Origin of the sequence: Intestinimonas massiliensis (ex Afouda et al. 2020) (genome assembly GCF_001244995.1) — a bacterium.
Lineage (GTDB): Bacteria > Bacillota > Clostridia > Oscillospirales > Oscillospiraceae > Intestinimonas > Intestinimonas massiliensis.
The window spans coordinates 474,137-531,807 of record NZ_LN869529.1; the positions used below are offsets into that span (position 1 = coordinate 474,137).

General features: G+C 47.7%; 57 protein-coding genes (2 of these 57 running past the window's edge). 48 read left to right on the top strand and 9 right to left on the bottom strand.

Going from position 1 to position 57,671, the window contains the following annotated elements; translation table 11 throughout:
- Positions 1 to 1,238, top strand: the 3' portion of a protein-coding gene (locus BN2154_RS06280; protein WP_094762397.1) for a murein hydrolase activator EnvC family protein. The gene continues 25 nt to the left of window position 1, outside the view; only the last 1,238 of its 1,263 coding nucleotides appear in the window; its start codon lies beyond the left edge, outside the window; its stop codon occupies positions 1,236 to 1,238.
- A 72-nt stretch (positions 1,239 to 1,310) separates the two neighbouring features.
- Entirely contained in the window at positions 1,311 to 2,474 is a 1,164-nt protein-coding gene (locus BN2154_RS06285; protein ID WP_050618019.1) for a S41 family peptidase, read from the top strand.
- 40 nt (positions 2,475 to 2,514) lie between these two features.
- Here BN2154_RS06285 and BN2154_RS06290 read toward each other — a convergent pair whose 3' ends face one another.
- Together BN2154_RS06290 and BN2154_RS06295 are read right to left on the bottom strand one after the other, a co-directional pair.
- Positions 2,515 to 3,651 carry a YibE/F family protein gene (locus BN2154_RS06290; RefSeq protein WP_094762398.1) on the bottom strand — a complete coding sequence of 379 codons (1,137 nt, stop codon included), beginning with the start codon at positions 3,649 to 3,651 and terminating at the stop codon, positions 2,515 to 2,517.
- A gap of 91 nt (positions 3,652 to 3,742) precedes the next feature.
- On the bottom strand, positions 3,743 to 5,287 hold the full coding sequence (locus BN2154_RS06295) for an alkaline phosphatase (protein WP_050618020.1): 1,545 nt from the start codon (positions 5,285 to 5,287) through the stop codon (positions 3,743 to 3,745).
- A 201-nt stretch (positions 5,288 to 5,488) separates the two neighbouring features.
- Between BN2154_RS06295 and BN2154_RS06300 the strand changes: the two genes are divergently transcribed.
- The 5 genes from BN2154_RS06300 to BN2154_RS06315 all read left to right on the top strand — a co-directional run bounded on the left by BN2154_RS06300 (position 5,489) and on the right by BN2154_RS06315 (position 10,213).
- Positions 5,489 to 6,190 carry a hypothetical protein gene (locus BN2154_RS06300; RefSeq protein ID WP_050618021.1) on the top strand — a complete coding sequence of 234 codons (702 nt, stop codon included), beginning with the start codon at positions 5,489 to 5,491 and terminating at the stop codon, positions 6,188 to 6,190.
- Positions 6,191 to 6,341: 151 nt separating this feature from the next.
- Positions 6,342 to 6,818: a transcription elongation factor GreA gene (gene greA / locus BN2154_RS06305; protein WP_050618022.1), complete on the top strand. Its 477-nt coding sequence runs from the start codon at positions 6,342 to 6,344 to the stop codon at positions 6,816 to 6,818.
- A gap of 50 nt (positions 6,819 to 6,868) precedes the next feature.
- Entirely contained in the window at positions 6,869 to 8,374 is a 1,506-nt protein-coding gene (gene lysS, locus BN2154_RS06310; RefSeq protein WP_050618023.1) for a lysine--tRNA ligase, read from the top strand.
- Positions 8,375 to 8,645: 271 nt separating this feature from the next.
- Positions 8,646 to 10,037, top strand: a complete 1,392-nt coding sequence (locus BN2154_RS15175; RefSeq protein ID WP_094762399.1) for a zinc-ribbon domain-containing protein — start codon at positions 8,646 to 8,648, stop codon at positions 10,035 to 10,037.
- Positions 10,034 to 10,213, top strand: coding sequence for a hypothetical protein (locus tag BN2154_RS06315; protein ID WP_050619561.1), 180 nt, complete (start codon positions 10,034 to 10,036; stop codon positions 10,211 to 10,213). Before BN2154_RS15175 ends, BN2154_RS06315 begins: the two co-directional genes overlap by 4 nt.
- Before the next feature lie 74 nt (positions 10,214 to 10,287).
- Here BN2154_RS06315 and ant(6) read toward each other — a convergent pair whose 3' ends face one another.
- Both ant(6) and BN2154_RS06320 read right to left on the bottom strand, forming a co-directional pair.
- Positions 10,288 to 11,160 carry an aminoglycoside 6-adenylyltransferase gene (gene ant(6) / locus BN2154_RS15180; RefSeq protein ID WP_002582178.1) on the bottom strand — a complete coding sequence of 291 codons (873 nt, stop codon included), beginning with the start codon at positions 11,158 to 11,160 and terminating at the stop codon, positions 10,288 to 10,290.
- 54 nt (positions 11,161 to 11,214) lie between these two features.
- Positions 11,215 to 11,982 carry a nucleoside phosphorylase gene (locus tag BN2154_RS06320; protein WP_002582179.1) on the bottom strand — a complete coding sequence of 256 codons (768 nt, stop codon included), beginning with the start codon at positions 11,980 to 11,982 and terminating at the stop codon, positions 11,215 to 11,217.
- 617 nt (positions 11,983 to 12,599) lie between these two features.
- Here BN2154_RS06320 and BN2154_RS06325 point away from each other — a divergent pair.
- The 28 genes from BN2154_RS06325 to BN2154_RS06450 all read left to right on the top strand — a co-directional run bounded on the left by BN2154_RS06325 (position 12,600) and on the right by BN2154_RS06450 (position 45,232).
- Positions 12,600 to 13,424 (top strand): ParA family protein, encoded by an 825-nt coding sequence (locus BN2154_RS06325; protein WP_050618024.1) that lies wholly within the window; start codon positions 12,600 to 12,602, stop codon positions 13,422 to 13,424.
- Positions 13,381 to 14,316 (top strand): ParB/RepB/Spo0J family partition protein, encoded by a 936-nt coding sequence (locus tag BN2154_RS06330; RefSeq protein ID WP_050618025.1) that lies wholly within the window; start codon positions 13,381 to 13,383, stop codon positions 14,314 to 14,316. Before BN2154_RS06325 ends, BN2154_RS06330 begins: the two co-directional genes overlap by 44 nt.
- A 234-nt stretch (positions 14,317 to 14,550) precedes the next feature.
- On the top strand, positions 14,551 to 15,255 hold the full coding sequence (locus BN2154_RS06335) for a hypothetical protein (protein ID WP_050618026.1): 705 nt from the start codon (positions 14,551 to 14,553) through the stop codon (positions 15,253 to 15,255).
- Positions 15,256 to 15,326: 71 nt separating this feature from the next.
- Positions 15,327 to 19,577 (top strand): SpaA isopeptide-forming pilin-related protein, encoded by a 4,251-nt coding sequence (locus BN2154_RS06340; RefSeq protein ID WP_050618027.1) that lies wholly within the window; start codon positions 15,327 to 15,329, stop codon positions 19,575 to 19,577.
- 148 nt (positions 19,578 to 19,725) lie between these two features.
- Complete coding sequence (locus BN2154_RS06345; RefSeq protein WP_050618028.1) at positions 19,726 to 20,019, top strand: hypothetical protein; 294 nt, start codon at positions 19,726 to 19,728, stop codon at positions 20,017 to 20,019.
- Positions 20,020 to 20,028: 9 nt separating this feature from the next.
- The gene (locus tag BN2154_RS06350) at positions 20,029 to 20,421 is read left to right on the top strand and encodes a hypothetical protein (RefSeq protein ID WP_242853708.1); all 393 of its coding nucleotides are present in this window, start codon (positions 20,029 to 20,031) and stop codon (positions 20,419 to 20,421) included.
- A gap of 214 nt (positions 20,422 to 20,635) precedes the next feature.
- Entirely contained in the window at positions 20,636 to 20,869 is a 234-nt protein-coding gene (locus BN2154_RS06355; protein WP_050618029.1) for a hypothetical protein, read from the top strand.
- On the top strand, positions 20,847 to 21,404 hold the full coding sequence (locus tag BN2154_RS06360) for a hypothetical protein (protein ID WP_050618030.1): 558 nt from the start codon (positions 20,847 to 20,849) through the stop codon (positions 21,402 to 21,404). Before BN2154_RS06355 ends, BN2154_RS06360 begins: the two co-directional genes overlap by 23 nt.
- A gap of 5 nt (positions 21,405 to 21,409) precedes the next feature.
- Positions 21,410 to 22,099, top strand: coding sequence for a hypothetical protein (locus BN2154_RS06365; protein WP_050618031.1), 690 nt, complete (start codon positions 21,410 to 21,412; stop codon positions 22,097 to 22,099).
- A gap of 15 nt (positions 22,100 to 22,114) precedes the next feature.
- On the top strand, positions 22,115 to 29,779 hold the full coding sequence (locus BN2154_RS16260; protein WP_050618032.1) for an N-6 DNA methylase: 7,665 nt from the start codon (positions 22,115 to 22,117) through the stop codon (positions 29,777 to 29,779).
- Positions 29,769 to 30,161, top strand: a complete 393-nt coding sequence (locus tag BN2154_RS06375; protein WP_050618033.1) for a hypothetical protein — start codon at positions 29,769 to 29,771, stop codon at positions 30,159 to 30,161. Before BN2154_RS16260 ends, BN2154_RS06375 begins: the two co-directional genes overlap by 11 nt.
- Positions 30,162 to 30,177: 16 nt before the next feature.
- Complete coding sequence (locus BN2154_RS06380; protein ID WP_050618034.1) at positions 30,178 to 31,131, top strand: DUF3991 and TOPRIM domain-containing protein; 954 nt, start codon at positions 30,178 to 30,180, stop codon at positions 31,129 to 31,131.
- Entirely contained in the window at positions 31,128 to 32,045 is a 918-nt protein-coding gene (locus BN2154_RS06385) for a DUF3846 domain-containing protein (protein WP_050618035.1), read from the top strand. Before BN2154_RS06380 ends, BN2154_RS06385 begins: the two co-directional genes overlap by 4 nt.
- Before the next feature lie 132 nt (positions 32,046 to 32,177).
- Entirely contained in the window at positions 32,178 to 32,321 is a 144-nt protein-coding gene (locus BN2154_RS15185; protein ID WP_074403911.1) for a DUF3789 domain-containing protein, read from the top strand.
- The gene (locus BN2154_RS06390; protein ID WP_050618036.1) at positions 32,302 to 32,643 is read left to right on the top strand and encodes a plasmid mobilization protein; all 342 of its coding nucleotides are present in this window, start codon (positions 32,302 to 32,304) and stop codon (positions 32,641 to 32,643) included. The genes BN2154_RS15185 and BN2154_RS06390 overlap by 20 nt, the downstream gene beginning before the upstream one ends.
- The gene (locus BN2154_RS06395; protein ID WP_050618037.1) at positions 32,634 to 34,004 is read left to right on the top strand and encodes a relaxase/mobilization nuclease domain-containing protein; all 1,371 of its coding nucleotides are present in this window, start codon (positions 32,634 to 32,636) and stop codon (positions 34,002 to 34,004) included. The genes BN2154_RS06390 and BN2154_RS06395 overlap by 10 nt, the downstream gene beginning before the upstream one ends.
- Positions 33,988 to 34,782 (top strand): PcfB family protein, encoded by a 795-nt coding sequence (locus BN2154_RS06400; RefSeq protein ID WP_050618038.1) that lies wholly within the window; start codon positions 33,988 to 33,990, stop codon positions 34,780 to 34,782. The genes BN2154_RS06395 and BN2154_RS06400 overlap by 17 nt, the downstream gene beginning before the upstream one ends.
- A gap of 5 nt (positions 34,783 to 34,787) precedes the next feature.
- On the top strand, positions 34,788 to 35,672 hold the full coding sequence (locus BN2154_RS06405; protein WP_050618039.1) for a hypothetical protein: 885 nt from the start codon (positions 34,788 to 34,790) through the stop codon (positions 35,670 to 35,672).
- A gap of 9 nt (positions 35,673 to 35,681) precedes the next feature.
- Positions 35,682 to 35,885 (top strand): hypothetical protein, encoded by a 204-nt coding sequence (locus BN2154_RS06410; RefSeq protein WP_003525217.1) that lies wholly within the window; start codon positions 35,682 to 35,684, stop codon positions 35,883 to 35,885.
- Entirely contained in the window at positions 35,872 to 37,668 is a 1,797-nt protein-coding gene (locus BN2154_RS06415; protein WP_050618040.1) for a VirD4-like conjugal transfer protein, CD1115 family, read from the top strand. Before BN2154_RS06410 ends, BN2154_RS06415 begins: the two co-directional genes overlap by 14 nt.
- A 14-nt stretch (positions 37,669 to 37,682) precedes the next feature.
- Positions 37,683 to 38,042 carry a hypothetical protein gene (locus BN2154_RS06420; protein WP_003525215.1) on the top strand — a complete coding sequence of 120 codons (360 nt, stop codon included), beginning with the start codon at positions 37,683 to 37,685 and terminating at the stop codon, positions 38,040 to 38,042.
- Positions 38,043 to 38,115: 73 nt separating this feature from the next.
- Positions 38,116 to 38,952 (top strand): VirB6/TrbL-like conjugal transfer protein, CD1112 family, encoded by an 837-nt coding sequence (locus BN2154_RS06425; protein ID WP_003525214.1) that lies wholly within the window; start codon positions 38,116 to 38,118, stop codon positions 38,950 to 38,952.
- A 14-nt stretch (positions 38,953 to 38,966) separates the two neighbouring features.
- Entirely contained in the window at positions 38,967 to 39,152 is a 186-nt protein-coding gene (locus tag BN2154_RS06430) for a hypothetical protein (RefSeq protein WP_003525213.1), read from the top strand.
- Entirely contained in the window at positions 39,152 to 39,511 is a 360-nt protein-coding gene (locus BN2154_RS06435; RefSeq protein WP_003525207.1) for a PrgI family protein, read from the top strand. The genes BN2154_RS06430 and BN2154_RS06435 overlap by 1 nt, the downstream gene beginning before the upstream one ends.
- 96 nt (positions 39,512 to 39,607) lie before the next feature.
- Positions 39,608 to 40,264 (top strand): hypothetical protein, encoded by a 657-nt coding sequence (locus BN2154_RS15190; RefSeq protein WP_003525205.1) that lies wholly within the window; start codon positions 39,608 to 39,610, stop codon positions 40,262 to 40,264.
- Positions 40,265 to 40,340: 76 nt separating this feature from the next.
- Positions 40,341 to 42,674, top strand: a complete 2,334-nt coding sequence (locus tag BN2154_RS06440; RefSeq protein WP_050618041.1) for a VirB4-like conjugal transfer ATPase, CD1110 family — start codon at positions 40,341 to 40,343, stop codon at positions 42,672 to 42,674.
- A 37-nt stretch (positions 42,675 to 42,711) separates the two neighbouring features.
- A complete protein-coding gene (gene srtB, locus BN2154_RS06445; protein ID WP_050618042.1) occupies positions 42,712 to 43,482 on the top strand; it encodes a class B sortase in 771 nt (256 codons plus the stop codon).
- A 40-nt stretch (positions 43,483 to 43,522) separates the two neighbouring features.
- Complete coding sequence (locus tag BN2154_RS06450; RefSeq protein ID WP_050618043.1) at positions 43,523 to 45,232, top strand: CHAP domain-containing protein; 1,710 nt, start codon at positions 43,523 to 43,525, stop codon at positions 45,230 to 45,232.
- A 38-nt stretch (positions 45,233 to 45,270) separates the two neighbouring features.
- Here BN2154_RS06450 and BN2154_RS06455 read toward each other — a convergent pair whose 3' ends face one another.
- The 3 genes from BN2154_RS06455 to tet(W) form a co-directional block, all read right to left on the bottom strand.
- The gene (locus tag BN2154_RS06455; protein WP_050618044.1) at positions 45,271 to 45,660 is read right to left on the bottom strand and encodes a hypothetical protein; all 390 of its coding nucleotides are present in this window, start codon (positions 45,658 to 45,660) and stop codon (positions 45,271 to 45,273) included.
- Entirely contained in the window at positions 45,641 to 46,105 is a 465-nt protein-coding gene (locus tag BN2154_RS15195; RefSeq protein WP_074410843.1) for a helix-turn-helix domain-containing protein, read from the bottom strand. The genes BN2154_RS06455 and BN2154_RS15195 overlap by 20 nt, the downstream gene beginning before the upstream one ends.
- An 81-nt stretch (positions 46,106 to 46,186) precedes the next feature.
- Positions 46,187 to 48,106 carry a tetracycline resistance ribosomal protection protein Tet(W) gene (gene tet(W), locus BN2154_RS06460; protein ID WP_050618045.1) on the bottom strand — a complete coding sequence of 640 codons (1,920 nt, stop codon included), beginning with the start codon at positions 48,104 to 48,106 and terminating at the stop codon, positions 46,187 to 46,189.
- A gap of 664 nt (positions 48,107 to 48,770) precedes the next feature.
- Between tet(W) and BN2154_RS15205 the strand changes: the two genes are divergently transcribed.
- Positions 48,771 to 49,007 (top strand): winged helix-turn-helix transcriptional regulator, encoded by a 237-nt coding sequence (locus tag BN2154_RS15205; RefSeq protein ID WP_085951113.1) that lies wholly within the window; start codon positions 48,771 to 48,773, stop codon positions 49,005 to 49,007.
- Positions 49,008 to 49,048: 41 nt separating this feature from the next.
- On the opposite strand, the gene BN2154_RS06465 is transcribed toward BN2154_RS15205, so the two are convergent.
- Both BN2154_RS06465 and BN2154_RS06470 read right to left on the bottom strand, forming a co-directional pair.
- Entirely contained in the window at positions 49,049 to 49,582 is a 534-nt protein-coding gene (locus BN2154_RS06465; protein ID WP_050618046.1) for an ImmA/IrrE family metallo-endopeptidase, read from the bottom strand.
- Between the two features lie 100 nt (positions 49,583 to 49,682).
- Positions 49,683 to 50,093, bottom strand: a complete 411-nt coding sequence (locus BN2154_RS06470; protein ID WP_003525181.1) for a helix-turn-helix domain-containing protein — start codon at positions 50,091 to 50,093, stop codon at positions 49,683 to 49,685.
- A gap of 148 nt (positions 50,094 to 50,241) precedes the next feature.
- Between BN2154_RS06470 and BN2154_RS06475 the strand changes: the two genes are divergently transcribed.
- The 12 genes from BN2154_RS06475 to BN2154_RS06525 all read left to right on the top strand — a co-directional run.
- Positions 50,242 to 51,477 (top strand): DNA polymerase Y family protein, encoded by a 1,236-nt coding sequence (locus tag BN2154_RS06475; protein WP_050618047.1) that lies wholly within the window; start codon positions 50,242 to 50,244, stop codon positions 51,475 to 51,477.
- Between the two features lie 12 nt (positions 51,478 to 51,489).
- The gene (locus tag BN2154_RS06480; RefSeq protein ID WP_003525179.1) at positions 51,490 to 51,789 is read left to right on the top strand and encodes a hypothetical protein; all 300 of its coding nucleotides are present in this window, start codon (positions 51,490 to 51,492) and stop codon (positions 51,787 to 51,789) included.
- Between the two features lie 2 nt (positions 51,790 to 51,791).
- Positions 51,792 to 52,043: a hypothetical protein gene (locus BN2154_RS15210; protein WP_014635881.1), complete on the top strand. Its 252-nt coding sequence runs from the start codon at positions 51,792 to 51,794 to the stop codon at positions 52,041 to 52,043.
- A gap of 19 nt (positions 52,044 to 52,062) precedes the next feature.
- Positions 52,063 to 52,794 (top strand): ImmA/IrrE family metallo-endopeptidase, encoded by a 732-nt coding sequence (locus BN2154_RS06485; protein WP_050618048.1) that lies wholly within the window; start codon positions 52,063 to 52,065, stop codon positions 52,792 to 52,794.
- Between the two features lie 438 nt (positions 52,795 to 53,232).
- Positions 53,233 to 53,817: a chromatin SPT2 gene (locus BN2154_RS06490; protein ID WP_050618049.1), complete on the top strand. Its 585-nt coding sequence runs from the start codon at positions 53,233 to 53,235 to the stop codon at positions 53,815 to 53,817.
- Positions 53,818 to 53,926: 109 nt separating this feature from the next.
- Positions 53,927 to 54,490, top strand: coding sequence for a type II toxin-antitoxin system PemK/MazF family toxin (locus BN2154_RS06495; RefSeq protein ID WP_050618050.1), 564 nt, complete (start codon positions 53,927 to 53,929; stop codon positions 54,488 to 54,490).
- Positions 54,480 to 54,701, top strand: coding sequence for an excisionase (locus tag BN2154_RS06500; RefSeq protein ID WP_041179095.1), 222 nt, complete (start codon positions 54,480 to 54,482; stop codon positions 54,699 to 54,701). Before BN2154_RS06495 ends, BN2154_RS06500 begins: the two co-directional genes overlap by 11 nt.
- 97 nt (positions 54,702 to 54,798) lie before the next feature.
- Entirely contained in the window at positions 54,799 to 55,020 is a 222-nt protein-coding gene (locus BN2154_RS06505) for an excisionase (RefSeq protein ID WP_079844853.1), read from the top strand.
- A 13-nt stretch (positions 55,021 to 55,033) separates the two neighbouring features.
- Positions 55,034 to 55,270, top strand: a complete 237-nt coding sequence (locus tag BN2154_RS06510; RefSeq protein ID WP_050618051.1) for an excisionase — start codon at positions 55,034 to 55,036, stop codon at positions 55,268 to 55,270.
- Between the two features lie 12 nt (positions 55,271 to 55,282).
- Positions 55,283 to 55,522, top strand: coding sequence for an excisionase (locus BN2154_RS06515; protein WP_050618052.1), 240 nt, complete (start codon positions 55,283 to 55,285; stop codon positions 55,520 to 55,522).
- A 14-nt stretch (positions 55,523 to 55,536) separates the two neighbouring features.
- Entirely contained in the window at positions 55,537 to 56,790 is a 1,254-nt protein-coding gene (locus tag BN2154_RS06520) for a site-specific integrase (RefSeq protein ID WP_022117667.1), read from the top strand.
- A 337-nt stretch (positions 56,791 to 57,127) separates the two neighbouring features.
- On the top strand, positions 57,128 to 57,671 hold the start of the coding sequence (locus BN2154_RS06525) for a TrkH family potassium uptake protein (protein ID WP_242853709.1). 839 nt of this gene lie beyond the right edge of the window; 544 of the gene's 1,383 nt are visible here — the first part of the coding sequence; it begins with the start codon at positions 57,128 to 57,130; its stop codon lies beyond the right edge, outside the window.

The following is a 57,671-nucleotide window of genomic DNA, read 5'->3' on the forward strand; positions in this document are numbered from 1 at the left end:
AAAAAAAGCCCCGCAAGGACTGGCGCAGGGTTGTGGTGGCCGCGCTAGCGGCTTTCCTGGCCCTGATGATGCTCCTGCCCATGTTCACCATGGTGCTGGAGGCCGCCCAGGCGGCCGACACCTCTGAGCTGGAGCAGCAGATCAGGGAATACCAGAAGCAGCAGGCTGACCTGGCCGCCCAAATCAAGGACCTGGACCGGCAGCTCAAATCCATCGCCGGAGACAAGGCCCAGGCCCTGGAGCAGAAACGCCTGCTGGACCGGCAGATTTCCGCCAAGGTCCAGGAGATTCAGAGCACCGAGTCCATCATTGCCCAGTACGACGCCCTCATTGCGGATGAGCAGGCCAAGCTGGAGGATACCCAGGCCAAGGAAGAGATCCAGTACGAGCTGTTCTGCAAGCGGGTGCGGGCCATGGAGGAGGCGGGAACGGTCTCCTACTGGTCCATCCTCTTTGACTCGGCCGACTTCGCCGACCTGCTGGACCGGGCCACCTTTGTCAGTGAGATCATGGAGGCCGACAACAAGATCATGGACGATCTGGCCGCCCTGCGCAAGAGCATCGAGGCGCAGAAGGCCGAGCTGGAGACCAGCCGGGCCGACCAGCAGACCCAGCGGGACGCGCTGGTGGCACAGAAGAAGGAGCTGGATGCCAAGGAGGCGGACGCCGCCGCCCTGGTCCAGAAGATTCAGAGCCAGGAGTCGGAGTACCAGTCCAGCCGGGACGCCCTGAAGCGGGAAGAGGAAGAAGTCGAAGCCCAGATCATCAAAAAGCAGAAGGAGATCCAGGCCAAGATCGCCGCGGGGCAGATCAGCTTCGACCCGGGCACCGGCTGGCAGTGGCCGGTCCCCGGACGCTATAAGATCACCTCCACCTTCGGCCCCCGCATCCACCCCATTACCGGCCTGCCGGGCAACCACACCGGCACCGACGTCGCCGCGCCCAAGGGCACGGCCATCCTCGCCGCCCGGGGCGGTGTGGTGACCATCTCCACCTACAACAACTCCTATGGCAACTATGTGGTGGTCCAGCATGACAACGGCATCGCCACCCTGTACGCCCATATGAGCTCCCGCGCCGTCAGCGAGGGCCAGATCGTCACTCAGGGCCAGACGTTAGGGTATGTGGGCTCCACCGGCAGCTCTACCGGCAACCATCTGCATCTGGAGTTCCGGGTCAACGGCAAGCGCCAGGATGCGCTGAACTACTATCCCAACCTCAGCTTTACCTACAGTTAAAGAAGTTCGATCAGGGGGCGGGGGATTTTCCCCGCCCCCTGTTTTCTTGCCGATAGAAAGGAAGCCTGCTCCATGAAAACGAAACGCTTTTCCGGCTGGTCCCTCCTGGTGACCGCACTCCTGTCCCTGCTGCTCACCCTGGCGTTGGCCTTTGGGGCCCTGTGGGCGCTCATCGGACCGGAGGGCCTCAGCATGGCCGAGGCCATGGTGCTCATCAACGCCCGGTTCGTGGGGGACCATGACATCGGGAAGGCGGCCGACGCCGCCATGGACGGGCTCATCACGGGCCTGGGGGACCGTTGGTCCTATTACGTGGACGCGAAGGGCTATGAAAACCTGAAAAACAGCAAGGACAACGCCTATGTGGGCATCGGCGTCACCGTGTCCTACCCGGAGGGGGAGGAGGGGCTGTATGTGGAAGCAGTGGCCGAGAACGGGCCTGCGGCGGCGGCCGGCCTCCGGCCCGGGGACACCATCCTGGCCGTGGGGGAGGTCCGCCTGGCCGGCGAAGACCGGAACCGGGGCACGGAGCTCATCCAGGGAGAGGCCGGGACACAGGTGGAACTGCTGCTCCGGGGGGGCGGCGGGGAGGAGCGGACGGTGTCCGTCACCCGGGGCCGGGTGGAGGAGCACCCGGTGAGCTATGCGCTCCTGGCGGACGGCACCGGGCTCATTACCATCCAAAACTTCAACAGCCGCTGTGCCGACGAGGCCATCGCCGCGGTGGACGACCTGCGGGAACAGGGGGCGGAACGGCTGGTATTCGACGTGCGCAACAATGGCGGCGGCTTTTTGGACGAGCTGACCAGGCTGCTGGACTACCTGCTGCCCGAGGGCCCCATCTTCCGCAGCCAGACCAAGGCCGGGCGGGAGACGGTGGTGAGCTCCGACGCCGGCTGCGTGGAGATGCCCATGGCGGTGCTGGTCAACGAGAACACCTACAGCGCCGCCGAGCTCTTTGCCGCCGAGCTCCAGGAGTGGGACTGGGGCGAGGTGGTGGGGGTACAGACCTTCGGCAAGGGCTTCTCCCAGCAGACCTTCCCCCTCCTCAACGGAGGCGCGGTCAATCTCTCTACCGCCAAGTATTTCACCGGCCAGGGCAACTGCCTCATCGGGGTGGGGCTCACCCCGGACCGGGTGGTGGAGCTGGATGAGGAGCAGGCGGCGAAGCTGCGGGCCCGCATTCTGGACCCGGCGGAGGACCCCCAGCTCCAGGCGGCCATCGCAGCCGCTTAGGGGTCCTATAAGGCGGCGTACCGTACGGTCCGCCGCCTTTTCACGCCCGGCCCCGGGCGAGAAGAAAGCCGCTGGTGAGGGCGGTGAAGGGGGCCACCGTTACCAGGCCGAAGGAGCCCACAATGGTGTCGATGATTTCGGCGGCCACATATTTGTAGTTGAGGATGTTCCACACAGGGGTGCCCTGGGCCATAAAGACCATCAGCAGGGCCACATAGCCGCCGGAGTAGGCCAGCAGCAGGGTGGTAGTCATGGTGCCCATGGCGGCCCGGCCCACATTTAGACCGGAGGCGGTGGCCTCCCGCCAGCCAATGCCCGGCTTTTTTGCCACCACCTCCCGTACCGCCGAGGTGATGTCTACGCTCAGATCCATCACCGCCCCGGAGGAGCCTACAAAAATGGAGGCCATAAAGATCTGAGTCAGGTCCAGGCCTTGGTATCCGGCGTAGAGCAGGCTCTCTGAGCCGGACATGACGGCGCCGTGGATCTGGAAGAGATCGGTGCAGACCGCCCCCAGCAGGCAGGTTACCAGCACGCCCAGGGCGGCCCCGGAGACGGCAGCGGCCGCCCGCCGGTCGAAGCCATAGACCAGAGAGAGAATGAGCACCGTCAGCACCAGCGTAACGGCCAGCCCGACGAGGATGGGATTGTAACCCTTGAGGTAGAGGGGGATGAGCACCTTCCACAGCATCAGAATGGTGAGCATAAAGGAGGCAATGGCCCGCAGACCGGTCTTGCCCGCGAAGAGAATGAGCAGCAGGGCGAAGGCGGCGGCCAGGGCGGACTCCTTGTCCAGCCGGTAGTGGTCGGTCATGGTGACGGTCAGGATCTCGTCCCCCCGGTAGCTGATGACCACCAGGGCCCGGTCACCGGGGGCAAAGATCTTGTCCTGTTCCAGCGAGCCGTTGAGCAGGTTGTGGCCCTGGACGGTCCGGCCCCGAAATTTGCCGCCCAGCAGCTCCAGGGTGCACACCTGCTCGCCGGAGCGGACCAGACCGGTGTCGAGGATGGCGCTGTCGTCGGTGGAGAGTACCCGTGCGGCGCAGCGGTCGGCCCCCTGATAGATGAGGGCCCCTTCAAACCCGGTGGGCAGGGCCAGCAGCAGGGCGATGAGGACCAGGCAGACAACTACCGGGGCGTAATAGCGCAGACGCTCCTGATTGTGCAGCAGGGACATATCGGTGGCGTTCCTTTCCTGTGAAATGGGGCAAAGGCTGCGGCCAAACGCCGCAGCCTTTGCCGTAAGGAGTGGAGAGAGGGGGTCAATTTTATTTTACACCAAGCAGGCCGGCCAGCTTGTGGTAGACCTGGGTGTTGTCGTAGAAGCCCTCAAACAGGTCCTGGCCGCTGCCCTGGGCAAAGACGGCCACGGGCAGGCCGGTGTGGGCGTAGGAGGCGAAATTGACGCCGGATTTGTTGTTGAGGATGTGGGTGATGGTGACGCTCAGGGGCTCATAGCTACCGTAGAGGACGTACTCAGCCTGATTGGCGGGGTCGGCGTCGGCCCGGCCGGCGTCCATGGTGGCCTCGTAGGCGGCCTTCAGCTTGTCCAGCTCATATGCGGTGAGGACCAAGGTGTCGTCCTCCGCGCCCTCGGTCTTGAGACCAAAGAGGGCGGTTACGTCCTTCATTACCTCGTCGAAGGAGGTGTTGTTCTCCTTGTACTTGGCCACGTAGTCGCTGTCGAACTTGGCGTAGGAGATCTTCTGGTGTTCCAGATTGGTGAGGAAGGTATCGTAGTCGGTGCCGGCGTAGCCGATGGTCAGACCGCCGGTCTCGTGGTCGCCGGTGACCAGAATGAGGGTCTCGTCGGGGTGTTGCTGGGCAAAGGCCACGGCCTCGTCCACGGCGTCGGACAGGGCGATGGTGTCGGCAATGGTGGAGCCGGCGTCGTTGGCGTGGCAGGCCCAGTCGATCTTGCCGCCCTCTACCATCAGGAAGAAGCCGGTGTCGTTGTCCAGGACCTCAATGCCCTTCTTGACGTAGTCGGAGAGGGCCCAGTTGCCGTCGGCCCGGTCGTTTTCGTAGGCAAAGGCATCGGAATCAGCCAGATGCTCGTCAATGATGAGGACCTTGCCGTCGGCGGAGGTGACGGCCTCGGCCTCCGCCTGGGTCATGACCACCTTGTAGCCGGCGTCGGCAGCCAGGTCGTAGAGGCTGGTCTTGTCCTTGTCGGGGCCGGTGGGCTTCAGCAGGCCGCCGCCGGCAAAATACTCGAAATTGGAGGCCACCAGCTCCTGGCCGATCTCGTAGTAGTTGGAGCGCTTGGCCTGATGGGCGTAAAAGGCGGCGGGGGTGGCGTGGTTCAGGTTGACGGAGGAGATGACGCCAACCTTCCAGCCGAGCTGCGCGTGGAGCTTTTCGGAGATGGTCTCATAGGACACGGTGGCGGTCTCGTCCATATTGATGGTGCCGGAATAGGTCTTATAGCCGGTGGAGAGGGAGGTGGCGGTGGAGGCGGAGTCGGGACAGAAGGAGCTGGAGTCATAGGTGACGGCAGAACCGGCCACGGGGAAATTCATGAAGGTAAGGGGCACATTGCCGTCTAGAATGTCATCACTGCCGGTGTCGGCCAGAGCGCCCAGATAGTCGGAGGCGGCCTGGAACTGAGGGTAGCTCATGCCGTCGCCGATGAACAGAAAGACATACTTGGGGATCTTGGCTTCTTGGGTCTGGACACTGGCCAGGGGGGAGACGGCGGGTACGGCCGGCGGCTGGCTCTGCGGAGCCGAGGCGTTGGCGCTGCAGGCGGCCAGGGTCCCGGTGAGGGACAGGGCGGCCAGCGTGAGGGACAGGGAACGCTTGAAATTCATGCTTCTTTCCTCCAAAATCCAAAATCAGATGCACGCTGCGGTTCATTCTACAGGCTTTATCTTAAAAGAATGGAACAAAAGACGCTACCAGTCCCGGGTAAAAAACCGTCAAATCCCGGTGAAGGCAGGAAAAGAACGTGTAAAACGCCGTCCGGTCTCATATTCTGCCTGGAAGCGCATATCCTCTTTCGAGGTGAGACCATGTTTGGACGGATCTGTTGTCTGGAAAAGCGGGGCTGGCGGGTGCGCCTGGTCCGGGAGGAGATACTGGGATTGACTTTGCTGCGGGCGGAGGTGCCCGCGCCGGTCCGGCCCCGGCGCCTGAAAAAAGCGGCCAGGCTGCTGGCCGGGCAGGGGATACGGCGGGTGGTGGCGCCGCCGGGATTCGGGGACTGGCCCCTGCTGCGCTCGCAGGGCCTGGAGCCGGTGGAGACCGCCGGGCTGTGCCAGGCCATGGGGGCCAGACTGGCACAGGCAGCCCTGCGGGAGCGGGGGCTTCGGGCCTCGGAGTCCACCGTGGCGCTGCGCGCCCAGCGGGTCACCCGGGCCCTGCGCCTGACTGCCCTGGAGCTGTGCCCGGTGGTGCGCCGGGTGGTGGTTACCGCGCCGGGGGGCGGCGACGCCCTGCGCGCCGAACTGCGCCGGGAGTTCGGCGTCCCCGCCGTGGAGGAGAGCCGGAGCCTGCGCCCGGACGTGGCCCTCCACTTCGGAGAGGCCGGCGGCGGCGGACAGACGGTGTTCCGGCTCTATGGGGCCGAGCCGGACCTGGCCGGTTTTATGCTGACTCCGGCGGGGCAGGAGCTCCCGGCGGACTGCGACCGGCTGCCCATACTGGCCGTGCTGTGGGAAACGGGGCGTCTGAGCTGCGAACGGCTGGATGTGATTTCCTGTTCTGGGACTTGACAGACCGGCTCAAACTACATATAATACTGGATAATGCAAAATAGACGGGATCTATACCTTTATATAATAGAAGATAAGACAGCCCTTGCAGAGAGCCATTTAGATGGCTCCTTCTTTATTCCAGTTGAGAAACAGAAAGGATGCAGCGGTCATGGCAAAGGAATATAAACTCAGCGCAGAGCGTTTGAAGGAGCTTCAGGACGAGCTCACTTACCTCAAGACCGTCCGCGAAAAAGAGGTAGCCGACCAGATCAAGGAGGCCCGCTCCTTCGGCGATCTGAGCGAGAACAGTGAATATGACGAGGCCAAAAACGAACAGGGTAAGCTCTACTCCCGGATTGCCGAGGTGGAGGAGATTTTGGCCAACTGTGTGGTGATCGAGGAGGACGAGAACGACCACAACGCCGTCCGTCTGGGCTCCAGGATCACCGTGCTGGACCTGGAGTTTGACGAGCAGGAGACCTATGAGGTGGTGGGTTCCCAGGAGGCCGACCCGATGAACGGCCGGATCTCGGAGGACTCCCCCTTCGGCCGGGCCCTGCTGGGCAAAGAGGTGGGGGAAGAGGTCCTGGTGGAGGCCCCCGCCGGCAACCTGCACTATAAGGTGCTGGACATTCAAAAGGCGTAAAAGGCCCGGCTCTGCCGGGATTTGAACCCCCTACAAAGGAGAAATCGAACATGGCTGAACAGAAGAATGCCCCCGCCCCCCAGGAAGAGCAGTCCCTTTCCGAACTGCTGCAGATCCGCCGCGCCAAGCTCAAGGAGCTTCAGAACGCCGGTCAGGACCCCTTCCAGATCACCAAGTACCACGTCACCGCCCATAGCGCCGACATCAAGGCGGACTTTGAGGTCATGGAGGGCAAAACGGTCTCCGTGGCCGGCCGTCTCATGTCCAAACGCGGCATGGGTAAGGCCGTATTCTGCGATATGCAGGACGGCAAGGGCCGCATCCAGCTCTACGTCCGTATCGACGAGTTGGGCGAGGAGGCCTTCGCCAAGTTCAAAAAGCTGGACATCGGCGATATCGTGGGCGTGGAAGGCGAGGTCTTCAAGACCAAGCGGGGCGAGATTTCCGTCAAGGCCCATGCCGTCACTCTCCTGTCCAAGTCCCTGCGCCCCCTGCCTGAGAAGTTCCACGGCCTGACCGACAAGGAGACCCGCTACCGCCAGCGGTACGTGGACCTCATCATGAACGAGGATGTGCGCCGGGCCTTTGAGATCCGCACCAAGTTCATCAAGCACGTCCGGTCCTATCTGGATGCCCGGGATTACCTGGAGGTGGAGACCCCCGTCCTCAACACCATCTCCGGCGGCGCGACCGCCCGGCCCTTCATCACCCACCACAACACCCTGGACATTGATATGTATATGCGCATCGCCACCGAGCTGCACCTGAAGCGGCTGGTGGTGGGCGGCTTTGAGCGCGTATACGAGATCGGCCGCATCTTCCGCAACGAGGGCATGGACCCCAAGCACAACCCGGAGTTTACTTCCATTGAGCTCTACGAGGCCTATGCCGACTTCCACGACATGATGGACATCGCTGAGGGTATTTTGTCCTCCGCGGCCAAGGAGATTCTGGGCACCTATGAGGTGGAGTGGCTGGGCACCAAGATCGACCTGACCCCCGGCTGGCCCCGGCTGACCATGGCCGAGGCGGTCCAGAAATACGTGGGGATCGACTTTATGGCGATCTCCGACGACGCAGAGGCCGTGGCCGCTGCCCGGGCCAAGGGCATCGACATGGACGGCGTGGAGCAGACCTGGGGCCGGGCGCTGTACGAGTGCTTTGACCAGCGGGTGGAGGAGAACCTCATCCAGCCCACCTTTATTACCATGTATCCGGTGGAGGTCTCGCCCCTGACCAAGCGGTCTCCCAGCGATCCCCGCCTCACCGAGCGGTTCGAGTTTTTTATCAACCACTCCGAGTTCGGAAACGCCTTCTCCGAGCTCAACGACCCCATTGACCAGAAGGGCCGCTTTGAGCATGAGATCGCCCTGCGGGAGGCGGGAGACGACGAGGCCGGCATGATGGACGACGACTATATCAACGCCCTGGAGTACGGACTGCCTCCCACGGGCGGCATGGGTATCGGCATTGATCGCTGCGTCATGCTGCTGACCAATTCCGACTCCATCCGGGATGTGATTCTCTTCCCGACAATGAAGCCTATTGACAAGTAAAAGTCGAAAAAACCCAGTGTTTATGCGGGTTTCGGGACTTTCTAAACCGAATAAATTTACCTCTTTACACCAAATTTACACCAATCGGTGCTAAAAACGGTGCAGAGACTAAAAAATCGCATAATTTTAAGTTTCACACAGCTCCTGAGAAGTTACTGCTTCTCAGGAGCTTCTTTCATTTCTCATAGTTTTCGGACTACATCGCAAACTACACCAATCCTGTTTTTCTCAATATAATGAGGATAATCACAGAGGAAGGGGTGGTTATACTATGAGCAACAGTTTAGCAAGCGTTCACCCGGAGCTAATTCCTGAATGGTCAGAGAGGAATTTACCGCTGACGCCTGATAAGATAACCTTCGGTTCAAATAAAAGAGTGTGGTGGAAAGGCGCTTGCGGACACGAATGGGAAACGAGCGTTAAAGCTCGTTCAAAGGGCGAGAAATGCCCGATATGCTCAGGAGCGAGAGTAATAGAGGGTATCAATGATTTAGCCACATTGAAGCCCCTGTTGGCTCAGGAGTGGTCTGAAAAGAACAAATTAAAGCCTACCGAGGTATCTGTCGCTTCTCATAAGAAGATTATTTGGAAATGCAAACACGGACACGAATGGGAAGCAAGCGTTAAAAGCAGAACGGTAAACGGCACAGGCTGTCCATACTGCTCACATAATAAAGTCCTTGCAGGATTCAATGACCTTGCTTCACAGTATCCTGATATTGCTGCTGAATGGTCTGACAGAAATCTTCCGTTGCAGCCTACAATGGTAACAGCCTTTGCAAACAGTAAGGCTTGGTGGAAATGCAGAGATTGCGGAAACGAGTGGTACACTCTTATTTCAACCCGTTCCGGTGGGAGCAGATGTCCGTATTGTAGTGGATATACATTGCTCAAAGGATTTAATGACTTGGCGACTACGCACCCTGACCTTGCGGCTGAGTGGTCAGAAAGAAATTATCCTCTATTACCTGATGAGGTAAACGCAAAATCAAGACGCAATGTTTGGTGGAAGTGTAAGACCTGCGGCAATGAGTGGAAGTCCGTAATAAATGCCCGTGTAAAAGGAACGGTATGCCCGGTCTGTGCGGACAGAGCGGTTCTTGCAGGGTACAATGATTTAGCCACAACGGACAGGAAACTGCTTGCTGAATGGGATTATGAAAAAAACTCTCTGCTCCCGACACAAGTATCAAGAAAGTCGATGAAAAGTGTGTGGTGGAAATGTTCACTCGGACACTCTTGGAAAGCAAAAATCAGCGACAGAACAATTCTTGAAGGAAAATGCGACGTATGCGAAAGCGAATATCGCTCCGTATTCCCCGGCTTGGCTGTTGCCTATTACGCAAAGCAAAAAGGACTAAAGGTGCAGCTCGGTTCGGATAAACTATTAGGAATACCACTTGAAACCTACATTCCGTCAGAAAAGCTGGCGATAGAATTTACGAACGGCTCAGAACATATGGAGGTTCTCAAAAGCCACCTTTGCAAGCAGCGAAATATAAAACTCGTAAAACTCCCTTTTAAGACAACCGAAACGGAAACGGAGTATGCCGACAGAGTAAAAGCAGTTTTCAAAAGCGTACATATCTTTATTTATTCTGATGTCGAAGTAGATGTTTCGGTAATCAAAAGAAGATTCGATGAATGGAGGAAACGACTATGAGAGAAGAAAAGTTCCATATCTATCTAAATGATGACGAATATAGCAGATTGATACAATCACTTATTCGTTTGAAGAACAGCCTGACAGCACAAGGCAGATGCACCGATGCAGTAGATGATATTCTTTATAAGGTGCTTTCAGCCAAGAGAAGAAAGTTCAAAATCAAATATATCTGAACACGAAAAGAGACCGCCTACACGATGTAAGCGGTCTTTGCCAATTTAGAGTAAGTTCGACAAATTGGAATTTGTCAATACCTATTACCATAAAGATATTTATTTGAAATTCTCTTTTGTGTTTCCAAATATTTTGTAACGTTTTCATCATAATCAGGATAATTATAACCAAGTGAATCTGCCACTTTTTTAGATATTTTTTTGAACAAACATAGACACAAATCAAACGATTTCCACATTTCTTCATACGAACTCATTGAATATGTATTTAGTAAGTTATCCCACAATTCTTTTGAAATATGCTTATCTAAAAATTTATAGTTTTTACCCAAACTGAAATTAAATCCTTTTTCAGTACCGACATACCAACTAATCATCCTAAGAAGCTCATGACGTAATACTTCATTCATATGGTCTATTGCAAATAGTATTTCACCACGAAGTAAGCCCTTGGATACATATGTTGCAACATTCCAAAATTCGTTACAACAGTCATCAAACTTTCTTTCTGTTGGACACTTAATGTAATAATCTTCATCTGTGGGAACTATTTCTGTTTTAATCATATTATCTTTATCTAACATGATTTTTACAAGTTTATCGCGAGTAAGATACTCCTCAAGCATTGAAACAGGTAACAAAGTTAAATCAATCTTTACACCATCATCAAAAAGCATTATATAAGAAAATCCTTTTTCTTCTGGAGGAAATAATTCCATATCTTCAGGTTTTTGCATCATAATTCTGTTACCAAAAACACTAAGCCAGTCATCGCTTTTCAAAAATTCTCCCATATCTATAACAAAAAAAGTAATATCATAATCTTGAAGATTGTCTTTTGGTATATTAACATTAGTGCGAGACCCCTCAAGAGTTACAATTCTAATTCTCTCATCTTGAAAAGCAAAATTCAAAACTAAATCGTATATTTCTTTTTCAGTCCTCATTTCATTCACCTCAATAAAATTATATCACAAAAAAAAGATTGATTCTAACTGTTCTTATAATTTGATAACCGCATCAAGGCAGAGCGTAAGTGCATATTCGTATGCATTACCGCCCCAGTTTCTTTCGTCGTATTTGTCAACATCTGCAAGACTGTCTGCGGTATAAAGTATCATACCCCAGGTTGCCCCTCTGAAATCAGCACAGGCCGCCAGAGCAGAACATTCCATTTCTACAACTGCACAGCCTTCACTTTTGCGATAAGCCACCTTTTCTTTGGTTTCACGGAAAAATCCATCCGTTGACCAGGTTATAACCTCCTGATATTTCATACTATGCTCAAGAATGGTTTCTTCAATTGCTTTTCTTGCCTTCTCGCTGATTTCCACAAATCGAGAAGGGGGCGCATAGTGATAAGATGTTCCCTCATCACGCAGAGCCTTGTTTGGTACGAGGAATGTACTTTCGGGGAACTTTTCCAGAGCACCGCAACTACCTGCCGAGATTACCTCTCTTACACCATAACCAATCAGCCAATCAAGTATCTGTGTGGCTGCTGCCGCACCAACGGGTGCTTGACAAAGCACAATGTCCTCACCCTTGTATTTGGTGATGTAAATGGGATAATGCTTCGTTGCACTCTCAAAAGTGGATACCTGTTTGGTATCACTTTTACTGGCATATTCATCTATGTAAGCACCAAGAAATGCGAACACACATTTCTTGGGTAAGTTCAAACCAAGATTTTCATGAGTGGGATTAAGAACTGCTGTCTGCTCTGTATCAAACTCCAAAATCGGTATTTCGTTTTTAATAATAGCCATACTATCTCTCCGTCAAATTCAAATTTGTCTTTCTCTTAATTTCCTATTATACATCAGAATTATGAAAATTTCTACCCGCCGTCTTTTTCGCTGGTAACAGTGAGAAAGGCGGCTTTTTTGTTTCTAAAAAAATATTTTCAAGAAATTTTTGAAAAAGGGGTGATTTTGGGTGTGCATTTTGACCCCCTTTGTCCAAATGAGTGAAGGGGTTAATTCCGAACCACGAAAAGGTCAGCCCTTTCGCTTGTACTTTGACAACTGAATAAATCATTCACTAAGACTTTATTTCTGATGATTTTAGCCACCTTATCGGGTACGCCGAGACTTCTGCATTGCAGAACAGCGAGAACTCCCGGTATAAGTAATAGGTTGCCCCTGTTACGGCGACGACAGTCAGAAGGATAATGATACTTCTCTACGGAGCTGGCGGAGTACCCGGCAGAGGTGAAATTCCTATGATACAGATTAGCAGTCTGTTCCTTAGTGACTTCCCGTGAGCTTTTTGCTCGGCAAGGGGTGTTGAGAACAAATATTGCCCGACCGGTTAGGAAATGAGCCGGTCAAGTACATAGCCATACTGCGATGGCTATGAATTTTACGAAAGGAGGACGCACAAAGTGTCGAACTGCAAAACGATTGCCATATGCAATCAAAAAGGCGGAGTTGGAAAGACGACCACTACGGTAAACCTCGGTGTCGGTCTTGCAATGCAGGGAAAGAAAGTGTTGCTCATAGACGCAGACCCACAGGGCGACTTAACCACTTGTCTCGGCTGGCAGGATACAGACAACTTGGGTATCACGCTTGCAACGAAACTCACAGATGTCATAAACGAAACGATGAATGACCCTACGGTCGGTATTCTGCACCACGACGAAGGTGTTGACCTTGTTCCGGCAAACCTTGAGCTTTCAGCAATGGAGTTTAACCTTGTCAACGCAATGAGCAGAGAGACGGCATTGAGAAACTATCTCAGCGAAGTGAAGGACAAATACGACTATATCCTTATAGATTGTATGCCTTCCCTCGGAATGGTAACAATCAATGCTCTATCTGCGGCAGACAGCGTTATTATTCCTGTTCAGGCTCAGTATTTACCGGCAAAAGGAATGACGCAGCTTGTTCAGACCATTTCAAGAGTTAAGAAGCGTATCAATCCGAACTTAAAGATTGACGGTATGCTTCTCACTTTGGTGGATAGCCGTACCAACCTCGCCAAAAGCACGGTAGAAGCTCTGAGAGAGAACTTCGGTAGTCAAATTATGATGTATCGAACATATATCCCGATTGCCGTAAAAGCCGCAGAGACTTCTTCCAAAGGCAAGAGCATTTTTGCCTACGAACCGGGCAGCACGGTGTCAAAAGCGTACACCGAATTTACAAAGGAGGTGTTAGCCGATGGCAGGAAGAAAGAGCGACTTCACTCTCACGAAGCTCGATGACTTATTTTCAACGCAGGAACAGAGAGATGAAGAAAAGCTTTCCAAAATCCGAGATATTCCCTTGACTGAGATTGACGATTTCCCCGACCACCCTTTTAAGGTGCGTGATGACGAGGATATGGCACAGCTCATTGAGAGTATTAAGGAACGAGGGGTTATTACTCCGGCGACGGTAAGGCAGAAAGAGGACGGCAGATACGAACTCATTTCAGGACACAGACGAAAGCGAGCCTGTGAGCTTGCCGGGTTTGATACGCTCCGATGTGAAGTTGTTGAGCTGAACCGAGACGAAGCCACAATTTTAATGGTTGAGAGTAACTATCAAAGGTCGCAGATACTTCCCTCTGAAAAAGCCTATGCCTACAAAATGCGTTTGGAAGCGATGAAAAGGCAAGCGGGCAGACCGAGCAAAGATAATTTAGTCCCAGTGGGACAAAATTTTTCAAGGGAAGAACTTGCAACTCAAAGTGGCGAAAGCCAAACGCAAATTCAGCGTTATATTCGCCTTACAAACCTTGTTCCCGAACTTTTGGATTATGTTGACGAGGGGCGAATTAAAATGCGACCGGCGGTTGAATTGTCTTTTCTCGATGAGGACAGTCAGCGTGATGTGGTTGATGAAATCGACCTGAACGACGCAACCCCGTCCCACGACCAAACAATCCGTATGCGAAAGTTCTTTGAGGAGGGCAAGCTCACAACCGAAGCAATCCAAGCGATTATGTCGGAGGAAAAACCAAACCAAAGGGAGAAAATTGTTTTGAGGGGCGACAGGGTTCGACAGCTTATCCCGAAGAACATTCCCATAAGCCAAACGGAGGATTTTGTGTGCAAGGCATTGGAGCATTACAACAAGTTTCTGCGAAGCAGAGCCGACCGTGACAGCCGATAGCCTTCCCCCTTTCTCACACTCTAACCCCTATATATACCGGCTATTAACCTGCTGAAAAAATATACTCTATCTCCCTTGAGTATATCTATCTCTAATAACATATAGCTGTCTATAAAAGGGTTCGCACATTTGGAGCAAAAGCAAAATGTCTGCTACGATAAAAAGTTCAGCCAATCGCACCTTTGATGTTTTGACCGGTTTTGATTACGATTAAAGCAGAAAGGAGCGATGGATATGAAAAACAGGCTGATACCTTGTGTTCTTGCCTGCCTGATGATTTTCCTCGTAGGTTGTAATGGTAACACAGCCAAAGAAGCTGCACAGGAGATAACGAAAACGGAGACTTCTTTTCCGGCTGGTAATACCGAAACAAATTCTCAGGAAGATACGGCAGAAGAACCGGAAAGCACGGCAGTTCAGGAGGAAACACCGATTACGGCAGAAGAAAGCAAATCAACCGCTGAAAGTCAGACGGTTACGACGGTACAGACAAAATCGGCGGAAGAAAAAACGGCTGATACTCCTGCAACCGAAAAGCCAAAGGCAGAGCCACCGAAGCAGACAACCACGCAGGCTGAGCCCGAAAAACAAACGGAACAGCCAAAAGAACAGACAACTGCCGAACAAAAGCCGGTTGAAAAACCGACTGAAAAGCCGGCAGAACCGAAACCGACAGAGCCGCCCAAGCAGACATTTGATGTCAGCCCTTATGTAAGTTACGCAAAAGAGTATGCGGTGAGCATAGGGCTTTCTCTTGACAGCACGGCGACAGAATGTTGGGACAATCCCATATCTGCAAATCCTAACCGAAGCGGTATCAAGTCTGATATTGAAAGCAGACTGAACCGATACAAGAACAGCGAAGGCTTTATCGCTGTGTGGATATGGACAGAAAAGCTATCCGATACGGAGTACAACATCTATATCGGCTACTGCTAAAACAAAATAAATTTTAAGCGGACGCACTGAGTAACATCGGTGCGTTTTTGCATTTCAAGGAGGAAAACGCAATGGTTAAAACAAAATTCAAGAAAGCCGTCTCGCTTGTGTTGGCGGCGGTTATGAGCCTTACTGCTTTTATGGGCATTGGGGCAACGACAGCCTTTGCAGCCGTAGGAGAAAAAGCCGATGTGTACCTCGTCGATTATCCCCGAAGCGGAGATACCAATAACAACGGCGAATGGGGACACGGCAATCTCAACTATATGAACGGTTGGAAAGGCTTGTCCACGAAATATACGGGACTTCGTGCAATGGGTTCGTATTCGGGCAATATCGCCTACTGTATTGAACCGGGTACAGGACAGCGGACTGGCGATACTCTCACCGAAAAAGGCGAGAATTTCTTCAATAACATCAGCCCGAACGGTACGATTTCCGGCGATGATATTCGCTTGCTTATCGGTCGTATCTTGCAGTACGGCTATCGTGGAGGTATTTCGACAAGCTGGAAGTCGCAGAATGAAAGCGACGCCAACTGTATCGCACACGCTTATGCCACTCAGATTTTGATTTGGGAAACGATTGTCGGAGAAAGAGACGCAAGCTTTAATCACGTTTCTACCGGTGGGTACAATGCCGTGCTTGAATGTGTAAGCTCAGCACACCCTCTTCGCAGTAAAATCCTGTCTTACTACAACAGTATGGTAACAAGCGTTCAGAACCATACGAAAGTTCCGAGCTTCTGCACAAGGTCAAGCGGTTCTGCCAAGGTAAACGAGCTTGAATGGAACGGAAGCAAGTATGTTGCAACTCTCACCGATACAAACGGTGTGCTTGGCAACTACAACTTCTCGGCAAACATAGACGGCGTTTCGTTCTCTGTCAGCGGAAACAAATTGACTGTTTCAATGGAAAAAGCTCCGAGCAAGGAATTTACTATCACAGCCGCAAAAAAGAACGGTGTCCGCAGAGGTGTGGTCGTATGGTCTGATGGTATCCACCAGAATGGCAACGGCATTCAGGATGTTGTCACTTACGCTCAGGAGGTCAGCGACCCTGTCAGCGGCTTTGTCAAAATGAAGGTCAGCTACGGCTCTTGTCAGATTGTAAAGACAAGTGAGGACGGAAAGGTTGACGGCATTCAGTTTACCATCAGCGGTAACGGAGTCAATCAGACTGTAACTACCGCAAACGGCGGTAAATTCCAGCTTGATAACCTTATGCCCGGTGTTTACACGGTAACAGAACAGTCTATCGACAAATATGTTCCGCAGGAGGTTCACAGAGTAACTGTTGTTGCCGGTCAGGTGTCAAAGGTCAATTTCAATAATGTTCTCAAAAGAGGTAATCTTCGGGTCATCAAATCTTCTGAGGATAACTTGGTTGAGGGCGTTACCTTCCATCTTTACGGCACATCTCTTTCCGGTATTGCTGTCGATGAGTATGCCGTGACAGATAAGAACGGTGTTGCTTCTTTTGATGATGTGCTTATCAGCGGCACTACCCCATACACCATTGAGGAAGTGGATACCGCAATCCGTTATGTTGTGCCTGCAAATCAGACCGCACCGATTAACTGGAAAGAAGTAACCACAAGAAACTTCACGAACATTCTCAAAAAGTTCAGCGTAACCGTAACAAAGAGCGACCGAGAGGAAGGCACACCGCAGGGCGACGCTACCCTTGCCGGAGCAGTTTACGGTATCTATAAAGGCGAAACCCTTGTGGACAAGTATGTGACGGATAAGAACGGTCAGTTTACCACAAAGGAATATATCTGTGATGATGACTGGACAATCCGTGAAATCACTCCGTCCGAGGGCTATCTGCTTGATACCGCAATCCATAAGGTCGGTGCTGAACCGCAGCTTTATACGGTGGAACACAATCAGACAGCAAATGATGTTACCGAACAGGTTATGAAAGGCAATATCGCCATTATCAAGCACACCGATGACGGCGAAACAAAGATTGAAACACCGGAAAACGGTGCAACCTTTGAAATCTATCTGAAATCTTCCGGCAGCTTTGATTCAGCAGAAGAAGATGAAAGAGATGTGATTGTTTGTGATGAAAACGGCTTCGGTCAGACAAAGGATATGCCTTACGGCGTATATACCGTTCATCAGACCTCCGGTTGGGAGGGGCGTGAGTTAATGGACGACTTCGATGTGTTCATTTCTCAGAACGGACAGACCTACCGCTATCTCATCAACAACGCAAACTTTGAAAGCTATATCAAGGTGGTTAAGGTGGACGCAGAAAGCGGTAAAAACATTCCTTATGCCGGTGCTGGGTTCAAAATCTTTGACCCGGACGGCAATCAGGTAACAATGACCTTCACTTATCCTACTCCGACAACGATAGATATTTTCTACACCGATGCAAACGGACAGCTTGTTACACCGGAGAAACTGGAATACGGCAAGGGATATTCTCTTGTTGAGGTTCAGGCTCCTTACGGATATGTGCTTGACAGCACACCGGTGTACTTTGATGTGGCAGAGGAACATTCTTCCGATGAGGGTGGTATTACCGTGATTAAGGTAGATAAGCCTAATATGGCACAGAAAGGTACTGTCAGCATTGAAAAGACCGGCGAGGTATTCTCAGGGGTAAATATCTCCGGAGAGGAAAATGCCGATGTGATTTATCAGCCTGTCTATGAAGTGAAAGGTCTTGCAGGTGCGATTTATGAGATTACCGCAGCAGAAGATATTATCACTCCCGACGGTACAGTACGTTTCACAAAGGGCGAGGTCGTAGATACTGTTACCACAGATGAAAACGGACTTGCCAAGAGCAAGGAGCTTTACCTCGGCAGATATACGGTGGTCGAAATAACCGCACCGGAGGGTATGGTTATCAACAAGGAAGCTCACGAGGTCGAGCTGACTTACGCAGGTCAGGAAGTCGCCGTGACGGAAACCGCAACCAGCTTCGTAAACGAGAGACAAAAGGTTACGGTAAGTCTTGAAAAGGCTATCGAAAAGAACGACATCTTCAATATCGGCAACGGCGATGAAATGAAGAATATCAGCTTCGGACTTTTTGCCGCAGAGGAACTTGTATCTGCAAGCGGTACTTCTATCCCGGCAGACGGTCTGATTGAGATTATCTCACTTTCCGAAAACGGCAAGGCTGTTATCAAAACCGACCTTCCTTTCGGAAGCTACTATGTAAAAGAGCTTGCAACCGATGAGCATTATATCCTTACCGACAGCAAATATCCGTTTACTTTCAGCTATGCCGGTCAGGATACCGCAAATGTTGAGATTGCGGTCAACGACGGAAAAGCGATTGAGAACAAGCTCATTTACGGTTCTGTATCCGGTAAGAAAATTACCGAAAACGGCGAAGCACTGGGAGGTGCTGTAATCGGTCTGTTTAAGGCTGATGAAACCGTATTTACAAAAGAAAATGCTTTGATGACTGCTACCTCTGAAAATGACGGTAGCTTTTCTTTTGACAAAGTACCGTATGGAAACTGGATTGTAAGAGAAATCGAACAGCCGAAGGGCTTTGTGCTTGATGAAACTTCTTATGAAGTTAGAATCTCCGAGGTCGGTCAGGTCATTGAGGTTGAAATCGTCAATGAGTATGTTCACGGCAATATCAAGTTGACTAAGGTCGATGAAGATTACCCGGACAACAAGCTGACAGGAGCGACCTTTGAGGTTTACAAAGATGTAAACGGAGACGGCAAATTGGACGACGGCGACGAGCTTATTGGTTTGCTTACCGAAACCTCTACCGGTATTTACGAGATGAAGGAGATTCTTTACGGAAAATACCTTGTAAGAGAAACCAAAGCACCGGAAGGCTTTGAGCTTGATAAGGGTGTGTACTCTGTTTTCATTGAAAAAGATGAAACCACCTACGAGGTAGAAAACAAAGCCGGCGTCGGCTTTATTAACACGGCAATGAAAGGAAACCTGAAAATCGTTAAGACTTCCTCTGACGGTAAGGTTGAAGGCTTCACTTTCAGAGTTACAGGAGTAAACGGTTATGACCGAAGCTTCACGACCGATAAGAACGGCGAAATCATTATCGAGGGACTTCGTATCGGCGATTACACCATTTCCGAAGTTCAGGATAGTGTTTCTGCTTCCTATGTGCTTCCTGCGGATAAGATTGCAACCGTAAAGGTCGGTTCTACTACCGTTGTGGAAATGCACAATGAGCTGAGAGATACACCAAAGACCGGAGACAACAGCAATGTCGGCTTGTGGACTGCACTTGCGGGACTTTCTGCCCTCGGCATTGTAGGCACAGCCATTATTGCGTACAGAAAAAAGAAGAAGGAGGACAATGAGTAATGGACGCTAAAACAATCGTAGCAGTTGTATTGGTCGCCTTTATTATCGGCGGCTTTATCTTCTTGCAGATTAAGAACAGAAAGAAATAAGGAACACGAAAGTGGGCGGAGTGAAAACTTCGCCCACGGTTCTTTTACGGAGGTGCATTATGAATAAGCAAAAGACGGTTGACAGCAAGGTGCTTGCAATACTCAGAGAATGCCCCGAAACGAGGTATGACGATATGCAGCTTATCCTTTGCTATTACAACCGATACAGCTATATGAGAGTCGGCGATTTGTCGCTTGAAGATATAGTCAACAACTATAAAGGCTACGGCTTGCCGTGCTTTGAGACTATCCGCAGAGCAAGACAGAGAGTGCAATCCCTATTTCCCGAACTGTCAAGGCAGTGCAGTGGCTGCGACTGCGGAAACATCAGAATTGTGATTGAAGTAAGCTGAGGTGTGGATATGAACGAGGGAAAAAGAAAAATCGGTGAATACACTGTTCTTTGCTCGGTCAATGTGGGCGAAAAGGAAGTTATCTTGGCTTCCAATGAGCAAAGCACAAACGGCGATAAATTTTTGTGCGGCTTTGCAGAGCGAAACGACCTGTTTGAACTGTGTTCGGAATGTATGGTGAGCGATGACTATATCGAAATCGTACACCTTTTCGGTAGCCGTGTGGCAAATGAAGCGGAGCTTTTCAAGGAACAGGTCGAAAAACTGGATATTCCAATCACACTCATAACGGAAGCCGACTGTATCCCCGACCACTATTCCAAAGACATCAACGGCACAATCATTGCCATTGACCCAAAGGTATTAAAACCTGAATTTCAAAGAGCCGACAGACAGCTCTAATATGTTACAGGTGGTTTCGGTGCGTCGGCAAACAGCCGTGGAAGCGCCGTGTTTTGTACCAATCTTCACACCGGCAAATCCACCCGATATGAAAGAATGGATGTTATGGGCGAAGTAAAGCCTGAGCGTCTGCCTGAATGGGCAAAGGAAAAGGCACAGGAGCTTTCACACAAGAAGCGAAACAAAGACAAAGAACGATAAGGAGGACAAAGCAATGAAGGAAAAATTTACTTTTCAGCAAAAGACAAAGCTTCTGACGAAACTGTTTGACGCAGGCTGCAATACCGAAAAGAAATTGCAGCAGCTTGATATGGAGAGCATTTTGAAAATTCCGGGTATCACTATTCCGGATATGAGCCTGATTATCGAGCTTCAGAAGCAGACCAAAGCCAATAAGCTGTTCTCTTATTTGGGAGGTGGCACTGATGAGCAGGCAGGAACAGAATGACCGTCATATCATTTGGAGCGACATTAGCCTTGACCTTGATGATTGGCGAGAGTCTTTGGAGGAACTGTATCCCGGATATTCCGATGATGAGCTTTACGACATTATGGTAAAATCAAATGCCGAAAACCTATATGATGAACGAGTAAATCTCAATATTCAGCTTTCACAGCCGATTATCGTAATCGGCGACCTCGGCAGATGGAACGGCAGAGTGGCGGGTTACAAGATGATTGATTCCGGCAACATTAAGGACTGCCTTTACTCCGATACCGATTACACCGAATGGTATGTGGATAAGTACGGCGACCTTCGAGCCGATGCCGTTCATCACGACGGAACAAACCATTATCTATACCGTGTATTCAAAGACGGTGTTACCGATATGCAGATTGAAAATCTGCAAGATAAAATCTACAACGGAAAAGCTACAAGAGCCGACATCACACGAGTTACCAAAAGGCTCGGCGATGACATTGCCGGGGTATATGGCTTTTCTATTCCAAAGCAAAGACAACCAAACGAACAAGCGAGGTGATGAAAATGGATTACAGAGTATTGACCGAAGCAGAGCGTAAATACACCTTCAGCCAAAGTCAGCAGCTCTCTATGCAGACCGGTCTTATCGGATATTTGAGAGCCGACTTCGGTTCTAACGGGAACGAGTTTTGGACGACTTGGAACGATTTCAGAAAGGACTTAAAGACAGACGATTTCAAAAAGGAATTTGACTTGGTGATAAACTCCTACCGTTTCGGGGATGGCGAGTTTTTAAGCGGCAGAAGCACTATGTCAAAATTCTGCTATGAACACCCCGAAAGCAGCTACGAAGATGACCGCAATCATTACGGCGTCCGTGTTGATACCGAGCGATATTCCTACCTTATGCGTTTAAATCCCAACCGTGGAGAGTACAATCTGTACTGCTATTGCTATCAGAAAGAGTGGCTGAACAACCACTTGAAAAATGCCGAGCGTGGTATCCGATTTATCGACCCGCACTATCAGGAGCAGTTTCGCATTGCGGACGGAGAGAAAATCTCAATTAAGCTCGGCGACGGCAAAACAATGGAGAGGACTTGCAGATATATTGATGACTACCATTTGGAGGTCGGCACAAATCTCTACCATATCTGCGAATTTGCCGAGCTTTGCGAGAGAAACGGTCATACCGTAGAACCAGCCGCAAAAGAAAACACGAAATCCGCAAAGGACAAAGAAAAAACACGATAAGGAGGTGCGGACGAGGTGGCAAGGAAATTTGACCTGATTTCGGAGCTATACGAAAGAACCTGTTTTGCAGTTACAGACAATCCGGTAAACTGGCAATCGTTTCTGAAAACAGCAGGCAGGAATTTCAGGCTCCGATTTGATGAACAGCTTCTCATTTATGCCCAAAGACCCGATGCAACAGCCGTGCTTGAAATCGAACGATGGAACGGTACTTTCGGTCGTTGGGTAAACCGAGGAGCAAAGGGTATTGCCGTATTTGAGGACGCAGACAGAAGCCGTCAAAGGCTGATTCATTACTTTGATATATCGGACACCCACGAAAGCCGACATTCCCGCACTGTTCCTATTTGGGAGATGAGACCCGATTATGAAGCAGAGGTTATCGAAACGCTTGAAAACACTTTCGGTGCGGTAAACGATACAACGAGTATTGAAAATGTCGTCAAAGAGAGCATTGCCAATGCCGTCGAGGACAACATCGCAGACTATATCTCCGACTTTATGAGTTTGGGTGCAGGAAGCGATATTGAGTATTTGTCTGCCGACGAAGCAAATGCCTTGTATTTGGAGCTTGTCAGAAACAGCGTATCATATATGGTTATGGCACGATTGGGACTGGACGCAGACAAGGTTTATTCTCCCGATGACTTTGTCGGGATTTCAAACTTCAATTCACAGGAAGTTCTCAATGCGGTGGGTATTGCTACAAGCGACATTGCTGAAATGGCGTTGCTTCCTGTCAGCAGAACAATCAGCACGCTCAGTAAGGAAAATCGCATAATTGATGAACAGGGGCAATCCGAATACAATAAAGACATCAAAGACGAAAGGAGTCAAAGCGATGAGCGAAATCACATACACGATGGTGGGAGACTACAATCTTCCGAACCTGAAATTGCCGGAGCAGACGGAAGTGACTCTCGGCAGATGGTCGCAGATGAGGAGAACTTATCTGAAGGAACATCACAAAATCCTGTACTACAATCTTCTGACGAAAGGGATTATGAACAGTCACTTGGCGGAGGTTCAGCAGAGAGCGAGCGAACTGGAGGAAACTCTCGTAAAGCAGATGGCAGAGAAAGCGGGACTGACCGAGCAGATGAAAGCGGAAGATATGATGAAATGGGTTCGCCTGATGAACAACATCAGGAACTCGGCACAGGAAATCGTGAAGAATCAGGTAATATTCGCTTAGAGTATTACGACAGAAACCACGAGGACAAGAGCCTGCCGTTTTTCGGTGGCGATGATACTATCCGAGAAATACTCGGCACTACCCCGCATTTGTCCGCTTCAAAGGAAGAAATCAAAGACTTCTATGAGAGAAATACGGATAATGCGACCCGTACTGAATATATAAAGGGTATTTTCAACAACGATTACACCCAGCTTACCTTAAACGACGGCAGACTTGTGGGCTACAAAACATTTCAGAATGTCCTCCACTTGTGGGAGGGCAAATACGAAAACAGAACCGCTCAGAGCTTCTATGACTGGGGCGTTATCGCACAGCATTTTGAAGCAATGAGACTTTTGGGAGAATTGACCGATACAATGAAGCCGCTTCCGTCTATGGACGGTCAGTTGACTCTCATAATGGGCAATCAGGCAGAGGAACAAAAAACCTCTGCCTTTACTTTTTCTCAGGAAGTCATAGACGCTGTATTGACCCGTGGAAGCGGAGTTTCCGAGGGCAAAATGCGTATCTATGAGCAGTTTGAAAAGAGCCTTTCCGTAAAGGAAAACGCCGACTTCTTGAAAAACGAATACGGCTGGGGCGGCTCTTATCCTGTCATCATCGGTGCAGGCATTGACGAACAGCACGACGGAAAAGGTATCACAATTTCAAAAGGTATCGGAAGCGACAAGCCGCACATTACACTTTCTTGGTCTCAGGTGGAAAAGCGTATCGGAGACCTTATCCGAATGGACAGATACTTAAATCCAAAGGAAAAAGAAAAGTACCCGGAATGGCTTGAAAAGCAGGAAGAACGGCGAGCCAAGCTTGCAGAGCAGAGAAAAAACCGAGAGATACTCTCTACCGCACCGCCTGAGCCTGAAAACAAAGTGGACGAAACGGAAGCACAGTATGAATATCATCTCGGCGACAGCGTGTATATCGGGGCTTCTCAGTATGAGATTTTATCCTTTGACGAAAACCGTGTAATGCTCTATGACTTTGATATGCCCCTTTTCAACAAGGAGCTTCCAAGGGAAGAATTTGACCGAAAAGTGCGTGAAAATCCAATGAACGACCACTTGAAGGTCAGTGTATTACCGGCGGAAGAAAAAGCCGTTACAGGCGAAAATGAAGTTCAAAACGATACCAAAACCGTACAGGATTTCAGTCCGAAAACCGGTTATGACGACGCCTTCTTTATCGACCGGGACAATGAAAGTGTAATTTGGATGTACTATAACCCCGACAGCAATGCCGGAGGTCAGTATGTTACAAATACGCTTTCTTTTGACGAGATACAGCAAGCTGCACTGGAGTATAACTCGGCTGAGGATTTCTTTGATTATCTCGGCAGCATTGCAAATCAGGAGCTTGCCGATGTAGGTACGGAATGGTTTTTGGATGCAGACCGAGAATTTCACAGGACACCGGATTTGACCGACTGTACCTCCGCCACAATGGAAGCACTCATTGAAAACGCTGAAAGAACTGATATGGTGGCAACGAACATCGGAAATGTACCGATTGAGGATTACAGAGAAATCGTTGCTACTCAAAACGGTTTTGACAGTTATGAGGAAATGTATAACGAGGGTGTTCGTATCGGCAACGGTTACGACAAAAAGCCTGAACCGATTGTTCCCGCTTGGGAGCAAAAGAAAAAGTCAAAGGTTAAGAGCTTTGACCTCCACCCGGATATTCCGATGTCGGAGCGACACAACTTTGACCTTGCTAATAATCAGGTTGAGGAAGTGAACAAGAAAGAGCGTTTTCACAGAAACTATGCGGCGATTAAGGTCTTGAAAGATTGTCGAAGCGAAAACCGTTTTGCGACACCCGATGAGCAGAAAATCTTGTCGAGATATGTCGGTTGGGGCGGTATTCCCGAAGCCTTTGACGAACGAGCAGGAGCTTGGCATACAGAGTATGCAATGCTGAAAAACATCCTGACGCCGGAGGAATATGCGTCGGCAAGAGAAAGCACCTTGACCGCCTTTTACACTCCGCCCGAAGTATCAACCGCCATTTATAAGGTGTTGGAACAGATGGGATTTCAGGAGGGCAACCTGCTTGAGCCGTCCTGCGGTATCGGTAACTTCATCGGTATGCTGCCTGAGTCAATGGAAAACGCAAAGGTTTACGGTGTGGAGCTTGATACCGTTTCAGCCGGTATCGCTCAGCAGCTTTATCAGAAATCTTCCATTGCGGCACAGGGCTTTGAGGAAGTAAATGTCCCCGACAGCTTCTTTGACGGCGTCATCGGCAATGTGCCTTTCGGAGATTTCAAAGTCTCCGACAAACGATACGACAAGTACAACTTCTTAATCCACGATTATTTCTTTGCAAAATCGCTTGATAAATTACGACCCGGCGGTGTGATGGCTCTTGTGACAAGCAAAGGAACTATGGACAAGGAAAACTCCAATGTCCGAAAATATATCGCACAGAGGGCGGAGCTTCTCGGAGCAATCAGACTTCCGAATGACACCTTCAAAGGCAATGCCGGAACAGAGGTTGTATCCGATATTCTGTTTTTGCAAAAGCGAGACAGGCTCATAGATATTGAACCGGATTGGGTTCATCTTGACACCGACGAAAACGGTATAAGGATGAACTCATATTTTGTTCAGCACCCGGAAATGATACTCGGCGAAATGAAAATGGTAAGCGGTCGTTTCGGACCGGAAGCAACCTGTGAACCGTTTGAAAATGCCGACCTTTCGGAGCTTTTGAACGAAGCAGTCTCAAACATTCACGGAGAAATCTCCGAATACGAGGTTGCCGACGAGCTGGAGGAAGAAGATAATTCTATCCCGGCAGACCCTACGGTAAGGAACTTCTCTTACACAATTTTGGACGATAAAATCTATTTCCGAGAGAACTCCCGTATGTCCCCGGTAGAGGTATCGGCAACCGCTGAGAACCGCATTAAGGGTATGATTGGGATAAGAGATTGCGTCCGTAACTTGATTGAACTGCAAACCGAGGATTACCCCGACAGCGAAATCAAACAGGCACAGGAAAAGCTGAACACTCTGTATGACAGCTTCACAAAGAAGTACGGACTGATTAACAGCCGTGCCAATACTTCCGCTTTTTCCGACGACAGCTCCTATGCTCTGCTCTCTGCTCTTGAGGTCATCAACGAAGATGGCGAACTGGAACGCAAGGCGGATATGTTCTTCAAAAGGACGATTAAACCGCACAAGCCGGTAACGGAGGTTGACACCGCAGACGAGGCTCTCGCTGTCTCTATGGGCGAAAAAGCAGCCATTGATATGGAATATATGATGGAGTTGTCCGGCATAAGCGAGGAGGAATTATTTTCTGACCTAAAGGGTGTAATCTTCTTAAATCCCCTTTATGAGTACGGTAATTCTTATGAGCCGAAGTATCTGATGGCAGACGAATATCTGTCAGGCAATGTTCGTGAGAAGCTGGCAACAGCAAAAAGGTCTGCGACTCTGTATCCCGAAGATTACACCGCCAATGTGCAGGCACTTGAAAAGGTGCAGCCAAAGGATTTGACGGCAAGCGAGATTTCCGTAAGGCTCGGTGCGACTTGGATACCGCCCGAAATATTCCAACAGTTTATGTTTGAGTTTCTCGATACGCCACGCTATGCACAGTGGAATATCAAGGTTCACTACTCTCAGTTTACCGGCGAATGGAACATTGAGGGAAAGAGCTATGACCGTTCCAATGTTAAAGCGTATAGCACATACGGCACTTCCCGTATCAACGCATATAAGATAATTGAGGAAACCCTGAACCTGAAAGATGTCCGTATCTTTGACTATATCGAAGATGACGAGGGCAAAAAGAAAGCCGTTCTCAATAAAAAAGAGACGGCAATCGCACAGGCAAAGCAGGAACTCATAAAGCAGGGCTTTCAGGACTGGATATGGGCTGACCCTACCCGCCGAGAAAAACTCACGAAGATGTATAACGAAAAATTCAACAGCATAAGACCCCGTGAGTACGACGGAAGCCACATTGTTTTTAACGGTATGAACCCGGAAATCGAACTCCGTGAACATCAGAAAAATGCGGTTGCACACATTCTGTACGGCGGCAATACGCTGTTGGCACACGCAGTCGGTGCGGGCAAGACCTTTGAAATGGTGGCGGCTGCTATGGAGTCCAAACGACTCGGACTTTGCAATAAGTCGCTGTTCGTAGTCCCGAATCACTTAACCGAACAATGGGCGGCGGAGTTCTTGCAGCTCTATCCGGCGGCGAATATTCTTGTTGCGACAAAGCGAGATTTTGAGACCAAGAACCGCAAAAAATTCTGCGGTCGAATTGCTACGGGAGATTATGACGCAGTAATCATCGGTCATTCCCAGTTTGAAAAAATACCGATGTCCATTGAAAGACAGAGGGCAATTCTTGAGCAGCAGCTTGAAGAACTGACAGACGGTATTATGGATTTGAAGCGAAACCGTGGAGAAAATTTCTCCATAAAACAGCTTGAAAAGTCTAAAAAGTCCGTGAAACAAAAGCTGGAAAAGCTCAACGACCAAAGCCGCAAGGATGATGTTGTTACCTTTGAAGAACTCGGTGTGGACAGGCTCTTTATCGACGAGAGCCATTATTACAAGAACCTCTATCTTTACACCAAAATGCGTAATGTGGGCGGTATCGCTCAAACGGAAGCACAGAAATCCTCCGACCTGTTTATGAAGTGCCGATACCTTGACGAGCTTACAGGCGGTCGAGGAACGATATTTGCGACCGGTACTCCTATCTCAAACAGTATGGTGGAACTCTATACCATTCAGCGATACTTGCAGTACAACACGCTTGTGAAAAACAACTTGCAACACTTCGACTCGTGGGCAAGTACCTTCGGAGAGACTGTAACAGCCGTTGAGCTTACCCCGGAGGGAACGGGTTACAGAGCGAAAACCCGCTTTGCAAAATTCTATAACCTTCCGGAGCTTATGGCAATGTTTAAGGAGGTTGCCGACATTAAGACGGCGGATATGCTGGAGCTGCCTGTGCCGGAAGCACACTTCCACAATGTTGCGGTCAAGCCGTCGGAAATGCAGAAAGAAATGGTTGCTTCCCTTGCGGAACGAGCCGAGAAAGTCCGTGGCGGCGGTGTGGATTCGAGTGTGGATAATATGCTCAAAATCACAAACGACGGCAGAAAGCTGGCACTTGACCAGCGTATGCTAAACGATATGCTGCCTGATTTTGAGGGCAGTAAAATCAACGCCTGCGTCGATAACATCTACCGTATTTGGGAGGAAACAGCCGATAAAAAATCGGCACAGCTTGTGTTCTGCGACCTCTCAACGCCAAAGAATGACGGCACATTCTCGGTGTATAACGATATCAGAAAAAAGCTCATAGAGCGTGGTGTCCCCGAAAGCGAAGTCCGCTTTATCCACGAAGCAGATACCGATGTGAAGAAAAAAGAACTGTTCCAAAAGACCCGTAAAGGCGAGGTCAGAGTGCTTCTCGGTTCTACGCAGAAGATGGGAGCCGGCACGAATGTTCAGGACAGACTTATCGCACTTCACGATGTCGATTGCCCGTGGAGACCGTCAGACTTGGAGCAGCGTTCCGGTCGAATTATCCGTCAGGGCAACTCAAACCCTGATGTAGATATTTACCGCTATGTAACGGAGCAGACCTTTGACGCATATCTCTATCAGCTTGTAGAGGGAAAGCAAAAATTCGCCAGTCAGATTATGACGAGCAAATCTCCGGTGCGTTCTGCCGAGGATATTGATGAAACCGCCCTGTCCTATGCAGAGATTAAAATGCTTGCCACCGGCAATCCGTATATTAAGGAAAAGATGGATTTGGATATTCAAGTCCAAAAGCTGAAGCTCTTAAAATCCAACTTTCTATCAGAAAAATACGCTTTGGAGGATAAGATAATCAAATATTATCCGCAGAGAATTACAGCTTTGGAAAACCGTATTGAAGGCTTGAAGCAAGATGTAGAAACTGCGAAACAGCACCCGAAACCAACGGACGACCGCTTTGTCGGTATGGAGGTTAAGGGTGTTTTTTATTCCGAAAAAGCCGACGCCGGTAAAGCAATCATTGAAGTCTGTAAGCAGATGAACAGCCCCGACCCTATTCCTCTCGGCAAGTACCGAGGGTTTGAAACGGAGCTGCTTTTTAATACCGCAGAGCGAAATTATGAGGTTCGACTGAAGGGTGCGACAAGCAGAAATGTTCCTCTCGGCGATGACGCACACGGCAATATTATCCGTCTTGATAACGGAATTGAGAGATTTGCCGAGAGCTTATCGCTTGCGGAAAATGACCTTGAGAACACCAAAAATCAGTTGGAAACCGCAAAGAAAGAAGTCCAAAAACCATTTATCCAAGAGGAAGAATTGAAAACAAAGCTTGCCCGACTGGACGAGCTGAATATCTTGCTCAATATGGATAAGCGAGAAAACGAAATTGTCGGCGGCGAACCCGATGAGGGCGAAGTGCCGAAGACACGAAAGGAGAAAACCTATGAACGATAAAATGACACCCGATAAGGAAAGAGAAAACTGCCCTTGCAGGAAATCAATCATCAACCCTTTTGACGCAATGATGATGGTTGTGGTCAGGAGACTTGATAAAGCATATCTCGAATTGAAAAGAAGCAAACCACCCGCAAAGGAAGCAGAATTTGCTCTTAGAAATGCAAAGCTTTCTTTCTACGGAGAGTTGGTTCGACAGAGCATTGAAACGGTGTTTTCGCCGGAAGAAATCATTGCTTTGTATGAAAACGACGACCTTGCGGGAGGTGCTTGGACTGTTTGGAATGACATCGGCTGCCCTGTTGACAAGATACTTATCATCATTGCAAAGCTCAGTATCAACGAACCGATACAGAAAGCTGTTGCCGATTTGCTGATGTAGAACGGCGGTGATACCTATGCCGTATATAGCACCGGAAGTCATAACAGAAGCCAAGCGAATGGACTTATTAACCTATCTCAGAGAGTATGAACCGGGCGAGCTTGTCAAGTTTTCAAGCAACACCTACACCACAAGAACCCACGACAGCTTGAAGATTTCCAACGGAAAATGGATGTGGTGGTCGAGAGGTATCGGGGGCAAATCCGCCCTCGATTATCTTATCAAAGTCCGTGGAATGGATTTTGTGCAGGCGGTTCAGACCATTATGGGAAACGGTTCAGTCAGCTTTCCGACTTGCAAAAATATCAAAAGCTATGAGGAACAGCCTTTGCTTCTGCCCCAAAAAAGCCCCACTACCGAGGTGGTATTTGATTACCTTTTCGGGCGTGGGATTGATTATGAAATCATCAACCACTGTTTGGAACAGGAGCTAATCATTGAGTCGCTCCCATATCACAATGCTGTTTTTATCGGCTATGACGAGAACAAAGAACCTAAATACGCCGCTTACAGAGCAACAAACCAATCAAGGATTATGGGCGACTGCACCGGCAGTAAAAAGCAATATTCTTTCCGCCTGACTGCCGAAAACACCGGAGAGGTTCATCTTTTTGAGTGTGCCATTGACCTGCTTTCCTATGCAACTTTGATGAAGCTGGAGGGCAAAGACTGGCGACAGTTTAACCTTGTTTCTCTTGCGGGAGTGTATTCCCCAAAGCAGAAAATTGAGGACTCGAAAGTGCCTGTTACACTCGGCAGGCTGCTTGAAAAGGACAAAACAATCAGGCGAATTGTTCTTCATTTGGACAATGATATTGCCGGAAGAAAAGCTACCAAAGCGTTGCAGACTATTCTCTCAGATAAGTATGAAGTCGTTGACGACCCTCCCCAATACGGGAAAGATGTCAACGATTTTCTTTGTAAACGCTTAGGGATAAAGGATAAAACCGAAAGGAGTTTTGCACGATGAAACTAAAAGAAATCAGAGAAATGTACCCGGAGGGTACGCAGATTGTACTCACTGAAATGGCTGGCGAAAGTCAAATGCCCTATGGGCTAAAAGGAACAGTTAAGTTCGTTGACGACGCCGGACAGATTCATATGAGTTGGGAAAACGGCAGCTCTCTTGCTTTGAATATTCACGAGGATACCTTTGAAAAGGTCGAAGCACCGGAGAAGATTTCCGTCATTCTTGTTGAGCCGGGCAGGTATCCGAAACTTATTGAAATCGAGGATACCCTTGAAGCAATGCAGTCTCTTGTGGAGGGAGATATTGAAGAATATATGCCCTTTGAGGACGAGGTTGCCATCATCTGCAACGAGGAAGGAAAGATGAACGGTATGCCTCTGAACAGGGCTGTTTATTCCGAGCCTGAAAATGTTGAGATGAGTTATCCGCAGTTGAAAGCTCATTTCCGGCAGGCAGAAAAAGAAAGAAACCACACGACCGGATATATTGTTTTTACGGATGACAGCTTTGACAAGCCTTACACAGAAGAACAAAGAACCTATGTTGTCAGCAGTAACAATAAGGCTTTCATTGAGGGTATGGGCGGATATTCTATCTATGCTTCTTCCCTTGACGGCTCGGATAAATGTGTGCGACTGGAAGCGTATATGGCTGATGAACACGGCGGCAAGGACGGTTGGAAGATTGAAAAATGTTATGTGAAAGACGACAGCAACCGTGAAATGCTCGACATTATTGCCGGCAAGTTTTTCATTGCATACGCACCGATTGAGTCGGAAAAGTTTCTCAGTATGCCGAAAGAACTGGCTCGTAAGTACGAGGAAAAGTTCAAATACCCGGAGAGATTTTACAAGTCTTTGGACGGTATTGAAGCAAAGCCGTATAAGCCGGTCTCCAAGGATATGGAGAGATAATAGTCAATCTATGGGGCAACCCTGAGTGTCTGCATAATCTTAGCGAGCAGACCATTTATGGACAGGAATGTCCAAAACGGTACACTCGTTAGGGGTTGCCCCTAATACCCCAAGCAAGAAAGGAGTAAAGCAATGCGGGAGATAGTATTGGTTGCCGCCGGGTTAATCATCGGCGGCTTTTTCGGAGTAACAACAATGTGCCTGTTTCAGATAAACCGGGACAGGCACTATATTAACAGAAAGGACAGCGATAAAAATGAGCAAGAGAAACATTGAAAAGCACATTCTGATGAACAAGGCAGAAGCTCAGGATTTGCAGAAAAAAGCAAAGCGGGCGTGTCTTTCCGAAGGCGGTCTTATCCGTTTGCTTCTCAAAGGATACGAGCCGAGAGAAAAGCCCGACGAAAGATTTTACGATGTTATGCGTGAGTTATCTGCTATCGGGAACAACATCAATCAGCTTGCGGTAAAAGCAAATTCCCTCGGATTTGTTGACGCACCGCAGCTCAAAAAGGAAGCCGAGCGTTGGCACAAGTTTCAGGCTGATGTGGAGCGTACTTTTTTAAGACCCGATAAGAGCGATATGAAATGGCAGTAAGTAAATTGTGGTCGGTCACATCAAGGCTCGGTCAGGTAATCGACTATGCCGCCAATCCCGAAAAGACTGCGACAGACATTTACACCGAGGAACAGTATCAGGCTCTCCGTGATGTTCTCAGCTATGCAAAGGACGAAGAAAAAACTGAGCGTGAGTTTTTCGTTGAGGGTATCAACTGCAATCCGGCGACCGCAAGAGACCAGTTTGTGTCTGTGAAAAAAGCATACGGCAAAGACGATGGCATTCAAGCCTATCACGGATACCTGAGCTTTAAGGAACAGGATATTTCCCCGGAGCTTGCACAGAAAATCGGAATGGAATTTGCAAACGAAGTGTGGGGCAAAAGATTTCAGGTGGTGGTTACTACTCATCTGAACACAAAGCACCTGCACTGCCACTATGTAATCAATTCCGTTTCCTTTGTGGACGGTAAGCGATTATGGGGAGACGAAAAAGCGTGGTTCAAGTTCCGCTTGGTTGCCGACCGTCTCTGTGAAAAGTACGGACTGTATTACAATCCGAACCCGAACCGCAGTAAGCAATCCTCATATTACTACAAGCAGGAACAAGCCGGTATGCCGAGCCGATACTCCATTACCCGTGACGCCATTGATGAAGCGATTGCACACAGCACTAACTTAAAGACCTTTGATTATATCCTGACGCAGATGGGCTATGAGCATTGTCTCAGCGACAGCCGAAAGTATTGGACGATTGTTCCGAAAGGATACAAGAAGCCGATACGACTTAAATCCCTCGGAGAGAATTATACCGAGGACGCAATCAAGCGTAGGCTGACGGAAAATCAAAAGGTTCTCATCGTTCCTTTTGTAAAGGAAACGGTAAGAGTCACACAGTACCGATTGCCCACAAGAGAACACAAAATCAAAAAGGTCGGCGGACTGTATGGGCTGTATCTGCATTACTGCTATAAACTCGGTTATCTGCCGAAATATAAAAAACAGAATACCGCAAGGCTTCACTATCTTTTGAAAGAAGATTTACTGAAGCTGGACAAAATCACTCAGGAGACAAGGCTGCTTGGACGGGAGAACATTTCTACCGACGAGCAGCTTTTCTCATATAAAGAGTCCGTATTGTCGCAAATCAAATCCCTGACTGACGATAGAACGCACCTGCGAAAACAGTTAAGAAGAAATTTGAGTGACGATGAGCTATCAAATGTCAAAGAGCAGATTACGGCAATCACGAGCAAGCTGTGGACTCTCCGAAAAGAGGTCGGTCTTTGTGATGACATAGCCGAAAGGTCAAAGGTCATTGAAGCCAACCTTGAAACGGTAAGAGCTTACGAAGAAAAACAAGAACGAAAGGAGCAGAACCGTAATGACAAACGGAGGTGATGCGGCAGAACAGGTCGTCAGGCTATCGCTTGAGGGCTTTGAAGTAGCCGCAAAATTAAGCGGAGCGGCAGCAAAGAATATTGCCGTTCTTTTAGTCTCTGTTCTCAAACAGGAACAAAAAACAAAAGGCAAGGCTCGACTTACCAATATGATTAAATCGGGCAAGGAGCTGAAAGTGTTTTCTATCCCCAACAAGGACTTGAAGAAGTTTACCGAGCAGGCAAAACGCTACGGCGTTCTCTACTGCGTACTCAGGGATAAAAACACAAAGGGCGATAATGTACCGATTGATATTATCGCCCGTGCTGAGGACGCTTCCAAAATTCAGAGAATCGTTGAGAGATTTGAACTCGGCAAGGTTGATAAGGCTGCTATTGTTACCGAGTCTCAGAAGGCTGTCGAAAAGCGTGATGCTTTGGAAAAAGACAAGCCGACAAAATCCAAGAACGAAATCATCACAGAGGAAGCAGTCAGAAAGCCTATTCAGAAAGAGGGGTACTCCCAGTCAAACCCCACAGTCGCCAAAACGGACAAAAACCCTCCGTCAAGGCAAAACTCAGAGCCGGTAGATATGCAAACTGATAAGGGTACTGTCAGCGACAGACAGAGAAAGCCGTCGGTGAAAGCAAAGCTCGACCGATATAAGGCACAGTCCAAGCAGCAGAAAGAAGCAGAACGCAAAGAGCCGGAGGTATCAAAGCCGGAGGTTAAGAACGCCCCGGCACAGACCGTACACCAGCAGCCGAAACCCAAAAGCAAAAATGTGAAAGAGAGGTAATCACAATGACAAACAATTTTACCCCTGCTAAGGCAGGACAGCAGAGAAACAGACTTTCCAAAGAGGAATACGCCGATAAGATGAAGGCAGAAAAGGAAGCCGTATATCAGATGGCGGACGAAACCGCAAAGGCTATCGTTTCCGACCCGGAGAAGTTCAAAGCGTTCCTTGATACGCAGAGCCGTCTTGACCGATATTCTGCGGTCAACGCACTTCTGATTTTCAAGCAGCTTCCCGAAGCAAGCCAGCTCAAAAACTTTGACGACTGGAGCAAAGACAATGTGAAAATTCAGAAAGGTGCGAAAAGCATTTCCATTCTTGAACCTGTCGAGTATGCCAAGAGAGACGGTACGACCGGCATTTCCTACAATGTGAAAAAGGTCTTTGATGTTTCGCAGACCAATGGCAAGAGACCGCCTGCACCTACTGTAAACCGTGACCCGAAAGCTCTCATTACCGTTATGCTGGATTCTTCCCCGGTTGAAGTGGAAGCCACAAATGAACTTCCGTATCCCAATATGGCGGCGTTTTACAACAACGAGGAGCAGACCTTGTATGTGAAGCGTGATGTGGGAGACAGCGTTGCGGTCGCTCAGTGCGTAGCACAGGAACTTGGCCACGCACAGCTCTCCATCAACAGCGACAGTTACAGCAGAGCGGATATGGGCTTTCAAGCGGTATGTATCGGTTATATGCTTTGCAAGAAGTACGGCGTCGATACACAGAATTTTGCTATCAACCGTATTCCTGAGAAGCTTGCCGGCAAAGAGCCGAAGGACATTCGCTATGAGCTTTCCAAAACGAGAAATGCGATGGCGGATATTCACTCCCGTGTTTCCGATGAGCTTTACAAGAAAAAGCAGGAACGAAGCAAAGACTACGAAAGATAAGGTGAGACTATGGCGAAGGAAGAAATGTATCATATCGCATTGGACGATTATGAACACGGCATTATAATCCGTTCTCTCAACGATGAGAAAACAGATTTGATGAACGAAGGGAAATCTACCGATGCGGTGGACGACCTTATCATCAAGGTCGGAACTGCCCCAAAGAAAAAGTTCAGAGTTATCGAAAAGGAACGCTCCTGTGAATCGAGATAACGAAAGGCAGTCTGCTATTATTCTTTCCGTCATCGGTATTATCCCGGTCGTATGGCTGGCACTTCTGATTGCACCTTCTGTAAAAGGAGGATTGCCGGAAATACTGCCAAGCCTATTAACAGCGTTCAACAACCCATTTCATATTGAGCTATGCGAGGACAGCCTAAAAACTGTCCTCGTTTTGCTTCTCTGCTATGCAATGGGTATCGGGATTTACTTCTCGACACAGAAGAATTATCGAAGGCGTGAAGAACACGGCTCTGCGAAATGGGGCAACGCAAGAGCCGTAAATAAAAAATACAGACAGTCTCCGGCTTCAGAGAATAAGCTGATGACGCAAAATGTCTGTATCGGACTCAATGCGAAGAAGCACCGAAGAAACTTAAACACTCTTGTGTGCGGCGGTTCGGGAGCCGGTAAGACAAGGTTTTACTGCAAGCCGAATCTTATGCAGTGCAACACATCATTTGTCATTCTTGACCCAAAGGGCGAAATACTCAGAGACACCGGAAAGCTGCTTGAAAGCAAAGGCTATGAAGTTCGTGTTCTCGATTTGATTTCAATGGAGAAAAGCCATTGCTATAACCCGTTTGTCTATTTGCAGAATGACAACGATGTGCAAAAGCTCGTGACGAACCTTTTTAAGAGTACCACTCCGAAAGGCAGTCAGGCACAAGACCCTTTTTGGGACACCTCGGCTTCAATGCTTCTGCTTGCACTTGTATTTTATCTTCATTACGAAGCACCCGAAGATGAACAGAACTTTGCAATGGTAATGGAAATGCTCAGAGCCGGTTCGATTGAGGACGAGGAGGACACAAGACCTTCTCCTCTTGATGAACTGTTTGCGGAACTGGAAATGTCAAATCCCGACCACATCGCTTTGAAGTATTACCGTTCCTATCATTCGGGTGCGGCGAAAACCTTAAAGTCCATACAGATAACCCTTGCGGCAAGACTGGAAAAGTTCAACCTTGAAAGTCTTGCTTCTTTAACCACCACAGACGAGCTTGACCTCCCATCACTCGGAGAGAAAAAGGTCGCTCTGTTCGCTTTGATACCGGATAACGATTCCAGCTTTAACTTCTTGGTATCTATCCTTTACACACAGCTTTTTCAGCAGTTGTTTTATGCTGCCGACCATATTCACGGTGGCTCGCTTCCCGTTCCCGTCCATTTCCTGATGGACGAGTTTGCAAATGTGAGCCTGCCCGATGACTTTGACAAGATACTGTCGGTTATGCGTTCCCGTGGAGTGTCGGTAAGTATTATCTTGCAGAACTTGGCTCAGTTAAAAGCCTTGTTTGAAAAGCAATGGGAAAGTATTGTCGGCAACTGCGACGAGTTTTTATATCTCGGCGGTAACGAGCAAAGCACTCACAAATATGTGTCCGAGCTTCTCGGCAAGGAAACCATTGATACCAACACTTTCGGAAAAAGTACCGGGCGAAGCGGTAACTACTCCACCAATTATCAGATTAGCGGTCGAGAGCTTCTTACCCCCGATGAAGTTCGTATGCTTGATAACCAATATGCAATTCTGTTTATTCGTGGAGAACGCCCCGTTATGGATTTCAAGTATGACATCTTGAAGCACCCGAATGTGGCACTTACAACCGATGGAAAGGCTTCTGCCTATAAGCACGGCGAAGTTACCATCAAACACTCATCAATTTCCGTTCTTTCTATTGACCCGGAAGAACTTCCGGAGGAAAGCTACGGAGAAACCAATTACGAGCTTCTGTCCGATGAGGATTTTGAAGTAAATAAAAACTTATTTTAACGGAGGAAAACACAATGACTATTTTTAAGAAGAACAACGAAAAGAAAACTACTCAGAAGCTGCCTATGACCGGAAAGGTTAAGAAAGGCTTCCGTGCTTACTGCGCCGTAATCGCAGCAGCAACTCTTGTCTGCGGCATGAGCGTTACCGCTTTTGCCGCAAGCGACCCGATTACCGTAGTCAACAATCTGTCCGATTTCATCTTCGGACTTATCCGTGCCATCGGTCTTATCCTGCTTGGCTTCGGTATCGTTCAGGTCGGTCTCTCTTTGAAGTCTCACGACCCGTCTCAGAGAGCCAACGGCTTCCTGACCCTTGCGGGAGGTATCATCATCACCTTTGCCAAGGAAATCCTGACCCTTATTACCGGCTAAAAGAACACAGTTATCAAACGGGGCATACCTGGCGTTTCAGGTATGCCCCTAATCTTAAAGGAGGTGCAAACAGATGAGTGATAACTGGGTGGTTCAGAACCTCGAAAATGCCCTTGAAACTTGGAACAGCAAGCTATCGGAAATATGGCAGTTACTAACCACTTCACCGCAGCAGTTCAAAGGCGGCAGTATTTGGTCGGTAATGGTGAATATCAACGGTGCAGTTCAGGCTATCGGTCTTGCCCTGCTTGTTCTGTTTTTTGTTGTCGGTGTGGTTCGCACCTGCGGCAGTTTTACCGATGTAAAGAAACCGGAACACGCATTAAAGCTGTTCATTCGATTTGCCATTGCCAAAGGTGTGATTACCTACGGGCTGGAGCTTATGCTTGCCCTGTTCGACATCGTACAAGGTACGATTTCAACCATAATGACATCTGCGGGATTCGGTACGCCCAATCAAACAACCTTGCCTGCTGAAATGGTAACAACCATTGAAAGCTGCGGATTTTTTGAGAGTATCCCATTGTGGGCGGTTACTCTTATCGGCGGACTGTTTATCACGGTCTTGTCGTTCATTATGATAATGACGGTGTACGGACGATTTTTCAAGCTGTATATGTACACGGCTCTCGCTCCGATACCGCTTTCCACTTTTGCCGGAGAGCCGTCGCAGAATGTGGGTAAGAGCTTTATAAAGAGCTATTGTGCCGTTTTGCTTGAGGGAGCAGTAATTGTACTTGCTTGTATCATCTTCTCCCTATTTGCTTCTACGCCGCCGGTAGTAAACCCTGACGCAGCAGCCGTTACTCAGGTATGGGCATATATCGGCGAACTGGTATTCAATATGCTTGTGCTTGTCGGTGCAGTAAAGATGAGCGACCGAATTATCCGTGAAATGATGGGCTTATAACGGGAGGTTCTCTGATGAAGAAAAACAAGAAAAATAACGATAGATGGCAGGGCTATACGCCTGCCGACTGCGACTGCAAATATTGTGTGTACTACGGAGGAAAGAAAAACGGCAATGTAATTTGCCTTGCGGACGCCTGCGTCTGCTCTGATGAAATCCGTCACGCAAAACAGGCATATCGCAGAGAAAGGAGCTTTTGATGGAAGTCAAAATTAACCGAGAGATACGAAACTATACAGAGTCAATGTTTTTTGGACTGTCGCTCAGACAGTTCATTTTTTCTGTTCTCGCCTGTGCGGTAGCGGTAGGACTTTACTTTCTCTTAAAACCGTACCTTGGAACAGAAACCGTATCGTGGGTGTGCATTTTGGGAGCTGCCCCTTTTGCGGCTCTAGGCTTTGTGAAATACAACGGAATGACAGCTGAGAAATTTATATGGGCGTGGATTAAGTCCGAGTTCCTTATGCCGAAAAAGCTGGTTTTTCATTCCACCAACACCTATTACGAATTGATGAAATCGACAATCGAACAAAAACAAAAAATCAAAAAGGAAAATTGAACAGTTTTTCGGGATTGACAAGTAAGCATTGTTTAATTATAATAATATGATTTAGCATTAGCTGAATGGACGGCTTGGGAAGAAAGGAGTTTTACTATGTACGAGTATGTAAATGACAAACAATTTCTGAGCCGTATGCGTTCTCTTTGTGGAGATATAATGCAAGACCTTTGTCACACATTGAAAGAAGAATATGACATTGGTGCTTCATTCTACCTTGTGGGGAGCGGTGCAAAAAATCTAATAATGCAAAATGCCAACAGACCTATTGACTTGGACTATAACCTTGAAATCACGAGAATAGATGACTGGGAGGATTGTAGAAACATCAAGGAGTGTGTCAGAAAGGCTTTTAATACGGTTCTTCGGAAACACGGATGGAATGACTGTGAAGATTCAACATCATCACTAACTACGGAGAAGCGCTGTTTCACTCAGGGCAATGATACAGATTTTTCAATAGATGTCTGTATTGTCTGTGAGGATGTTGACGGCAATTATCACCGCTTAATTCACGAAAAAACAGGCTTTTCTTATTATGATAAGTATTTTTGGAATCAAGCACCTAATTCAAGGCGACTCAAAGAAAAGGCTGATTATATTAAAAGCAAAGGCAAATGGGCATTAGTCAGAGAACAGTACAAAAGAATAAAAAACAAGTATTTGACCTCAAATGACTATAACCATTCTTCGTTTATTTGTTATATTGAAGCTGTAAACAATGTTTATAACTCAAGAAAGCACTGGGATTAAAACTTAACAACACTAATTTTTATCGTCACTTAATTAAGTGGCGATTTTTTTATGCAAAAGGAGGCATACAAGAACAATGATTAAAACCCTTACGAACCTGTTAAAGCAGGACAAAGAAAAGTTTGTAGTACCAAAGGGCGTACAGGATTGTATTCCCATTACCGCAATTTATGACGACGGCATTTTCCGTGTAGGCAAGGACAAGTATTCCAAGAGCTTTAAGTTCACGGATATTAACTTTGCCGTAGCAAGCCGTGAGGATAAGGAAGCGATGTTCCTTGAATATTCCGAGCTTCTCAACTCTCTTGACAGCGGAGCTACTACAAAGCTGACTATCAACAACAGACGGCTTAACCGTCTTGACTTTGAGAAAACCATTCTTATCCCCGAAACCGGCGATGAGCTTGATGTTTACCGAGAGGAATATAACAAAATGCTTCTCGACAAGGCAACCGGTGCAAATGCAATCGTTCAGGATAAGTATGTTACTATCTCTATCAACAAAAAGAGCGTAGAGGACGCAAGAACCTATTTTGCCCGTGTCGGCGCTGACCTTATTGCCCACTTTGCAAGACTCGGAAGCAAATGTGTGGAGCTTGAAACCGATGAGAGACTGAGAATTGTCCACGATTTCTTCCGTGTCGGTGAGGAAACCGCCTACCACTTCAATATTAAGGAAACGAGAAAAAAGGGACACGATTTCAAAGATTATGTTTGCCCGGATACAATGGAATTTGAAAAGGACTACTTCAAAATGGGAAACCGTTACGGGAGAGTCCTTTTTCTTCGTGAGTACGCTTCCTATATCAAGGACAGTATGGTAGCCGAGCTTACCGACCTGAACCGCAACCTTATGATGTCCATTGACATTGTACCCGTTCCGACCGATGAAGCCGTGCGAGAAGCAGAGAGCAGACTGCTCGGTGTTGAGACGAACATTACCAACTGGCAGAGAAAACAGAATCAGAACAACAACTTTTCCGCCACCGTTCCTTATGATATGGAACAGCAGAAAAAGGAAATGAAAGAGTTCCTTGATGACCTCACCACTCGTGATCAGCGAATGATGTTCGCTGTACTCACTATGGTTCATACTGCGGACTCCAAAGAACAGCTTGATAACGACACCGAAGCTCTGCTTACGACTGCAAGAAAGCATTTGTGCCAGTTTGCCGTTCTCAAATATCAGCAGATGGACGGACTGAATACGGCTATGCCGTTCGGAACTCGCAAGATTGACGCATTCAGAACCCTTACCACAGAAAGCCTTGCAGTATTTATCCCGTTCAGGGTTCAGGATATTTACCACGAAAACGGCATTTACTACGGTCAGAATGTCATCAGCAAAAATATGATTATCGCCGACCGCAGACAGCTACTCAACGGTAACTCTTTTATCCTCGGTGTATCCGGCGGCGGTAAATCCTTTGCGGCTAAGGGAGAGATTGAAAACATCATTCTTTCCTCCAACGCAGATGTTATTATCATCGACCCTGAGCGAGAGTATTCGCAACTTGTAAAGGCTCTCGGTGGTGAAATCATCAATATTTCCGCAACTTCTCCGAGTCATATCAATGCAATGGATATGAACAAAGAATACGGCGACGGTGCAAACCCGGTTATTTTGAAATCCGAGTTTATAATGTCCCTCTGCGAACAGCTTATCGGCGGCACAAACCTCGGAGCAAAGCAGAAATCTATCATCGACCGTTGTACGGCGAGCGTTTACAGAGACTATCAGCAGAGAGGATATACCGGTACTGTTCCTACCTTGCAGGATTTTCGTGCGGAGCTTTTGAAACAGGACGAGCCGGAAGCAAAGGAAATCGCCCTTGCTATTGAGTTGTTTACTCACGGTTCTTTGAATACCTTTGCAAAGCCGACCAATGTGGATACAGATAACCGCCTTATCTGCTATGACATTCTTGACCTCGGCAAACAGCTTATGCCTATCGGTATGCTTGTCGTCCTCGACTCTATTCTGAACCGTATTACACAGAACCGTGCTAAAGGTAAGCAGACATTCATCTTTATTGATGAAATCTATCTCCTTTTCCAGCACGAATACTCCGCAAACTTCCTGTTTACTCTTTGGAAGCGTGTAAGAAAGTACGGTGCTTATGCTACTGGCATTACGCAGAATGTGGACGACCTTTTGCAGAGCCATACGGCGAGAACTATGCTTGCAAACAGCGAGTTTTTGATTATGCTCAATCAGGCGTCAACCGACAGAATTGAGCTTGCAAAGCTCCTTAACATTTCTGACCTTCAGCTTTCGTATATCACGAATGTTGACGCAGGACACGGACTGATTAAGGTCGGCAGTTCGCTTGTACCGTTTGCAAATAAGTTCCCGAAGAATACGAAGCTGTATAAGCTGATGACAACCAAACCGGGCGAGGGTGCATAACCCTTGCCCTATTCTGTAAATGAGAAAGGAAACACCTATGAAAAACAAAATCTATATTGCCATAATCTGTGCTTTCAGCATTGTATTTGCCGTCAGTTCAGGTTTTCTCATCAAGCACTATTATGACTCTGCAAAGCAGGCGGAAATGTACGACAATCTGATTGAGGTTGTGGAGACCGAGCCTGAAGATACCCAAGAGCCGATGAACTACTCCAAAGAAAAGACCTTTATCCCAGAGTATCAGGAGCTTTATTTACAAAACAACGATATGGTCGGCTGGATAAAGATTGAGGACACAAAAATCAATTATCCCGTTATGCAGTCAAAGGACAACCCGAACTTCTATCTGAAGCACGGCTTTGATAAAGCGTACACCGACTACGGCTGTCCCTATGTTCAGGAAAACTGCGATATGGAGCTGCCAAGCGACAATATCATTATCTACGGTCATCATATGAACGATGGCTCGATGTTCGCCGGTCTTATGAAATTCAAGGACAAGAACTTTTGGGAAAAGCACAAAACGGTGTCCTTTGATACGTTGACTGACAGACAGACCTACGAAGTGATTGCCGTGTTCAAAACCGTAGTATATACGGACAGCCCCGACAGCTTCAAATACTATCATTTTATCAATGCGGAGACCGATGAGGATTTCACAGCCTATGTTGAGAAGTGCAAGGAACTGTCACTTTACGATACGGGTGTAACCGCTAAATACGGCGACAAGCTCCTGACCCTTTCCACCTGTGAGTATTCCCGGACAAACGGCAGACTTGTTGTAGTGGCAAAGCTCATTAACGAATAACGCAACAGGTGGTTCAGCCTGCATAGGAAGGAGGGATTGTATGGCTGATATTAAAACGAAAGACAATGCAAAAGGTACGATACGAACCATAGATAAGGCTGCCGTTGCAACCCAACGAATGAAGCAGGCGTATATCGCAACAAAAGAAAAGGCGGAGCGGTCGGTAAATGCCAACAGCAGCTCTGCCGAGGAATATGCTTCCGATAAACTGGAAAGCGGCATTGACGAGGTGGTTCACGATGGTGCTTATGCGTTTGACAAAGCGGGACGAAAAGGACTTGAAACCACAAAAGAGAATATCCGCACTGCAAAAGACGGTATTCAGCGTTTTAAGCAACAGCGAGCCGAGCAGTTGTTGAGAAAACAGGCTTCGCAGAATACAAGCTCTGCAATTAAGACTGTCGATAAGGCTGAAAAGACCATTAAGCAGTCGGCTACTTCCTCCGGAAAGAAAACCATTAAGTTTGCCGGGAAAGAAGCAACGAAAACTGCACAGAAATCAGTTAAGACGGCTGAACAGACTGCAAAGACAGCGATAAAAACCAGTCAGCAAGCGGCAAAAGCGGCACAGAAAACAGCTCAGGCGACAGTTAAGGCTTCGCAGAAAGCGGCACAGGCGGCAAAAGCCACCGCCAAAGCAACAGCCGCTACGATTAAAGCCGCAGCCAAAGCCACCGTTGCCGCAGTCAAAGCAATCATAGCGGCGGTAAAAGGTATTATTGCCGCTATCGCTGCCGGCGGTTGGGTTGCGGTGGTTGTTATTATTGTTCTATGCCTTGTTGCTCTGATTGCGGGTTCAGTGTTTGGTATCTTCTTTTCAGGAGAGGATTCCGGCACGGGAATGTCAATGCAGACAGTCGTTCAGGAAATCAATCAGGAATATGATGACCGGTTGGAGCAGGAAAAGAACTCCGTAAGCTATGATGTCCTTGAAATGAGCGGCAGCCGAGCTGTGTGGAAAGAGGTTCTTGCGGTCTATTCTGTTAAAGTGAATACCGACCCCGACAATCCGATGGAAGTTGCTACGGTTGATGAAACCAAGAAGCAGCTACTGTCGGATATTTTTTGGGAAATGAACGACATTTCTTCCCGAACGGAAACGAAAACCCATACCGAAATCGAAGAAAGCGACGACGGACACGGCAATATCGTACAGACCGAAACCACAGTAACCGAAACATTTCTGTATATCACGGTAACGCACAAGACTGTTGATGAAATGGCGGCTATGTATGGCTTTAATCAAGAGCAGAAAGATTATCTTGCCGAGCTATTGCAGGACGAAAACAATCAGCTATGGTCACAGGTGCTTTACGGTATCGGATACAGCGACGACCAAATCGTAACGGTTGCCTTGTCTCAGGTAGGTAATGTAGGCGGTCAGCCTTACTGGTCTTGGTACGGATTTGACTCCCGTGTAGAATGGTGTGCCTGCTTCGTTTCTTGGTGTGCCAACGAGTGCGGATATATCGACGCCGGTATTATCCCGAAGTATGCCGGTTGTGTAAACGGCGTACAATGGTTCAGAGACCGAGGACAATGGGCAGACGGTTCGTATGAGCCTTCGCCTGGTACAATCATCTTCTTTGATTGGGAGGGCGACGGTGTAACAGACCACACCGGTATTGTTCAGAAATGCGAGAACGGTACAGTCTATACCGTTGAGGGCAACTCAGGCGATACTTGCAGAACCAAAACATACCTGGTTGGAAGTTCTGTTATCTACGGATACGGTATTCCGGCATATTAAAAAAAGATGGCTGCTCGTTCGAGTAGCCATCAAGTACATTATTCAAAATCTGTTATTTCTCTATCTTTCAGATAGACATTGTGCGTGTGATAAGTAAAACACATCAACAAATCGCTGTCTCTATTATCTTTCGCTTCGAACACAGAAAAGTCATCGGACAAGATAAAAATAAGTCCAAGCAGTTTCTTTATATATCCGTTATATGAAGCATAGTTCATATAGAGAGATGCGGTATATCCGTCATCGTCCTCTATCAAATCTGCGTCAATTTCATAGGTTTCCGATAACTCACTGACTGCCCATATAAATTTATCTTTATTAGCTATACGCTTTTCATTGGGGACAGTCCTTCTGTTCTTCCGCATAAAATCAAGAAATTCTTCCGCTGTCATCGAGTTTTCGTTATCGTCATAATTCTCGTTTTTCATTTCTTCTCAATGTAATAACTGCATGGCATATCAAGCCAAATACAAGAGAAAAACAGCCACCGCCAAATAGTGATGCTCCCCACCCTGCACCTGACATTGTCATAAAACCGCCAACAAAGAAAATACCAATGCCAAGAAATATACCAACACCATAAAAAAGTCCAATTGCCATATCGTACTTATTAAATTGTCGTTTCTCCTTTTTTTCATATGTTTCCATCTTTGTTATTACCTCCTTCGCAAAATCGTCCATGTTGACTCCAAAAAGAAAGCAAATTTTTTTCAACATATTTAAATCGGGTTCATTAACATCTCTCTCCCAATTCGATAGTGCCTGCCGGGTAACATTCAATTCCCCGGCTAGTTCTTCCTGTGTCATTCCCAATTGTGTTCGCAGATGACGTATTTGCTTTCCTGTTGTAATATTCGTCTGTTCCTGGTTCAAAATAGTTTCTCCTCTCTGATACTGATTTTATCAATGATATTTCGCAATAGCCAGCAATGAACGCTTGCATTGCGCAAGACGTTACATTATCTTCTGAAACATATAGCGCACCTTGTCCAGGCGGCTGTTTGGACGGCGGGGCTGGATGACTGGCTTGCCGACAGCGGCCTGATACCCTTTCAGTTCTGTAAGGCATACGCTCTGCCCGTTGGTGTAAAAGGCCAGATCAGTACGGTATGCCTGTATACAGCGGGCGGGAATCTCGCCAGTAAAGACAACTTCATCCTTTTTTACCTGGACCGTTTCGATGGTGGCACAGTATTTCGGTGCATCATGATAAGCCCTGGAAAGATATTCCCGGGGCGCATAGAGGGTGAAGGAGAGATAAGGTTCCAGCAGTTGCGTCCCTGATTCCTTCAATGCCTGTTCCAATACAATCGGGGCCAATGAGCGGAAGTCCGCCGGCGTGCTGACCGGACTGTAATAAAGCCCGTATTCAAAGCAAATCTTACAGTCCGTTACGTTCCAGCCGAACAAGCCCTGCTCCAGCCCGTAACGGATACCATCCCTGACAGCGTTTTGAAAACTCTGGTTCAAGTATCCCAGCGAAACCCGGCTCTCGTATTGTACACCGGAGCCAAGCGGGAGTGGTGTAACAGACAGTCCGATGGATGCCCAAAACGGGTTGGGCGGCACCTCGATATGGATGGTGTGGCTGGCTGCTTTGAGCGGCCGCTCCATATAAATGACGGTGGGTTCCTTTACCACTGTTTCAAGCTTGTATTTTTCCGACAGCAAAGCGGAAACAACCTCCAACTGCACCCGGCCCAAAAAAGAAAGAATGATCTCATGGGTGATGGAATCCACTTCGCAACGCAAAAGCGGGTCAGTATCCGCAAGTTGCGTAAGAGCGTCCAGCAGCCGTTCTCTTTGCGCTGCCGTTTTCGGCGCAATCGTCGTCCGCAGCATGGGGAGGGGGTCCTCGCGCCACCTTTTACGAGGGAGCCGGGTTTGGTCCCCTAATACATCGTTTAACCTCACGCTGTCGCTGGGAAGGATAACAATTTCACCCTGATAAGCGGTGTCTGTCCGAACAATTTCCCCTTTGGATGGAATACGCATCTCTGTGATTTTCAGCTTTTCTCTCCCGGCCAGGGCCACCGTATCCCGCAGGCGCAGCGTTCCGCTGTATAACCGTAGATAGACACGCCGCTGGCCGCAATCGGTGTACTCAACCTTGAAAACGCTGCCGCATAGGGCGGCGCCCCCCTGTTCCCCAATCGGTTGGAACAGCCCTGTCACCGCATCCATCAACGGTTGAATGCCAAGGCCATTTTTGGCGCTGCCATAATAGACCGGGAACAGGGAGGCGTCTTGAACCCGCTGCTGTTCCTCCCGCGCAAGTTTTTCCCGGCTGATTGGTTCTCCTGCGATATACTTTTCCAATAATTCATCGTTATTTTCGATGACCGCATCCCATGCTTCTATGTCGGTATTTTCCTCCAGGACTATTTCCGGGGACAGCGACACCGTCTGCTTGATGATAATATCGGCGGAGAGCTTATCCCGAACAGACTGAACCACGCTCTGCAAATCAACGCCAGCCTGGTCGATCTTGTTGATAAAGATAACGGTGGGAATGTTCATTTTCCGCAGGGCATGGAACAGAATACGGGTCTGGGCCTGCACGCCATCTTTAGCGGAGATCACCAAGATGGCCCCATCTAAAACAGCCAAAGAGCGGTACACCTCCGCCAAAAAATCCATGTGGCCGGGCGTATCCACAATGTTAACTTTACATCTGTGCCACTGGAAGGAAGTGACTGCCGCTTGAATGGTAATCCCACGCTGCCGCTCCAAAAACATGGTGTCCGTCCTCGTTGTCCCTTTTTCGACGCTCCCCGGTTCTGAAATGGCTCCGCTGGCATATAGCAGGCTCTCCGTCAAGGTCGTCTTTCCAGCGTCTACATGGGCAAGAATTCCAATATTGATTATTTTCATGTGATTGTCCTCCCTTTACAGCCCCAAAGGGCATAAAAATCCCCAGCAGTAAAATACTTTTACCACTGGGGATTATAAGTTGCGGACATACACATATACAGCATACACCTGTTTGTGAGTGCTGTTTTTGGGGATATGTCAAAATTGATAAGGCAAAAGTATTCTTAAATTGGGTACAAAAAACTAAGCCCCTACAAAAGGGACTATCATAATCCTTTGTTCCCACTATTTGATTATAGTTTTATTTAAGAATACCTTGCCGCATATTTTTTACTCCTTTTCTGGAATAGAATTATTATATCACATCAGTTTTAGGAAAACAAGTATCTAAAAGAAATTTTTCTTCCCCTTATATGTAACAATCATACCGGCTTCCTAACGTTCAGAATGGTTTCTACTGTCTGCTGCGGTGTTTGGTTGGAATTGTCCAGCCAAAAGCCGATCCGTGGTGTTGTCTGCATTTTACTAAATACAAATTCAATGTATACAGAAAGAAATATATAAGGAGTGGGAGGGATTCCGCCGTAGTCGGCATTGTAGGAAAATCCAAAAGTTTAGATTTTCTCAAAATGCTTATCTTTTGGTCTTTGGTTCGGAATAGTGTAGTGCTGGCGGTCTATCTATTGTTTTCGGTTGCTTGCTTCTTTACCGTACATGAGCATTACTGCCGGGTACAAAGCGTTTCGGTGAATTAAAAAAATCAATCGGCAGCGTTTCTCAAAAGGTTTTGACTGCTCAGCTTCGTGATATGGAAGAAAACGGACTCGTTAATCGAAAAGTGTATGCTGAAGTTCCGCCGAGAGTAGAATACTCTCTGACAGAATTGGGACAAAGCTTGAAACCTATTCTCGACGCTATGTGGAGTTGGGGCGAAGATTATAAAGAAAAATGTAATAAATAACGAAAAGACCGTCAAATCTCAACATTCGAGACTTGACGGTCTTACATTTTGTGATTGTATTTAAGAAAATCGTTTTGGTGTTCCTGTTTGCGAAGTTGATAGCCCTGTGCAATCAGCGTATCCACTTTCAGAGCAATCAGGTTTATGTCAGAACACATTGCCCGTGCAATCTGCTGAATGTCATAGCCGTTTTCAATGTATTCCAAAATGGTGTCGTCCGGGAGCGAAGCCTGAGAAGCGAAGATATTTGCTTCATACTCCATACGGTTCTCTCTCATATCAAAGATGTTGAACTCTTTGAACCCGCCGACAGCAACCGCTTCTTGCCTGTGGAGAACATCGTGTCCGATTTCGTGCCATAGCACTAACTGCTCCACGACCGGGTGCATACCGTTTTTAAGAAAAACAAAGCGGTTCTTCAGAATAACTTTATATGCTCCACGCTGCTTGTCAAAATTTCGGTAGATTATATTGATACCAAGCTCTTTTGCGACCTTGTATGGGTCACGAGTACCGCAGCGGTCAATGAGCTTGTTTACGATTTTCACAATCTCAGCCGTAGTGTAATACCCCAATCCGGCTCACCTCCCATATTATAGTATATCGGATATTAACCCTATAATAAATTATAAACTATTATATGTCCCATATATTGGACTTAGTTCACTTCGAGGATTACTCGTCTTTGCGGTATTTCTTCGGGGTGTATTTTTTATTGTTTTTCTTTGCAATAAGATAGGCTTCCTGAATGGCGTCAACCATTTCACGCATATCCTCGTCAGCCATTTCGCCGCCGGCAAACAGACCGGTAACTTCTGCAAGCAACTCCTGAGCCTGTCTTGCTCCTCTGCGTCCGTACTTATCCTCTACATCGGCGATGAAAGCGTCGTCCTCAGACAGCAGATAATTCACATTTACATTTAAGGATTCTGCCAGCTTCTTATATCTTTCCATTCCTCTCGGACGGGATTTATCATTTTCATAAGAACCAATTATGCGTCGGGTTACGCCGATTTTAGCTGCCAACTCATCTTGACTCATACCAAGCTTTGTTCTTTCAGCCTTGACTTTTTCACCGAATGTCATTGTGATTTCACTCCTTAAAAGAATATTTACAGTTGAACTACCCATTTGCTCTTGACAAGTACAGTTGAAGTGTATATAATATGAATTGGGAAGTTGAACTACACATAGTGTACACCAAACTACCCAAAATGTCAAGGGGGTTCTAAAAATGTTACGAAGCATACTTCATTGTGATATGAATAACTTCTATGCCAGCGTCGAATGTATGCTCGACCCCGCATTGAAGAAATATCCGATTGCTGTCTGCGGCTCTGTGGAGGAACGACACGGTATCGTGCTTGCAAAGAACTACAAAGCAAAGGCTTTTGATGTGAAAACCGGGGACGCAGTATGGCAGGCTAAACAGAAGTGCAAGGACTTGGTTGTAGTGCCGCCCCATTATGAGGAGTATATCAAATACTCAAAGCTTGCGAGAAGCGTTTATGAGCGATATACCGACCAAGTTGAACCGTATGGTATGGACGAGTGTTGGCTGGATATTAGCGGGACAGAAAGCCTTTTCGGTTCGCCGGAAAAGGTGGCAAATGAAATTCGTGAGACTATGAAGTTTGAACTCGGCTTGACGATTTCTGTGGGTGTTTCCTTTAATAAGATATTTGCGAAGCTCGGCTCGGATATGAAGAAACCGGACGCAGTAACCGTAATTCCAAAGGACACATTCAAAGAAAAGATTTGGGGACTTCCTGCCGCTGACCTGCTCGGTGTAGGACGGGCAACCCAGCGAGTGCTTGACAGCTATTGTATTCGTACCATCGGGGATTTAGCGAATACCGACCCTGAGTTCTTACGCAGAAGATTAGGAAAGAACGGAGTAGTTTTATGGAACTATGCCAATGGTAACGACCTTTCCCTTGTTGCCAAGAAAGACTTCGTTTCTCCTATAAAAAGCGTAGGACACGGTATAACAACGGTAGCAGACTTAGAGAAACCGGAGCAGGTGTGGCCCGTGTTTCTCGAGTTAACCCAAGACATCGGACACAAGCTCCGTGTTCACGGACTGAGTGCAGAAGGTGTCGCAATACATATTAGAGACAACACACTCAATACAAGGCAATGGCAGACGAAGATTGCACTTCCTACACAGTCTCCGATGATTATTGCAAAGACCGCTTTTCAGTTGTTTGAAAAAAGATATGGGTGGAATAACCCTATCCGTTCTGTGACGGTACAAGCCATAAATCTTGTTCCACAAGACACGCCCCGTCAAATAGATATGTTTATGGACGCCGCCAAGCAGGACAAATTGGAGCGAATGGAAAAGTGTGTTGAAGAAATCAGACGGCGTTTCGGAAAGGACAGCATAAGGAATGGGGTTCTGTGTCAGAACCTGCGGCTACCACCGAAAAAAGCTGAAATCACTATGCCGACAGGTATGGTCGGTTAAGGAGGGCTTAATGTGATTGACGAAAAAGAGGTTACGGCTTATGTTACGATACCCGACTGCTTTTTGCAGGGGTGCAGCGAAGATATTGTTATCTTCCGTGCGGACGGCGGAAACCATTTTACCGACTACGGTATATATGAGGGAATGTTCCTGTTCTTTGACCGGAAAAAACGCTTTAAGAAAGGAAGGCTTTCCTGTTACATCAATACTGCCGGAGATGACCGACCTAAGTACAGGGTGTCGGATAAGAACATCGACGGATACAAGCACTTGGGAAGATTGGTTTTGACTTTGAGAAATTACGAGGTATAGAAATGGAATCCGATAGAAGAAAAGTTTATGTTGAAGTAAATGTAACACACAGACCTGATGGGACGGCTCGTCCGAATTTCATCAAGTTTGAGAATGATGAAAAATATGAGATAGACCGTGTAATTCAGAAATGCCGTGCGGCTTCCACCAAAGTCGGAGGAACCGGTATCCGCTACACGGTACAGATTTGCGGCAAGCCCACATTTCTGTTCGACGAAGAAAACGGAAAGTGGTTTGTAGAAGCAAAATCCTAATGGTAGGAGGTTTTGTAACTTGAAACATTTATCGAGATTTGACATCGAAGCGATTGCCGACAAGTATGTTCAGGCATATATGGCACTTCCTGATGTCCGTAACACACAAATATACAGAATTGACCCGGAGCTTCTCTTGGAGAAGGTTCTCGGATTGAATGTCGAATACCAGCACCTATCCTATGACGGTAGTATTCTCGGAATGACCTCATTTACGGAAATGGGTGTTCAGGTATTTGAAGATGATGATAACGAAGCCTTTTTCTTTTTGGACGGGAAAACCGTTCTTGTGGAAAAGGACTTGAACTTTGACAGCAAGCTGAAAGGCAGAAAGAACTTTACCTTAATGCACGAGGGCAGCCATCAGATATTCAAGATGTTGTTCCCGCATGATTACGGTGTAACACAGAAATCTGCCGGAGTACATTATTGCAAGGCAAATTCCGAGAGGAATAAGCCAATATCCGATTGGGAGGAATGGCAGGCAAACACGCTTGGAGCTGCTATTCTTCTTCCTGAAAACCTCATAAAACAAGGAATGTATCTGTTCAGTCTCGGCGAAAAGATTGAATGCCTGAACAAGATATACTATCCGAGCGTATATAAAAGGTTTGACGCACTTGCCGATTTTTTAGGGTGTTCCAAAAAAGCACTTGCCATACGAATGAAACAGCTCGGACTACTGAAAAAGGAGTATCTTGATAATCCTTTTGATTTGGTTACGGTTTATCCGGAGGTGAGCGAGCTATGAAATCGTTGGAACAAAAGATAATCGTAAGGTGCAAAAACTGTGGCTGGCGTATTTTCGACAAGGTAACAATGACAACAGGTGTTATTGAACTGAAATGTCCGAACTGCCACAGAGTAGTAGAGGTTGACCTGTCCCTACGCAAGGGAACGGTCAAGTACAGATTAACAAGAAGTAATAACAGAGCGAACAATTAAATATCGGGCAGATGTACCGAGCCACGAGTCCTTGAGCGAAAGCTCCTGAGTCATCAAATTGCCGGACGCTGAGAATTAAGGGATAGAAATATCCTAATGTTCTTGGTGTCCGGCTTTTTTGTCGCTCCCGAAAGGAGCAAGACCGTGACATATAAGTGGCTGGCATATATCGCCAAGTATCCGTAATCTCCGAATTTTTGATTTCAACCAAATTCAAAAATTCAAATTTAAGGAGATTACGACAATGACAAAACTTACATTAGAACAACAGGAATTATTATTTGCGAACGACTGCAAACTCATCAATCTGCGGTATGAATACCACGGTTACACCGGCACGGAGAAATGGGCGATTGTAACAGAACTGGCGGAAGAAGAATTGTGGGTTAAATACCCTGATGTTATCCGCCGGTACACCCCGTTCATTCTGCTTTCTATGGCTCAGGGCGAAGTGATTGACGAGTCATACAGAAACAATGATAAGTACGAAAAGCGAGCAAAAAGAACAATCGATGTGTACGGCTATGAAGATGACATCTCTGAACAGTTCCACCGGGAACTGATTACTCCGTTTGTTGACCCGTTTGAGCAGGCGGAGGAAGAACGGATTGAGGAAGAAAAGGAACAGCTTCGACAGTTAGAAATTGCAAAAGTCAGAAAGGTATTGGAAATGCTGAAACCCGTTCAGAGAGAAAGAATGATTAAAGCGATTTTGTTAGGTATGAGTTCAAGAAAAATCGCAAAGGAAGAAGGCGTATATTACAGCGTTGTAGATAAGTCGATTGCCGCCGCAAGAAAAAATTTCAAGAAATTTTATGAAAACCTCTGATTTTGGGTGTGCATTTTGACCCCCTTTGTCCAAATGAGTGAAGGGGTTATTTCAATTCCGGATACGAAATGCACTTTCAAGACTAAATGAACAGAGAGGTTATACATATATGCAGAGAAAAGAAATTCAGCGTGGAGATTTATTCTACTACGATTTTGGAAAAAGGGAGGGGTCTGTCCAGTCGGGAGAGAGACCTGTAATGGTAATTCAGGCGGACAACTTTAATGCAAACGCTCCGACAATTATTGTTGCGGCTGTTACAGCTGTGATGAAAAAGAAGTATCTTCCTTCACACATCATTTTGGGTGAGGACTTCGGTCTGAAGAAGCCGTCAATGGTTCTTCTTGAACAGATACAGACCGTCAATAAGGATGAACTGACAGACTACATTGGTTCGGTAAACGATGAAAGGCTTTGGAAGCAAATTAACGCAGCTCTTAAAAAGACTTTCGGTTTATGGATTTACAACACAGACAGAAACGGAGATGTTCGTTGCTTATGCCCCAAGTGTCTGAGCGACTATATCCACGACCCAAACTATGTTGTCAGGCGTCTTGACCCGTTTGCGAAAAGCAAAGACCACTGCGATAAGTGCAATAACAGCGGTTGGGATTACATCGTTTATGACAAACGCACCTCGGTCAAAGGAAAGGGGTGCAGGAATGTCAAATAGCAGTGAAAAAAAGAAGCGTTACAACATTCCTCTTTGGTGTAAACCAAACCTGTCTATTGAGGAGGCGGCAGCTTATTCCGGTATTGGAATGGGAAAGCTTTATGAAATGACGGAAAGTCAGGATTGTCCTTTTGTTCTTTGGATTGGTAGCAGAAGAATGATTAAAAGGAAAGTCTTTGACGAGTTTATCGAAAGGCAATACTCGATTTAAGGAAAAAGTCAAGTCTGCGATGAGCCGATTCGCATAATTGGCTTACCGCAGACTTTTGAGTATGCTGTAATCACCAAAGGCAAGGAGGTTACAGCGTATGTCTGACAAACAACTTAAATCCAATATGTCGAGTGTCCCAATTTGGAAGAAGATGAACCTTACGGTTGAAGAAGCTTCGGAATATTCGGGCATTGGCACATCAAAGATAAAAGAACTATCGAATTGCGAAGATTGTCCTTTCGTTCTTTGGAACGGGGCAAAGCGATTGATTAAAAGGAAACAATTTGAGGAATACCTGTCATCGCAGTATTCCCTCTGATGGAGGTGGTGTTATGGGAAATAAGCAGACTGAATTGAATAATTCAGGTAATCAGGTGGAAACCGTGCCGGTTTGGGTAAAGCCTTACCTTACGATTGATGAAGCGACCGCTTACACAGGCATAGGCAGAGACAAACTCTATGAGATGACAAGCCGAGAAAAATGTCCGTTTGTTCTGTGGGTAGGAAACAGACGAATGATTAAGAGACGAGTTTTTGATGAGTACATTGAGAAAATGTACTCAATATAGGAAGGAGGGCTTATGGACAACGATGTTTTAGCTTACAGAGTCTTACTCGAAAAGCGAAAAGAAAATGCTCCCTTTTGGGAGAAGAAGGTTTTAACGGTTGAGGAAGCAGCCGAGTACACCGGTATCGGCAGGACAAAAATCAGGCAAATCATAATGAGGGGCGATTGTCCCTTTGCTGTCACTAACGGTGTTCAGGTCTGTGTAATCCGAGACAAATTTATTGATTATCTTGATAAGCAATTTAGTATTTAAGGGAGGAAAAAGTTATGCCAAGAACAAAAAGAAAAGACAAATCAAGAGTAGTGCTTCGTACAGGCGAATCACAGAGAGCCGATGGTACATACCATTTCAGTTGGACGGACGCCAACCACAAAAGGCGTTATGTGTATGCCAAGACACTTGATGAACTGCGATACAAAGAGGAACAAATCGCAAAAGACAAGAGCGATGGCATTAAGGCAGAAGCTCGATACACAACGGTCAATGACATTTATGAGCTTTGGAAGGATTTGAAGCGAGGTCTGAAAAACAACACCTTTGAAAACTATAAGTATATGTATGAGACCTTTGTCCGTCATCAGATAGGTTCAAAGACTGTATCTTCTCTGAGAAAAACAGATATAAAGAGGTTCTATAATTACCTTGCAGACGAACGCCATCTGAAGCCGGCGACCATTGATAATATTCATACGGTTCTCCATCAGATTTTGGATATGGCGGTCGATGATGACTACATCAGGAATAACCCGTCAAACAATGTGCTCAAAGAGTTGAAACAGTCCCATTGTTTTCAGACCGAGAAGCGTAGAGCCTTAACAAAGCCGGAGCAAGAGTTGTTTCTTGACTATTTGAAAAACTCTCCGACATCAAAGTATTGGTATCCGGTGTTTGCGGTTATGATTGGTACGGGACTTCGTGTTGGAGAGGTTACAGGGTTAAGATGGTGCGATATTGATTTGGAAGAAGGTATCATTGATGTGAACCACACGCTGGTTTACTATGACCATCGTACCGAGGGCAGTAAGCGTGGCTGTTACTTCAATGTTAATACGACCAAAACCCCGGCAGGAAGAAGAAAAGTGCCTATGCTCGGTTTCGTCAAAGAAGCATTTTTAATGGAAAAAGAAAGACAGGAATTACTTGACCTTCATTGTGAAGCGACTGTTGACGGATACACCGATTTTATCTTCATCAACCGTTTCGGACAGCCGCAACATCAGGCAACCCTCAACAAAGCAATTCGCCGTATTATTCGTGACTGTAACGATGAGCAGTTGTTGAAAGATGAAAATGCAGAAGTATTGCTCCCGCATTTTAGCTGCCATTCTTTAAGGCATACTTTCACAACAAGAATGTGCGAAGCAGGGGTAAATGTTAAGGTCATTCAGGACACGCTCGGTCATAAGGATATTTCAACTACGCTCAACATCTATACCGATGTAACAAAGGAGCTGAGGAAGTCCGAATTTGAAGGTCTTGACTCCTACTTCAAAAATGAGTATAATAAAGTGTCGGTTTGACAGATTAAATTGATACGGACTTCATAGTTGGTGGATAAAAGCATTTACATCATTTACATCAATTCTTACACAAAGCCCCCACGAAACTAATCGAAAATAAAGTAAAGTAGGATTTTGAAAAAATCTGATTTGCGACTTATTTTGAACTATGTTGGGTTATAGCAAGAATTGAAACGATGTCCTAAATCGTCCCGACCATGAAGCCCCTGGACTGAACACCCTTCGACAGCATACCGTGGCAGCATGGACCACGGTATGCTGTTGTGCATAAAAGAGGACCGCGCGGGCGCGGTCTGCCCGGCCCGGCGCCCTCATCCCTCAAGGAGGCTTTCTTGCCTTGCTGAATCGAATGCGAAACCACTTCCGGGATTTCCTCCGGAACCGGCGGAACTTCAACCCTACCCGGATCGTGGCCGGGTCCTTCGGCGTAATCATTCTGCTGGGAACCCTGCTGCTGATGCTGCCCGCGGCCTCCCGCGACGGTCAGAGCGCCGGGCTGTTCGCCAGCCTGTTCACCGCCACCTCGGCCTCCTGTGTCACCGGCCTCATCGTGGCGGATACCTGGCTCCAGTGGAGCCTGTTCGGACAGACGGTCATCCTGGTGATGATCCAGTTGGGCGGACTGGGCTTTATGACAGTCATCACCCTGTTCTCCCTGGCCCTGCATCGGCGCATCGGGCTGTCGGAGCGGCTGGTGATGGTGTCCACCTTGAACCTGAACGACATGGACGGTGTGGTCCGGATGGTACAGCACGCCCTGATGGGCACCTTCTGCATGGAGGGGGCGGGGGCGCTGCTGCTGTCTCTGCGCTTCATTCCAAAGTTCGGTCTTGCGGGCGGCCTGTGGCGGGGCGTCTTTCACGGTGTCTCCGCCTTTTGCA

What these genes read in the sequence shown, in the direction of transcription:
- BN2154_RS06285 (WP_050618019.1), top strand. Translation starts at nt 1,311, where the DNA reads ATGAAAACGAAACGCTTTTCCGGCTGGTCCCTCCTGGTGACCGCACTC.
- BN2154_RS06290 (WP_094762398.1), bottom strand. Translation starts at nt 3,651, where the DNA reads ATGTCCCTGCTGCACAATCAGGAGCGTCTGCGCTATTACGCCCCGGTA.
- BN2154_RS06295 (WP_050618020.1), bottom strand. Translation starts at nt 5,287, where the DNA reads ATGAATTTCAAGCGTTCCCTGTCCCTCACGCTGGCCGCCCTGTCCCTC.
- BN2154_RS06300 (WP_050618021.1), top strand. Translation starts at nt 5,489, where the DNA reads ATGTTTGGACGGATCTGTTGTCTGGAAAAGCGGGGCTGGCGGGTGCGC.
- greA (WP_050618022.1), top strand. Translation starts at nt 6,342, where the DNA reads ATGGCAAAGGAATATAAACTCAGCGCAGAGCGTTTGAAGGAGCTTCAG.
- lysS (WP_050618023.1), top strand. Translation starts at nt 6,869, where the DNA reads ATGGCTGAACAGAAGAATGCCCCCGCCCCCCAGGAAGAGCAGTCCCTT.
- BN2154_RS15175 (WP_094762399.1), top strand. Translation starts at nt 8,646, where the DNA reads ATGAGCAACAGTTTAGCAAGCGTTCACCCGGAGCTAATTCCTGAATGG.
- BN2154_RS06315 (WP_050619561.1), top strand. Translation starts at nt 10,034, where the DNA reads ATGAGAGAAGAAAAGTTCCATATCTATCTAAATGATGACGAATATAGC.
- BN2154_RS06320 (WP_002582179.1), bottom strand. Translation starts at nt 11,982, where the DNA reads ATGGCTATTATTAAAAACGAAATACCGATTTTGGAGTTTGATACAGAG.
- BN2154_RS06330 (WP_050618025.1), top strand. Translation starts at nt 13,381, where the DNA reads ATGGCAGGAAGAAAGAGCGACTTCACTCTCACGAAGCTCGATGACTTA.
- BN2154_RS06335 (WP_050618026.1), top strand. Translation starts at nt 14,551, where the DNA reads ATGAAAAACAGGCTGATACCTTGTGTTCTTGCCTGCCTGATGATTTTC.
- BN2154_RS06340 (WP_050618027.1), top strand. Translation starts at nt 15,327, where the DNA reads ATGGTTAAAACAAAATTCAAGAAAGCCGTCTCGCTTGTGTTGGCGGCG.
- BN2154_RS06345 (WP_050618028.1), top strand. Translation starts at nt 19,726, where the DNA reads ATGAATAAGCAAAAGACGGTTGACAGCAAGGTGCTTGCAATACTCAGA.
- BN2154_RS06350 (WP_242853708.1), top strand. Translation starts at nt 20,029, where the DNA reads ATGAACGAGGGAAAAAGAAAAATCGGTGAATACACTGTTCTTTGCTCG.
- BN2154_RS06355 (WP_050618029.1), top strand. Translation starts at nt 20,636, where the DNA reads ATGAAGGAAAAATTTACTTTTCAGCAAAAGACAAAGCTTCTGACGAAA.
- BN2154_RS06360 (WP_050618030.1), top strand. Translation starts at nt 20,847, where the DNA reads ATGAGCAGGCAGGAACAGAATGACCGTCATATCATTTGGAGCGACATT.
- BN2154_RS06365 (WP_050618031.1), top strand. Translation starts at nt 21,410, where the DNA reads ATGGATTACAGAGTATTGACCGAAGCAGAGCGTAAATACACCTTCAGC.
- BN2154_RS06375 (WP_050618033.1), top strand. Translation starts at nt 29,769, where the DNA reads ATGAACGATAAAATGACACCCGATAAGGAAAGAGAAAACTGCCCTTGC.
- BN2154_RS06380 (WP_050618034.1), top strand. Translation starts at nt 30,178, where the DNA reads ATGCCGTATATAGCACCGGAAGTCATAACAGAAGCCAAGCGAATGGAC.
- BN2154_RS06385 (WP_050618035.1), top strand. Translation starts at nt 31,128, where the DNA reads ATGAAACTAAAAGAAATCAGAGAAATGTACCCGGAGGGTACGCAGATT.
- BN2154_RS15185 (WP_074403911.1), top strand. Translation starts at nt 32,178, where the DNA reads ATGCGGGAGATAGTATTGGTTGCCGCCGGGTTAATCATCGGCGGCTTT.
- BN2154_RS06390 (WP_050618036.1), top strand. Translation starts at nt 32,302, where the DNA reads ATGAGCAAGAGAAACATTGAAAAGCACATTCTGATGAACAAGGCAGAA.
- BN2154_RS06395 (WP_050618037.1), top strand. Translation starts at nt 32,634, where the DNA reads ATGGCAGTAAGTAAATTGTGGTCGGTCACATCAAGGCTCGGTCAGGTA.
- BN2154_RS06400 (WP_050618038.1), top strand. Translation starts at nt 33,988, where the DNA reads ATGACAAACGGAGGTGATGCGGCAGAACAGGTCGTCAGGCTATCGCTT.
- BN2154_RS06405 (WP_050618039.1), top strand. Translation starts at nt 34,788, where the DNA reads ATGACAAACAATTTTACCCCTGCTAAGGCAGGACAGCAGAGAAACAGA.
- BN2154_RS06410 (WP_003525217.1), top strand. Translation starts at nt 35,682, where the DNA reads ATGGCGAAGGAAGAAATGTATCATATCGCATTGGACGATTATGAACAC.
- BN2154_RS06420 (WP_003525215.1), top strand. Translation starts at nt 37,683, where the DNA reads ATGACTATTTTTAAGAAGAACAACGAAAAGAAAACTACTCAGAAGCTG.
- BN2154_RS06425 (WP_003525214.1), top strand. Translation starts at nt 38,116, where the DNA reads ATGAGTGATAACTGGGTGGTTCAGAACCTCGAAAATGCCCTTGAAACT.
- BN2154_RS06430 (WP_003525213.1), top strand. Translation starts at nt 38,967, where the DNA reads ATGAAGAAAAACAAGAAAAATAACGATAGATGGCAGGGCTATACGCCT.
- BN2154_RS06435 (WP_003525207.1), top strand. Translation starts at nt 39,152, where the DNA reads ATGGAAGTCAAAATTAACCGAGAGATACGAAACTATACAGAGTCAATG.
- BN2154_RS15190 (WP_003525205.1), top strand. Translation starts at nt 39,608, where the DNA reads ATGTACGAGTATGTAAATGACAAACAATTTCTGAGCCGTATGCGTTCT.
- BN2154_RS06440 (WP_050618041.1), top strand. Translation starts at nt 40,341, where the DNA reads ATGATTAAAACCCTTACGAACCTGTTAAAGCAGGACAAAGAAAAGTTT.
- srtB (WP_050618042.1), top strand. Translation starts at nt 42,712, where the DNA reads ATGAAAAACAAAATCTATATTGCCATAATCTGTGCTTTCAGCATTGTA.
- BN2154_RS06450 (WP_050618043.1), top strand. Translation starts at nt 43,523, where the DNA reads ATGGCTGATATTAAAACGAAAGACAATGCAAAAGGTACGATACGAACC.
- BN2154_RS06455 (WP_050618044.1), bottom strand. Translation starts at nt 45,660, where the DNA reads ATGAAAAACGAGAATTATGACGATAACGAAAACTCGATGACAGCGGAA.
- BN2154_RS06470 (WP_003525181.1), bottom strand. Translation starts at nt 50,093, where the DNA reads ATGACATTCGGTGAAAAAGTCAAGGCTGAAAGAACAAAGCTTGGTATG.
- BN2154_RS06475 (WP_050618047.1), top strand. Translation starts at nt 50,242, where the DNA reads ATGTTACGAAGCATACTTCATTGTGATATGAATAACTTCTATGCCAGC.
- BN2154_RS15210 (WP_014635881.1), top strand. Translation starts at nt 51,792, where the DNA reads ATGGAATCCGATAGAAGAAAAGTTTATGTTGAAGTAAATGTAACACAC.
- BN2154_RS06490 (WP_050618049.1), top strand. Translation starts at nt 53,233, where the DNA reads ATGACAAAACTTACATTAGAACAACAGGAATTATTATTTGCGAACGAC.
- BN2154_RS06495 (WP_050618050.1), top strand. Translation starts at nt 53,927, where the DNA reads ATGCAGAGAAAAGAAATTCAGCGTGGAGATTTATTCTACTACGATTTT.
- BN2154_RS06500 (WP_041179095.1), top strand. Translation starts at nt 54,480, where the DNA reads ATGTCAAATAGCAGTGAAAAAAAGAAGCGTTACAACATTCCTCTTTGG.
- BN2154_RS06505 (WP_079844853.1), top strand. Translation starts at nt 54,799, where the DNA reads ATGTCTGACAAACAACTTAAATCCAATATGTCGAGTGTCCCAATTTGG.
- BN2154_RS06510 (WP_050618051.1), top strand. Translation starts at nt 55,034, where the DNA reads ATGGGAAATAAGCAGACTGAATTGAATAATTCAGGTAATCAGGTGGAA.
- BN2154_RS06515 (WP_050618052.1), top strand. Translation starts at nt 55,283, where the DNA reads ATGGACAACGATGTTTTAGCTTACAGAGTCTTACTCGAAAAGCGAAAA.
- BN2154_RS06520 (WP_022117667.1), top strand. Translation starts at nt 55,537, where the DNA reads ATGCCAAGAACAAAAAGAAAAGACAAATCAAGAGTAGTGCTTCGTACA.